General features: G+C 68.0%; 42 protein-coding genes, 1 tRNA gene and 1 pseudogene. 19 read left to right on the top strand and 25 right to left on the bottom strand.

Going from position 1 to position 45467, the window contains the following annotated elements:
- The 4 genes from VEB62_RS15775 to VEB62_RS15760 form a co-directional block, all read right to left on the bottom strand.
- On the bottom strand, positions 1-690 hold a 690-nt coding region (locus VEB62_RS15775), incomplete at its 3' end, for a MotE family protein (protein WP_324801874.1).
- 67 nt (positions 691-757) lie between these two features.
- On the bottom strand, positions 758-1285 hold the full coding sequence (locus tag VEB62_RS15770; protein WP_324801871.1) for a DUF6468 domain-containing protein: 528 nt from the start codon (positions 1283-1285) through the stop codon (positions 758-760).
- Positions 1285-2352 (bottom strand): flagellar motor switch protein FliM, encoded by a 1068-nt coding sequence (gene fliM, locus VEB62_RS15765; RefSeq protein WP_324801868.1) that lies wholly within the window; start codon positions 2350-2352, stop codon positions 1285-1287. Before fliM ends, VEB62_RS15770 begins: the two co-directional genes overlap by 1 nt.
- A gap of 1 nt (position 2353) precedes the next feature.
- Positions 2354-3001 (bottom strand): flagellar basal body-associated FliL family protein, encoded by a 648-nt coding sequence (locus tag VEB62_RS15760; RefSeq protein WP_414642067.1) that lies wholly within the window; start codon positions 2999-3001, stop codon positions 2354-2356.
- Positions 3002-3176: 175 nt separating this feature from the next.
- Between VEB62_RS15760 and flgF the strand changes: the two genes are divergently transcribed.
- From flgF to VEB62_RS15720, 8 genes are all read left to right on the top strand, one after another.
- Positions 3177-3914: a flagellar basal-body rod protein FlgF gene (gene flgF, locus VEB62_RS15755; RefSeq protein ID WP_324801862.1), complete on the top strand. Its 738-nt coding sequence runs from the start codon at positions 3177-3179 to the stop codon at positions 3912-3914.
- 12 nt (positions 3915-3926) lie between these two features.
- Positions 3927-4715, top strand: a complete 789-nt coding sequence (flgG, locus tag VEB62_RS15750; RefSeq protein ID WP_324801859.1) for a flagellar basal-body rod protein FlgG — start codon at positions 3927-3929, stop codon at positions 4713-4715.
- Positions 4712-5311 (top strand): flagella basal body P-ring formation protein FlgA, encoded by a 600-nt coding sequence (locus VEB62_RS15745; RefSeq protein ID WP_324801856.1) that lies wholly within the window; start codon positions 4712-4714, stop codon positions 5309-5311. Before flgG ends, VEB62_RS15745 begins: the two co-directional genes overlap by 4 nt.
- A gap of 16 nt (positions 5312-5327) precedes the next feature.
- Entirely contained in the window at positions 5328-6062 is a 735-nt protein-coding gene (gene flgH, locus VEB62_RS15740) for a flagellar basal body L-ring protein FlgH (RefSeq protein ID WP_324801853.1), read from the top strand.
- Between the two features lie 431 nt (positions 6063-6493).
- Positions 6494-6961: a hypothetical protein gene (locus VEB62_RS15735; protein ID WP_324801850.1), complete on the top strand. Its 468-nt coding sequence runs from the start codon at positions 6494-6496 to the stop codon at positions 6959-6961.
- A gap of 37 nt (positions 6962-6998) precedes the next feature.
- Positions 6999-7427, top strand: a complete 429-nt coding sequence (locus VEB62_RS15730) for a hypothetical protein (protein ID WP_324801847.1) — start codon at positions 6999-7001, stop codon at positions 7425-7427.
- Positions 7428-7444: 17 nt separating this feature from the next.
- A complete protein-coding gene (locus tag VEB62_RS15725) occupies positions 7445-7960 on the top strand; it encodes a hypothetical protein (RefSeq protein WP_324801844.1) in 516 nt (171 codons plus the stop codon).
- Between the two features lie 48 nt (positions 7961-8008).
- Positions 8009-9817 carry a DUF885 domain-containing protein gene (locus tag VEB62_RS15720; protein WP_324801841.1) on the top strand — a complete coding sequence of 603 codons (1809 nt, stop codon included), beginning with the start codon at positions 8009-8011 and terminating at the stop codon, positions 9815-9817.
- Positions 9818-9826: 9 nt separating this feature from the next.
- Here the strand turns inward: VEB62_RS15720 and VEB62_RS15715 are convergent, their stop codons facing one another.
- The 3 genes from VEB62_RS15715 to msrA are packed head-to-tail and all read right to left on the bottom strand — an operon-like array spanning position 9827 to position 11362.
- Complete coding sequence (locus tag VEB62_RS15715; RefSeq protein ID WP_324801838.1) at positions 9827-10327, bottom strand: hypothetical protein; 501 nt, start codon at positions 10325-10327, stop codon at positions 9827-9829.
- 31 nt (positions 10328-10358) lie between these two features.
- The gene (locus tag VEB62_RS15710) at positions 10359-10709 is read right to left on the bottom strand and encodes an MmcQ/YjbR family DNA-binding protein (RefSeq protein WP_324801836.1); all 351 of its coding nucleotides are present in this window, start codon (positions 10707-10709) and stop codon (positions 10359-10361) included.
- Between the two features lie 2 nt (positions 10710-10711).
- Positions 10712-11362, bottom strand: a complete 651-nt coding sequence (gene msrA, locus VEB62_RS15705) for a peptide-methionine (S)-S-oxide reductase MsrA (RefSeq protein WP_324801832.1) — start codon at positions 11360-11362, stop codon at positions 10712-10714.
- A gap of 144 nt (positions 11363-11506) precedes the next feature.
- On the opposite strand from msrA, the gene VEB62_RS15700 reads away from it, so the two are divergent.
- Positions 11507-11596 (top strand) — tRNA-Ser (locus VEB62_RS15700).
- A 364-nt stretch (positions 11597-11960) separates the two neighbouring features.
- Here VEB62_RS15700 and VEB62_RS15695 read toward each other — a convergent pair.
- The 5 genes from VEB62_RS15695 to VEB62_RS15675 are packed head-to-tail and all read right to left on the bottom strand — an operon-like array spanning position 11961 to position 14341.
- Positions 11961-13079: a recombinase family protein gene (locus VEB62_RS15695; protein WP_324801829.1), complete on the bottom strand. Its 1119-nt coding sequence runs from the start codon at positions 13077-13079 to the stop codon at positions 11961-11963.
- Entirely contained in the window at positions 13031-13375 is a 345-nt protein-coding gene (locus VEB62_RS15690; RefSeq protein ID WP_324801826.1) for a recombinase family protein, read from the bottom strand. The genes VEB62_RS15695 and VEB62_RS15690 overlap by 49 nt, the downstream gene beginning before the upstream one ends.
- Positions 13357-13560 (bottom strand): recombinase family protein, encoded by a 204-nt coding sequence (locus tag VEB62_RS15685; protein WP_324801823.1) that lies wholly within the window; start codon positions 13558-13560, stop codon positions 13357-13359. The genes VEB62_RS15690 and VEB62_RS15685 overlap by 19 nt, the downstream gene beginning before the upstream one ends.
- Positions 13560-13973: a DUF2924 domain-containing protein gene (locus tag VEB62_RS15680; RefSeq protein ID WP_324801820.1), complete on the bottom strand. Its 414-nt coding sequence runs from the start codon at positions 13971-13973 to the stop codon at positions 13560-13562. Before VEB62_RS15680 ends, VEB62_RS15685 begins: the two co-directional genes overlap by 1 nt.
- The gene (locus VEB62_RS15675) at positions 13970-14341 is read right to left on the bottom strand and encodes a DUF3489 domain-containing protein (RefSeq protein ID WP_324801817.1); all 372 of its coding nucleotides are present in this window, start codon (positions 14339-14341) and stop codon (positions 13970-13972) included. Before VEB62_RS15675 ends, VEB62_RS15680 begins: the two co-directional genes overlap by 4 nt.
- Positions 14342-14623: 282 nt before the next feature.
- On the opposite strand from VEB62_RS15675, the gene VEB62_RS15670 reads away from it, so the two are divergent.
- The 5 genes from VEB62_RS15670 to VEB62_RS15650 all read left to right on the top strand — a co-directional run bounded on the left by VEB62_RS15670 (position 14624) and on the right by VEB62_RS15650 (position 19339).
- Positions 14624-15928 (top strand): site-specific DNA-methyltransferase, encoded by a 1305-nt coding sequence (locus VEB62_RS15670; protein ID WP_324801815.1) that lies wholly within the window; start codon positions 14624-14626, stop codon positions 15926-15928.
- Positions 15921-16328 carry a DUF5681 domain-containing protein gene (locus VEB62_RS15665; protein ID WP_324801812.1) on the top strand — a complete coding sequence of 136 codons (408 nt, stop codon included), beginning with the start codon at positions 15921-15923 and terminating at the stop codon, positions 16326-16328. Before VEB62_RS15670 ends, VEB62_RS15665 begins: the two co-directional genes overlap by 8 nt.
- Entirely contained in the window at positions 16321-16893 is a 573-nt protein-coding gene (locus tag VEB62_RS15660; protein WP_324801809.1) for a hypothetical protein, read from the top strand. The genes VEB62_RS15665 and VEB62_RS15660 overlap by 8 nt, the downstream gene beginning before the upstream one ends.
- Positions 16894-16924: 31 nt before the next feature.
- Positions 16925-17755 carry a phage terminase large subunit gene (gene terL, locus VEB62_RS15655; RefSeq protein ID WP_324801807.1) on the top strand — a complete coding sequence of 277 codons (831 nt, stop codon included), beginning with the start codon at positions 16925-16927 and terminating at the stop codon, positions 17753-17755.
- 1245 nt (positions 17756-19000) lie between these two features.
- On the top strand, positions 19001-19339 hold the full coding sequence (locus VEB62_RS15650) for a hypothetical protein (protein WP_324801806.1): 339 nt from the start codon (positions 19001-19003) through the stop codon (positions 19337-19339).
- A gap of 315 nt (positions 19340-19654) precedes the next feature.
- Here VEB62_RS15650 and VEB62_RS15645 read toward each other — a convergent pair whose 3' ends face one another.
- Entirely contained in the window at positions 19655-21802 is a 2148-nt protein-coding gene (locus tag VEB62_RS15645; RefSeq protein WP_324801804.1) for a TonB-dependent siderophore receptor, read from the bottom strand.
- A gap of 130 nt (positions 21803-21932) precedes the next feature.
- Between VEB62_RS15645 and VEB62_RS15640 the strand changes: the two genes are divergently transcribed.
- The 4 genes from VEB62_RS15640 to VEB62_RS15625 all read left to right on the top strand — a co-directional run bounded on the left by VEB62_RS15640 (position 21933) and on the right by VEB62_RS15625 (position 27539).
- Positions 21933-22682, top strand: a complete 750-nt coding sequence (locus VEB62_RS15640; protein ID WP_414642066.1) for an ABC transporter ATP-binding protein — start codon at positions 21933-21935, stop codon at positions 22680-22682.
- A gap of 2 nt (positions 22683-22684) precedes the next feature.
- A complete protein-coding gene (locus VEB62_RS15635; protein WP_324801798.1) occupies positions 22685-24115 on the top strand; it encodes an ABC transporter permease in 1431 nt (476 codons plus the stop codon).
- Positions 24112-25485, top strand: coding sequence for a DUF3526 domain-containing protein (locus VEB62_RS15630; RefSeq protein WP_324801795.1), 1374 nt, complete (start codon positions 24112-24114; stop codon positions 25483-25485). The genes VEB62_RS15635 and VEB62_RS15630 overlap by 4 nt, the downstream gene beginning before the upstream one ends.
- A gap of 104 nt (positions 25486-25589) precedes the next feature.
- Positions 25590-27539: a TonB-dependent receptor domain-containing protein gene (locus VEB62_RS15625; RefSeq protein WP_324801793.1), complete on the top strand. Its 1950-nt coding sequence runs from the start codon at positions 25590-25592 to the stop codon at positions 27537-27539.
- Between the two features lie 307 nt (positions 27540-27846).
- On the opposite strand, the gene VEB62_RS15620 is transcribed toward VEB62_RS15625, so the two are convergent.
- The 5 genes and pseudogenes from VEB62_RS15620 to VEB62_RS15600 form a co-directional block, all read right to left on the bottom strand.
- A complete protein-coding gene (locus VEB62_RS15620; protein ID WP_324801792.1) occupies positions 27847-29064 on the bottom strand; it encodes an RtcB family protein in 1218 nt (405 codons plus the stop codon).
- A 387-nt stretch (positions 29065-29451) separates the two neighbouring features.
- Positions 29452-29610: pseudogene (locus VEB62_RS15615) on the bottom strand (GH39 family glycosyl hydrolase); the annotation flags it as partial.
- A gap of 51 nt (positions 29611-29661) precedes the next feature.
- The gene (gene galA, locus VEB62_RS15610; protein WP_324801789.1) at positions 29662-32484 is read right to left on the bottom strand and encodes a beta-galactosidase GalA; all 2823 of its coding nucleotides are present in this window, start codon (positions 32482-32484) and stop codon (positions 29662-29664) included.
- 83 nt (positions 32485-32567) lie between these two features.
- Entirely contained in the window at positions 32568-33791 is a 1224-nt protein-coding gene (locus VEB62_RS15605; RefSeq protein WP_324801786.1) for a glycoside hydrolase family 27 protein, read from the bottom strand.
- 326 nt (positions 33792-34117) lie between these two features.
- Complete coding sequence (locus tag VEB62_RS15600; RefSeq protein WP_324801783.1) at positions 34118-34417, bottom strand: hypothetical protein; 300 nt, start codon at positions 34415-34417, stop codon at positions 34118-34120.
- Positions 34418-34752: 335 nt separating this feature from the next.
- Between VEB62_RS15600 and VEB62_RS15595 the strand changes: the two genes are divergently transcribed.
- Complete coding sequence (locus VEB62_RS15595; RefSeq protein ID WP_324801780.1) at positions 34753-36405, top strand: B12-binding domain-containing radical SAM protein; 1653 nt, start codon at positions 34753-34755, stop codon at positions 36403-36405.
- On the opposite strand, the gene VEB62_RS15590 is transcribed toward VEB62_RS15595, so the two are convergent.
- The 7 genes from VEB62_RS15590 to VEB62_RS15560 form a co-directional block, all read right to left on the bottom strand.
- Positions 36377-37435: a hypothetical protein gene (locus VEB62_RS15590; protein ID WP_324801778.1), complete on the bottom strand. Its 1059-nt coding sequence runs from the start codon at positions 37433-37435 to the stop codon at positions 36377-36379. The two genes, VEB62_RS15595 and VEB62_RS15590, sit on opposite strands and share 29 nt — an antisense overlap.
- Positions 37422-38894: an MBOAT family O-acyltransferase gene (locus VEB62_RS15585; protein ID WP_324801775.1), complete on the bottom strand. Its 1473-nt coding sequence runs from the start codon at positions 38892-38894 to the stop codon at positions 37422-37424. The genes VEB62_RS15590 and VEB62_RS15585 overlap by 14 nt, the downstream gene beginning before the upstream one ends.
- 52 nt (positions 38895-38946) lie before the next feature.
- Positions 38947-40632 carry a carbamoyltransferase family protein gene (locus VEB62_RS15580; RefSeq protein WP_324801771.1) on the bottom strand — a complete coding sequence of 562 codons (1686 nt, stop codon included), beginning with the start codon at positions 40630-40632 and terminating at the stop codon, positions 38947-38949.
- Positions 40629-40883, bottom strand: a complete 255-nt coding sequence (locus tag VEB62_RS15575) for an acyl carrier protein (protein WP_324801768.1) — start codon at positions 40881-40883, stop codon at positions 40629-40631. The genes VEB62_RS15580 and VEB62_RS15575 overlap by 4 nt, the downstream gene beginning before the upstream one ends.
- A gap of 23 nt (positions 40884-40906) precedes the next feature.
- On the bottom strand, positions 40907-43021 hold the full coding sequence (locus VEB62_RS15570; protein WP_324801765.1) for a cytochrome P450: 2115 nt from the start codon (positions 43019-43021) through the stop codon (positions 40907-40909).
- An 86-nt stretch (positions 43022-43107) separates the two neighbouring features.
- Entirely contained in the window at positions 43108-44778 is a 1671-nt protein-coding gene (locus tag VEB62_RS15565) for a fatty acyl-AMP ligase (protein ID WP_324801763.1), read from the bottom strand.
- A 235-nt stretch (positions 44779-45013) separates the two neighbouring features.
- On the bottom strand, positions 45014-45467 hold a 454-nt coding region (locus tag VEB62_RS15560; RefSeq protein WP_324794395.1), incomplete at its 5' end, for a methyl-accepting chemotaxis protein.

The following is a 45467-nucleotide window of genomic DNA, read 5'->3' as shown; positions in this document are numbered from 1 at the left end:
CTGGACCGGCGCGGGGGCGGGCGAGGCGCCGGCGGGGGCGACGGCGGGACCTTCCGCGGCGGCCGCGGCCCTGGCGGCCAGCTGGCGCTGGGCCGCGAACCGCCCGGCCAGCTTCTCGGTCAGCTCGCGCGCGGCGGCGGGCTCCATCTGGGCCATGACGGCGGCCAGCGAGCGGGGGCGCATCGCCGCGGCGACCGGCAGGCGCACGTCATCGTCGAGGGTGGCGAACACCCGCGCCGCCTCGCGCGGACGCATGGCGGAATAGACGGCGACGAGGCGGTCGACCTCGGCCTTCTCGCGCTCGCCGACCTGCCCCAGCAGGGCCTGCACCTCGGCCTTGACGGCGGCCAGCGCCGCCACCCTGGCGTCAAGCTTCTGCTCGGCCGTGGCCATCAGGGGCAGCATCGAGGCGAGGTCGGCGTCGCGGGCGTCCAGTTCGGTGCGGCGCGCCGACAGCGACTGGATGATGCGCAGCTCGGCCGGGGAGATGCCGGCCTGCTGGGCCAGCTGTTCCGGCGTCAGGGCGCAGATGGCGGCGGCGGGCGTCGCCGGGGCCGCCGCGGGCGCGGCCTCCTCGGCCCACGCCCTGGCGCCGTCGAACAGGCCCGGGGCCACGCCGACGGCGCGGACGACCACCACCCCGCCGATGGCGATGGCGATCAGGGGCAGCAGGCGGGGGATCTTGCTCATGATCGGCTACTCCGGCCCTCAAGTCGGCGAACGCCGCGCGTTCGCCATGGGGCCACAAGGATGAGGGTCAGGCGGCGAACAGGTCTTCGTCGAGGCTGCGCCGGGCGCGGTTGAGGCTTTGCTTCGCGGATTGGTTAGCGGTCATGGCGCCGAGGATCGCCGCCACATTGCTCCCGCCGGGAGCCTTCGGGGCGGCCATGCCCTGGATGCGCTCGGCCAGCGCCGCCATGCGCAGGGCGCGGTCGTCTTCCGGAGCGGGGGCGACCGGCGCCGGGGCGGCGGGACGGGCCGGCGGCGCCTCCCGCGCCGGGGCGGCGACGGCGGGCCCGCGGGCGATCAGCGCCTCGAGCTGGGCCTTGACCTCGCGCGCCTTGACGATGCGGTCGTGCAGCAGGTCGGTCTCCTGCCCCGAGGCCCTCAGCGAGGCCAGGGCGGCCTCGGCCCGGCCCGCCGCGGCGTTCAGCTCGGTCACGGCCGAGGCGAACGCCTGCTGGCCCTCGCGCAGGGCCGTCAGCTTGCGCTCCAGCCGCACGCCGTAGCCGAGCGCCGCGACCAGCAGCAGCATCAGCACGCCGTCGAGAATCATACCGGTCATCAGCGTCTTCCCTTCGCGAGGCTTGCAGCGGTGTCGACGTCGATCGGCGCCTCGACGCGGACCGCGATGTGCTGGCCCTTGCGACCCATGCGGCCGGTGGTCAGCGGGATCGATCCCGCCCGGATCGAGATGTCCGAATCCGGCGTGGCGTTGAGCATCAGGGTGTCGCCGACCTTGAGGTTCAGCACCTGCGACAGGGGCAGCTGCTGTTCGTCGAGCACGGCGCGCACCTCGGTGCCCGTGGTCCAGAGCTCGGTGGCCAGGTGGCCTTCCCAGATGTTGTCGCGACCGAACTTCTCGCCCATGAACTGCTGCAGCAGCATCTTCCGGATGGGCTCGAGCGTGGCGTAGGGCAGCAGCAGCTCGATGCGCCCGCCGCGGTCCTCCATGTCGATGCGCAGCTTGACGAGGATGGCGGCGTTGGCCGGGCGGGCGATGGCGGCGAAGCGCGGATTGGTCTCGAGCCGGTCGAGGTTGAAATGCACCGGCGTCAGCGGCTCGAAGGCGGCGCGGGCGTCGGCCAGCACCACCTCGACCATCCGCTGGACCAGCACCCGCTCGATGGTGGTGTAGGGCCGGCCCTCGATGCGCAGGGCCGCGGTGCCGCGGCGGCCGCCCAGCAGGACGTCGACGATCGAATAGATCAGGTTGGAGTCGACGGTCAGCAGGCCGTAGTTGTCCAGCTCCTCGGCCCGGAACACGGCCAGGATCGCCGGCAGGGGGATGGAGTTCAGGTAATCGCCGAACCGGATCGACGAGATGTTGTCGAGGCTGACCTCGACGTTGTCCGAGGTGAAGTTGCGCAGACTGGTCGTCATCAGCCGCACGAGGCGGTCGAAGACGATCTCGAGCATCGGCAGGCGCTCGTAGGAAACGAGGGCCGAGTTGATGATGGCCCGGATGCCGGAGCGTTCCGAGCCGTCCTCCTCGCCAAGGTCGAAGCCGAGCAGGCTGTCGATCTCGTCCTGGTTCAGCACGCGCTCCGACAGGACCGCCGCCTCGGCGGCGGCGAGGGGATCGGCCTCGGCCAGGGGATCCGGACTTTCGGCGAAGGCCGCGTCGGTCATGCTAGTTCACCAGCATTTCTTCGATCAGCACGGCGTCGATCTTGCCCGGCGCGGCGATCAGATTGACCCGCCGCAGGATTTCGGCGCGCAGCTGGAAGCTTCCGGCCGAGCCGGCCAGATCCTCGGGCCGCAGCTCGCGCAGGAAGCTCTGGAACATGTCCTGCATCCGCGGCATCTCGGCCTGCAGGTGCTCGGCCAGGGCGGGGTCCTTCATCTCGAGGGTCAGCTTGAGCTTCAGGAAGGTGGGCCGCCCGTCGGCCGCCTGGATGTTCACCACCATGTCCGGCAGGGTGTAGAAGGTGACGCCGTCGGGGCCTTCGCTGATCACGCCCAGCGCCGGATTGGCCTCTCCGCCGGCCGCGGCCCCGTGGCCGCCGCCCTTCTTCCCGGCCTTGGCGTGTCCGCCCGCCTTCTCCGCCGCGTGCTCGCCCTCGGCGGCCTCGGCCTTGGGCTGCATCAGGAAGAAGGCCGCGCCGCCGCCGCCGCCCAGCACCACCAAGGCGGCCGGAACGACGATGAACAGCAGCGGCAGCTTCTTCTTCGCGGGCGGCGCGTCGGTCTCGCCCTCGGTCGTGACACCGTCCGTAACCGCCGGCAGGGCGGCGTCGTCGCTGGTCGCCGCGCCCTTCTTCTTGCCGAATTTGAACATGCCACCCGCCCCGAGAATCTCTCGATCCATTCGAGCCGTTTTTGGTTAACGAGGCGCTAAGAACCGGCAAATCCTGCCGGGCTCCAAATCCGTCTTCGCGCCTGAAACGCCCGGCCTGACTGGATTAACCCTGTTGGCACGGCCGTTGCGAGGGACCGGGCGAAAGGAGCCGCCCGTGGAAAACGCCGCCTATGTCGGACTGTCACGCCAGATGACGCTGCGCCGCGAGCTCGACATCGTGGCCAACAACATCGCCAATGCGGACACCACCGGCTTCAAGGTCGAGCAGCTGCTGCTCGGCGAGGAGGTCGGCGAGCGGGCCCGCAACGCCTTCGTCAGCCCCGGCGTCAGCTTCGTCATGGATAACGGCGTCGGCCGCGACTACGGCCAGGGCGCTCTGGAGCAGACCGGCCGCACGCTCGATTTCGCCATCGAGGGCGAAGGCGCCTTCTTCGCCCTGCAGGACGGCGCCGGCCCGGCCTACACCCGCGACGGGGCGTTCACCCTCGATCCGGAGGGCCGGCTGACCACCCAGGGCGGCGCGGCGGTCCAGGGCGACGGCGGCGACATCGTGCTCGATCCCCTGCTCGGCCAGGTCGCCGTGGCCGCCGACGGCACGGTCAGCCAGAACGGCCAGCCGGTCGGACGCCTCAGCGTGGTCCGGTTCGAGACGCTCGCCGTGCTCGAGAAGGGCGGCGACGGCCTCTACCGCAACGCCTCCAACGCCGCGCCCATCGACGCCAACGACGTCCAGGTGCGCCAGGGCATGCTGGAAGGCTCCAACGTCAATCCGATCCTCGAGATCACCAATCTGATCGAGATCCAGCGCGCCTACGAGAGCGTGACACGGATGATCGAGAACACCAACGACCTGTCCCGCCGCGCCGTCGAGCGCCTCGGGCGGGCCGCGTAAGGAGACCAGGACATGAGAGCGCTCAGAACCGCCGCCTCGGGCATGGCCGCCCAGCAGCTGAACGTGGAGGTCATCTCCAACAACATCGCCAACATGAACACGGTCGGCTTCAAGCGTCAGCGGGCCGAGTTCCAGGACCTGCTGTACCAGAACGTCGAGCGGATGGGCGCGCAGTCGTCCAGCCAGGGCACCGTGGTCCCGACCGGCATCCAGATCGGCGCGGGCGTCAAGGCCGGCTCGGTCTACCGCGTCACCGAACAGGGTTCGCCGACCCAGACGGGCAGCCGTTACGACGTCGCCATCGACGGGCGCGGCTATTTCCAGATCCTGATGCCGTCAGGGGAGACCGCCTTCGCCCGGGCCGGCAACTTCTCCCTGAACGGCGAGGGCCAGCTGGTCACCGACGACGGCTATGCGGTGCAGCCGAACATCTCGATCCCGCAGGATGCGATCGACGTGTCGATCTCCAAGTCCGGACAGGTCCAGGTCATCACCCAGGGCGAGACCGAGCCCCAGGTCGTCGGCCAGATCGAACTGGCCACCTTCTTCAACGAGGCGGGTCTGGAGGCCATCGGCGACAACCTGCTGCTGGAAACCGCGGCCTCGGGCCCGGCCAATGTCGGCACGCCGGGCGAGGTCGGCTTCGGCGAGCTGCTGCAGGGCTACACCGAGGCCTCCAACGTCGACGCCGTGGCCGAGATCAGCGCCCTGATCATCGCCCAGCGGGCCTACGAGATGAACTCCAAGGTCATCACCACCGCCGACCAGATGCTGTCGGTCAGCGCGCAGGTGAAATCATGAGGGCCCTGATCCTCGCCTCGGCCCTGCTGCTGCTGGCCGGCCCCGCTCTCGCCGGCCCGGTGACGCTGAAGGCCAATCCGGTGGACGCCGACGGCCAGATCACCCTGGGCGACGTGTTCGACGGAGCCGGATCGGCCTCCGGCGTCGTAATCGGCGCCCGTTCGGGCCCGTCCGTGGTGTTCGAGGCCGGCCAGCTGCAGTCCATCGCGCGCCAGTCGGGGCTGGAGTGGGCAAATCCGACCGGGTTGCGGCGGGTGGTGGTGCGGCACGCCGCCGTTGCTCCGGCTCCAACCGCCATCGCCGCCACGAACGAGACGCCCGCCGCCCCCGCCCCGGCCCGCACCGCGCCCGCCCGCACGGCCCTTGCCGACCGGATCATCAGCCGCAACGACATCGTCGAGGTCGCCTGGGAGGCCGGCGGCGTCCGCCTGACCATCAGCGGCCGCGCCGAGGGCAACGCCGCCGAGGGCCAGCGCATCGCCGTCCGCAACCTGCAGTCCGGCCGCACCATCGACGCCGTCGCCACCGCGCCCGGCCAGGCCATCGCCGGGCCCGCCGCTCAAGCCTTCCGCACCCAACAGTTCGCCGCCCGATAGAGGGAATAGAGTACCGATGCGCACCGTCCTGATCGTCTCCGCCGCCGCCCTCTCGCTCGGCGCCTGCTCCACGGCCATCGAGGCGGTGCGTGGGCCGGAACTGGCCCCCATCGGCTATCCGGCCGCCCTGGTGCCGACCAGCCAGACCTATCTGCCGTCGCCGGAACAGCAGCAGGCCGACCGCGCGGCCAGCGCCAACAGCCTGTGGCGCACCGGCGCCCGCACCTTCTTCGGCGACCAGCGCGCGCGCCGCATCGGCGACATCGTGACCGTCAGCATCGACATCGACGACCGCGCCCAGACCCAGAACTCGACCCAGCGCAGCCGCACCAACGACATCTCGGGGGGCATCACCAACTTCTTCGGCCTCGAGAACAGCCTCGGCCAGGCCTTCCCCGGCGGCTTCGACCCCGCCAACCTGGTCGGCATGGAAGGCGAGTCCAACGCCAACGGCTCCGGCTCGGTGAACCGCTCGGAAAAGGTCAGCCTGACCATCGCCGCCGTCGTCACCGACGTGATGTCCAACGGCAACCTCGTCATCCAGGGCCGGCAGGAAGTGCGCACCAACCGCGAGATCCGCGAACTGACCGTCGCCGGCATCGTGCGGCCCGAGGACATCAGTTCGGCCAACACCATCGCCCACACCCAGATCGCCGAGGCGCGCATCAGCTATGGCGGCCGCGGCGACATCAGCCGGGTCCAGGCGACCCCGGCGGCCCAGTCCCTGGTCGAGCGCTTCAGCCCGTTCTGACCGCCCACGCAGGGTCAGGCTATTCGACTTCGGCGAGCCCCCGAGCCTTGTCATCCCGGACGCCGCGAAAGCGGCGATCCGGGACGGAACGCCCGCCAACCGGGCCCTCCCGGAAATCGCGGCGCGATTGTCCGGGAGCAGGCTTACGGCCACGCTATGTCCTGAACCGTCTCCCGGATAGCTGCTGACACAGCTTCCGGGAGGACAAGGTTTGCGCATACGGCGTCCCGGATCGCCGCTGTGCGGCGTCCGGGATGACAAGACGCGTACGTTCGAACGAGGCCGCCTAACCAAGGTCGTCCCTCATCGAACCGGCCTCTCCGGACTGTGTCCTTTTCGCCGGACCCGGCAGGGATTCGTTTTCGTCGAAGCGGGGCCGTGAACCGTTAATGGAAATCAGCGTTTGCCAGCCAGACGCGAGTACCGTTTCCATGTTGAAGTTCGCCATTCCCGCCGTCGCCGCCCTCGGTCTGATCGCGGCCGCCGCCCATTCGCAGGCGACGAGCGCCGACAGGGCGGACCCGACGCCGATGAGCTGGCACCTGAGCCATGAGGGCCCGGTGGCCAAGCTGGCCTATGGCCTCGCCAATTCCGACCAACTGGCGCTGATGATGACGTGCGAGCCGGGTGGCGCGCAGGCGGCCGTCTATGGCGATGTCCAGCCCGCCACTCCGCGCCTGATCAAGGCCGCCATGTCCGACACGGCCATCGATCCGCTCAGCGGCGGCCTGGCGGACGAGACGCGAATCTCGCTGCGTGATCCCGCCCTGCAGGTTTTCGCCCGGCGTGGAACGCTCGAGGTCGAGGGCGACGCCGGTCACTTCGAATTGACCGCCCGGGGCGACGATCGTCGTCTGATCCGGGAGTTTTTCGCCTATTGCGGAACCGAAGCGGTTTGATCACATCCTGTGGCGGACCATCAGCGGGGGCTGAACCATGATCGCCAATCTCGTCGGCCTCGCCCTTGTGGCGATGCAAACCACGCCGCCGGAGTCGGCCTGGACCTGGACCCTGTATGACGACGACGCCCGCGTGGCGCTGGCGAACGAGGTTCCCGACACGCCCAACCTGCGTTTCACGCTCGAGTGCGATCCCGGTTCGGGCGTCGCCCGCGTCACCCTGTACGGAACCACGGTCGAGCCGGGCATGGCCCGGGTGACGGCCGGGGACGCCTCCGCCGTCACGGAGTCCACGTCCGAACGGAGCGGGCTGAAGCTGGCGCTGCGCACCGAACACCCGGTCTTCGCCGCCTTCGCCGCCGACGGCCGCCTGTCGATCGCGGTCGGCGAACAGCGTCGGGCCGTCGAGGTTCCGCGCCCCCACCTTGCCAAACTGCGCCGCTTCACCGAACTGTGCTCGGGCTGATCGCCCGGAGCCCTTCGATGCGCATGCGCGCCCTTCTCGTCCTGTCAGGCCTGGCCGTGAGCGCCGCCGCCTGCGCCACGGTCGAACCTCCGGCGGCGACGGAGCCGACGCCGCCGCCGGTCACCAGCGGCGCGCCGCTTCCGGTCGAGGGCCATGACTGGTTCTACTACGCCGACGAGGAGACGGGACGGCTGGTCTACGGGGCGGCCGAGAGCGACGACCTGAGACTGGGTTTCGACTGCCGCCGGGCCTCGGGTCGGCTTGAGGTTCTCACCCTCGCCGGGAAGGGCGCGAAGCCGGAAATCGTCGTTGAATCCGGAGGCGACACCGGGCGGTTCCCCGCCAGATCCGAGCCGTCCCAACTCGATGACGGCGTCCTGCTCACCGCCGACGCCACAACGACCGAGCCCGTATTCCAGCGCTTCCGCCGGATCGGCTGGATCGCCCGATGGCGCGACGGCGAACGCGAGGCCTATGCGCCGCATCCCGCGTCCCGGCCGAATATCGAAAGCTTCTTCGCCTTCTGCGGTTGACGGGCGGCTTCGCCTCCGGTGCAGTCCCGCGCCAGCCGGAGGGACGCCATGAAGACCATGATCGCCATCGGGGCCGCCGCCCTGCTTGTCTCGGTCGCCGCGCCCGCGCTGGCCGGCCCGCAGACGCCGGCGCCCCCGGCGGCGGCGCGCAACGCCGACGATCCGGCGCTCGCGGCCGTTCTCGCCGACTATGAAGCCTACCTTCGGGCCAGCGACCCGATCACGGCCGGCATGGAGGGAGACCGCGCCGCCCTGTCGCGCCTGGCGGACGCGTCGCGCGCCTTCGAACTGGCCCAGGAGCCGGTGCTGAAGGGCTTCGCCGACCGGCTGGCCGCCATCGACCCGGCCACGCTCAGCGACGACGACCGGCTGAACCACGCCTTCCTGGGCTGGGTCATCCAGCGCTCCCGGGACCGCATCCCGCTCGACACCGGCCGTATCGACGCCTTCAATTCGGAGGGCGGCCCGGGCCAGTCGATGGCCTATGTGGCCAGCGTGACCCGCATCGCCACGCGCGAGGACGCCGAGGCGTGGATCGCCCGGCTGGAGGCGATGCCCCAGTTCTACCAGGACCAGCTGGCCAGCGCCCGGCGCGGCCTGGAGAGCGGACAGGTGCAGCCCCGCTCGGTGGTCGAAAGCGCCCTCAGCCTGGTCGAGCCGGAGGCGGCGCTGACGCCGGAAGCCGATCCGCTGCTCAAGCCCTTCGCCGACCTGCCCGCCGCCCTCCCGGCCGGGGAGCAGGCGGCGCTGCGCGCCCGCGCGGTCCGGGCCGTGGCTAACGGGATCATGCCCGCGCGCCGCGACTGGGCCCGGTTCCTGCGCGAGGACTACCTGCCCCGGGCGCCGGAGAGCCTCGGCCTGGTGCACCGGCCCGGCGGCCGCGAGCTCTACGCCTTCCTGACGCGCGGCTTCACCACCACCGACCTGACCCCCGACCAGATCCACCAGATCGGCCTGGAGGAGGTCGCCCGCATCCGCGCCCGGATGACCACGGAGATGCAGGCGGCCGGCTGGACCGGCGACTTCGCCTCATTCCTCGCCTTCCTGCGCAGCGATCCGCAGTTCTACGCGACGACGCGCGAGGACCTGCTGGAGAAGGCGTCGGAAATGGCCAAGCGGGCCGACGACGGCCTGCCGGCCCTGTTCGGAACCCTGCCGCGCACGCCCTACGGCGTCCGTCCGGTGCCGGCCGAGATCGAGGCCAACTACACCACGGGCCGCTATTTCCAGGGCTCGATGGAGAACGGCGTCGCCGGCGGCTACATGGTCAACACCTCGCGGCTGGACCAGCGCCCGCTGTACGAACTGCCGGCCCTGACCCTGCACGAGGCCGTGCCCGGCCACCACCTGCAGATCGCCCTGCAACAGGAGGCCGAGGAAGGCCCCTATTTCCGCCGCGGCGTCGACGTCACCGCCTTCGTCGAGGGATGGGGGCTGTATTCGGAGTTCCTCGGCGAGGAGATGGGCTTCTACCGCACGCCCTACGAGCGGTTCGGGCGGCTCAGCTACGAGATGTGGCGCGCCTGCCGGCTGGTCGCCGACACCGGCATCCACTGGCTGGGCTGGGAGATCGAACAGGCCCGCGCCTGTTTCCGCGACAACTCCGCCCTCGCCCCGCACAACATCGAGACCGAGCTGCAGCGCTACATCGGCTGGCCGGGCCAGGCGACGGCGTACAAGATCGGCGAGATCCGGCTGCGGGACATCCGCGCGCGGGCGGAGCGCGAGCTGGGCGACCGGTTCAATGTGCGTCGCTTCCACGACGCCCTGCTGGTCGACGGGCCGCTGCCCATGGGGCTGCTGGACCAGCGGATGGACCGCTGGATCGCGGAGGAGAAGGCGCGGCCCGCGGACTAGGCGCCCGGCCTACTGGCGCCGGACGCGGATCGAGCGGCTGTTGCCTACGGTCATCATGAAGCTGCCCATCGCCGCGCGGCGGATGTGCACGGGCTGCCCGGGCCGGTTGCGGAACTGCACCGAGCCGCTGTCGATCTGTATCCAGGTGCTGCCGTCGGCGAGGCGGAAGGTCCATATGTCGCGCGGGTTGCGGCTGGCCTCGACCAGGGTGGTCTCGACGTCGGCCAGCTCGGGCCCGGCGCGGCTGCCGAACAGCCGCGGGAGCGCGGCCAGGTCCAGGCCGAAGGTCTCGCGCCGGGCGCGATCCATCCCGGCCCGGTCGATCATCACGATGGAGCCGTCCCGGTGGGCGGTCTCGAGAGCTCCGGCGGCGGCGTCGAAACAGGCCAGACGGGCGGTCGCCTCGGGCATCGCACGGCAGGCGAGCAGGCGCTGCAGCTGTTCAGGGTCCTGCGGCGGTTCCTGGACCGCGGTCATCGCCAGCGCCGCCAGGGCGGATGTCACCAACATGGGCGTCTCCTGATTCGCCGGGAGCATGCCGTCAGTCGGGCGCAAGTCCAAGCGCCATCCGCTGTTTCCTCGACAGCTTCGCCGCCACGATCGAATGGGCGATGGCCAGGTGTTCGGCCAGTTCGTCGTCGGGCCAGTCGTCGATGCGCGGCAGGTTGACCCATTTGTTGCGCGCCATATAGGGCGCGGGGCGGGCGTGGCCGGTTTCGGTCAGCACCTCATAGGCGATGTCGGAGACCTTGAACGAAATGCCGCCCGTCTCGCCGACCATGACGAACATCTTGCCGCCGACGCGGTAGGCGTCGTGATGTTCGCCGAAGGGATGGTCCAGCGTCGCCGCCGGCAGCGCCAGGCAGACCTTGCCGACCCCCGCCCGATCCATGGCTACGCCTCTACGCCGACGCCGATCGGGCAGGTCACGCCCGTGCCGCCGATGCCGCAATAGCCGCCGGGGTTCTTGGCCAGATAGCCCTGGTGGTAGTCCTCGGCGAAGTAGAACGGCCCCGCCGGCGCGATCTCGGTGGTGATGTCGCCCCGCCCGGCCTTCGTCAGCGCCGCCTGGTAGGCGTCGCGGGAGGCCTCCGCCTCCGCCTTCTGGGAGTCGTCGAGGTAATAGATGGCCGAGCGATAGGTGGTGCCGACGTCATTGCCCTGGCGCATGCCCTGGGTCGGGTCGTGGTTCTCCCAGAACGCCTTGAGCAGGTCCGCGTAGCGGATCTGGTGCGGATTGAAGACCACCTGCACCACCTCGGCGTGGCCGGTCAGGCCGGTGCAGGTCTCCTCATAGGTCGGGTTGGGGGTGATGCCTCCGGAATAGCCGACGGCGGTGACCCAGACGCCCGGCAACTGCCAGAACACCCGCTCCACCCCCCAGAAACAGCCCATGCCGAAGATGGCGGTCTGGAAGCCCTCGGGATGGGGCCCTTTCAGGGGGCGTCCGGTGACGTAGTGGACCTCGTCGGTGCGCAGCGGGTCCGGGCGGCCCGGCAGGGCGGTGTCGCGGGTCGGCATCTCGTGGGTTTTTCTGGACTGCATGGCGGGGCCTCCGGTCGAACGGTCGCCGCCTATATGGGATGTTCGCAGGCGCTTGCCGAGGGGGGCGGCTTGTTCTATCAGCCTGCCTCCGCCGGAGAGACCGATCCGGCGGCGCACGAAGGCCCTTGGGCGACGTCGTGGAACGGACAGGTGGCGGAGTGGTCGATCGCGCACGCTTGGAAAGCGTGTGTAGGTGAAAGCCTACCGAGGGTTCGAATCCCTCTCTGTCCGCCACCGTCTACGTCGCTGTTTCTCCATAGCAATTTGGCATCGCCGCTTACCCCGCAAACTCGACTCGTGCGGGGTGCAAACTGGTGCGATCGCCAGACTTGACGGGCGTTGGACGGCCGCAAACCGGACGAACTCGGGGCGGCCGTCTCTGTCGTCCAAAGATCCGGTGGAGTTTCCCTGCTAACAGGGAAATTAACAGGGAATTGTCCGCGTTTTCGAGGCCGCTCGTTCGACCGCTCGGCCGCCCAAATGCTTGGCCAAGGGGCCTTTCGACCCCGCCGGCTCATGACTTGCCCTGTCGCTAGCAGGGAAAATCTTCGGCCTTATCAGGGAGACGAGTCCGCCGAACAGCGAACGCCTGTCGCGTTCAGCCCGCGAGCATCCGCCGCTGATCATCCCAGCAAAGCGGGATGCGTGCGAAGCGCAGCTCCTCCAGGCAGAGCCCCGGCTTCTGCCGTCCCTCAAGCATCGCCATCTGCAGATCGGGGGCCAGCCAGGCAAGCCGGATGAGACCCCGCTCGTGAACCGTCGGCGGCGCCTGCTGCAGCACGTGATTGGTATCGGCATGTGCGTCGAGAAGTTCGTGAGCCCACTTCACCGCCTTGATCAGCGGCTGGCTCATCCGGTTGCGCTTCGGCGCCTCGCCGCTCAGCCAAGCGCGGCCGCCTCGGAACTTGAGGCGTCGGGGAATGTGCACCCAAACCGCATCCTGCTTCTCGTGAATGCGCTCTCCATCCTGCAACTGCCGACCAATGCGGTCTACCGCCAGCGGCAGCGTCCGCTCGTCTTCCGAGAGAGCGCTGACCTTCAGGGCTAGCTGCACCGACCCCTCGTGCACCTCCATGCGGGCGAGCACCTCCAGCGGATCGTGATCCGGTGTAAGCCGATGCAGGGTCTCGATCACCCAGCGTTCGGCCGGCAGGGCCGGCAGCCGGTAGATGCCGTCCGACCGGCGCGGGGCCTTGCCGCGGTTGATGCTGCTGGAGATGTAGTAGCGATGCGCCCTGCCCTTGCGGCCATAGGAGTGACTGGGGGTCATGGCGACGCCATCGCAGTCGAACAGCCGCCCCTTCAGCGAGAGCAGAACCGACGCAGGCTCGGCCTCGCCCTTAAGCCGGGTCTGCTTGCGGATGGCCCGGGTGGCAAGCTGCGCCTGGGTCTCATCGAAGGTCGCCTGATCGATGATCGGGGTGTGGGTGCTGGGGTAGGACTTGTCCTTGTGCGGCACCATCCCGAGGTAGGTCGGGTTCTTGAGCAGGTGATAGAGGGCCCCGCTGTCGAAGGGCATCCCGCCAAAGACATTGCCCGTGGTCGCCGTCCAACGCTTGGAAACCTTGCCTTCCGCCTTCAGTTCCTTCGCCAACGCTGGCACCGACTTCAGCCTGAGGAACCGCTGAAAGATGTGCCGGACCAGTTCGGCCTCGGTCTCGTTGAGCTTCAGCTTCCTGCCATCCGGGTCATAGCCCAGCGGCGGACATCCCCCCATCCACAGGCCCTTCTTCTTGGAGGCGGCAATCTTGTCGCGATGCGCTCGCTCGTGACCTCCCGCTCGAATTGGGCGAAGGACAGCAAGACGTTTAAGGTCAGCCGGCCCATGGAGGTGGTGGTGTTGAACGCTTGGGTGACCGAGACGAACGAGACACCGTGCCGGTCGAAGATCTCCACGATTCGGGCGAAGTCGTTCAGCGCCCGGGTCAGACGGTCGACCTTGTAGACCACCACCACATCGATCTTGCCGCCGGCGATGTCGGCGAGCAGCGCCTTCAGCCCGTCGCGCTCCATCGTCCCGCCGAGACGCCGCCGTCATCGTAGGCAGTCACCAGCGCCGACCACCCCTCCCCGGCCTGGCTCTTCACATAGGCCTCGCAGGCCTCCCGCTGAGCATGGAGTGAGTTGAAGTCCTGCTCCAGACCCTCTTCGGAACTTTTGCGGGTGTAGATCGCGCATCTCAGCTTCGGCCTCGACATCACGCCGCCTCCTTTAGTCCGAAGAACAGAGGCCCGCTGCGCGACCTGCCGCTGATCGCGCGGGCGACGGCGGTCAGGCTCCTGTAGACCCGCCCCCGCCACTCGTAGCCGGCCTCGGTCCGGCGCACCTTTTCCGGAACGCCCTTCCACTCGCGGGTCAGGACGGTGCCCGGCACGAGGTCGAGACAGTTGCGGTCGGCCGAAGTGTCGGTCTTCAGCTTGCGGCGGGTCGCGGCATCCAGCCCTCCGAAAGCTTCAGCCTGGATCCGCCACGCCAGCATTAGTCCGAGCAGCTCGGGCGAGCGCAGCTTCGGCGCCGGGCCATAGCGTTCGCGCCAGACCCGCCGCAGCCCGTCGAGGTCCAGGCGCTCCAGCGCCCGAACCTCCGCATTGACGGCTTCGCGATCGATCACGCCGGCTGCTCCGCAGCGATACGGTACACCCGACCGCTCTCCCTGGGTTCGCCGACGATGGTGAGCTTGTGCTTGCGCTTCAGAGCGCCGGCCAGCGCCCCGCGCACCGAGTGCGGCTGCCAGCCGGTGGCCTCGCCCATCTGGACGAGGGTGGCGCCTTCCGGCCGCCGCAACAGAGCGACAACAACGCCCAGCTTGCCGGCGGGGCCCTTCGGGGCCGGCGAGCTCGCAGCCGGCGTGGGTGCGCCCTCGGCAGGCGGAGCCGCTGCGGTCTGGCGGCGAGCGGCCCGCTTCTGACGCGGGGCTTCCGATGCGGGCTTGGGAGCGGCCTTGGCGCGGCCGGCGGGCCTGATCTTGGGGTCAGTCATGGTCTGTCCTCGGTTGAGGCGACGCGATCACCGCGCCGCTACCGGGACGAGCCCGCGGGTGCGGGCGTGGACGTGACCAACGCTTGCGGCGGCCGTGAAGTCCAGCGCAAGCCAGCCGGAAATTTCCCGTGAGAAGACTAGCCGAATCAAAAGAAATGCGTGATTCTATCTGTTCGTCGGCTACGCCACCGGGCCCTCCACGCCCGTGTCGACCTCTACGAGACCATAACGGTTGTCGAAGGAGGTTGAATGTCGCCCGCAGTTTCCGTCCAAAGCCCGGCAGTGAGTCTCGACCTGAAAGTCGAGTACCGTCCGATCGAGGCGCTCACGCCCTACGCCGGCAACGCTCGCACCCATAGTCGGAAGCAGCTCGCCCAGATCGCCGCCTCGATCCGGCGCTTCGGTTTCGTGTCTCCCGTCCTCTTGGGCGAGGACGATGTGGTCATCGCCGGCCACGGCCGCATCGAGGCGGCGCGCTCCTTGGCCATGACTGAGGTCCCCACCATCCGGCTCGATCATCTCAACCCGGCGGAGCGCCGGGCCTATCTGCTGGCCGACAACCGACTGGCCGAGCTGGCGGGCTGGGACGCGGATCTGCTGGCGCTGGAGCTGCAGGGCCTCGAAGCCCTGGATCTGGACTTCGAACTGGAGATCACCGGGTTCGAAGGCGCCGAACTCGAGCGGCTCCTGGGGTCAGGCGCGGACGCCGCGGACGATCCGCAGGACCAGATCCCCGAAGCGACAGGCCCGGCGGTCACACGGCCAAGCGATGTCTGGATCATGGGCCCCCACCGCCTGCACTGCGGCGACGCTCGGGACACGCGGGCCTACGAGACGCTGATGGCCGGCGAGTTGGCGCGGATGGTGTTCGCCGACCCGCCCTACAACGTCGCCATCGACGGTCACGCCGGCGGCAAGGGCCGCATCGCCCGCCGGCCTTTCATCATGGCCAGCGGCGAGATGTCGTCGGCCCAGTTCACCACCTTCCTGACCGAGACCCTGTCGGGCATGGCCGGAGCCAGCATGGACGGGGCCATCGCCTACATCTGTATGGATTGGCGCCACCTTCCAGAGCTGCTCGCCGCCGGCGCAGTCGCCTACGACGAAATGAAGAACCTGATCGTCTGGACCAAGGATAACGGCGGGATGGGGGCTTTCTACCGGTCCCAGCACGAGTTGATCGGCGTGTTCAAGAAAGGTCGGGCCCCGCACGTGAACACCTTCGGTCTCGGAGAGCACGGTCGCTACCGAACCAACGTCTGGAGCTATCCGGGCGTGAACAGCTTCACACCCGGGCGCGAGGAGGCTCTCGCCTCGCACCCCACGGTGAAGCCAGTCGCCCTTGTGGCCGACGCCATCCGCGACGTCAGCCATCGCGGCGAGATCGTGCTCGACGCCTTCGGTGGCTCCGGCACCACGCTGATCGCGGCGCACCGGACCGGCCGCCGCGCCCACCGGCTCGAGCTGGACACCCTCTACTGCGACGTCATCTGCCGGCGCTGGGCGGCGGCCTGGGGCGAGGTGGCCGTTCTGGAAAGCGACGGACGGTCGTTCGGGGCGATTGTCGAGGCCCGGACCGATGGCTGACGTAGACGACGGAGCGCCCGACGAAGAGTCGGTCGGCTACGGCCGGCCGCCTCGCCACAGCCGCTTCAAGGCCGGCCAGTCCGGCAACCCTTCGGGCCGCCCCAGGGGCGCCCGCAGCCTGAAGAGCGATCTCGCCGATGAGCTGTCGCAGATGGTGCAGGTGACCGAGAACGGCTCAAGGCGCGAAATCAGCAAGCAGCGCTTGGCGTTGAAGGCGCTCGCCGCCAAGGCGATCAAGGGTGACGTGCCGGCCTTGGGCAAACTGTTCGATCTGCTCCGCGAGACACATGGCTTCGGCGAGGACACCGCCGGAGACAGGAACGGAAAGCTGGAAGAGGACGATGAGGCTGTGATCGCCTCCCGGCTGGCGCGCTTCGACCCGAGACCTTCCAATGGCTGACCGACAAGCAGCCTATGATGCCCTGCTGAGAGCGAGCTTTCCCGCCTTCCTGCATCGCTGCTTCCTGGCGGTCTCACCGGGCGACGTGTTCGAGGACAACTGGCATCTGGAGGCGATCGGCTGGCGGCTGAAGCGCATCCAGAGCGGCGAGATCAATCGACTGATCGTGACCGTCCCGCCGCGCTCCCTGAAGTCGATCGCCATCTCGGTGGCTTGGGTCGCCTGGCGGCTTGGCCATGATCCCAAGCTGCGCTTCGTCTGCGTCAGCTATTCCGCGGATCTGGCGCTGAAGCACGCCCGGGACTGCCGCGCCATCATGAGTATGCCCTTCTACCGGCGAGCCTTCCCCCACACCGTGCTCTCGCGCCAGCGCAGCGCCGAACATGACTTCACGACCACCGCCCGCGGCGGGCGGTTCTCGACCTCGGTCGGCGGCACCATGACCGGCCGCGGGGGGCGACGTCATCATCATCGACGACCCGATCAAGCCCGAGGACGCCGCATCCGATGCGGTCCGCAATATGGTCAATGGCTGGTTCGGCTCCACCCTCTCCTCGCGTCTTAACTCCAAGACGGAGGGAGCCATCGTTCTGGTCATGCAGCGCCTGCACGAGGCCGATCTCGCCGGACATCTGCTGGAAGCCGGCGGCTGGGATCATCTCAACCTGCCGGCTCTCGCCGAGATCGACGAGGATGTCCCGCTGGGCGGTGGGCGAACCTACGACCGGGCGGCGGGCGAGCCGCTTCATGCCGCACGCGAGCCGCGGACCGTGCTGGAGGATCTGAGACGCACCATGGGCTCGGCCGCCTTCTCGGCCCAGTACCAGCAGGCCCCGGTGCCGCCTTCGGGTCTGATGATCGACCGGTCCTGGCTCAAAACCTACGACGGCCCGCCCGAGCCCCAGCCAGGCGACCGCATCGTCCAGAGCTGGGACTGCGCCTCCAAGGACGGCGTGCTCAGCGACTGGTCGGTCTGCATCACCGCCCTCCTCCGCAAGCGGCAGGTCTACGTTCTGGATGTTTATCGGAACCGGCTCATATTCCCGGACCTGCATCGTCAGGCGATCGCCCTCGCCCGGCGATACGGCGCCACCGCCATCCTGATCGAGGACGCCGCCAGCGGCACCCAGTTGATCCAGCAGTTGCACCGCGACCAGCCATACGGCGTGCCCATGCCGCTCGCGCCCAAGGCGCTGGGCGACAAGGTCACCCGGATGTCAGGAGCGAGCCAGCGGATCGAGGCGGGAGAACTGTTGCTGCCGGCCGAGGCGCCTTGGCTGGCGGAGTTCCAGCGCGAGGTGCTGGCCTTCCCGAGCGGCCGTCATGACGATCAGGTCGATGCGCTGTCGCAGCTGCTGAACTGGAAAGGGGCCTTCCTGCGCCCGACCGGCCTAGCGGCTCCGGAGATAATCACACTGGACGACTGACCGCTGACAGATCGTCGCCCGCCTCCCCGACGGGTTGCATCAGGTCGATGTGGGGCGTGCCACACCGACAGCACCGTCGCCCGAGGCACCGTCAAAACCAAAACGTCCGTCGCGCAAGGCGTCAAAGGCGTCCGAAGCCTAGTCGGCCAGCGAACAGTCGATTATCACGCCGGGCATGGGCTCTTCTCGGATCTTCAACACGATATGCGGGCCTGCGTGAAGCGATGCTTTGCACGCCCGGATGTGCTCCGATCTTGATCCGGCCCGACGGATCCAAGCAGGATCGGTTCTTGACCCAGGTTGAGCGCCAAACTTCCCCGGGAAGCGCCGTGGCTCGACGCCCTCCGCCATGAACTCCTCAGCTTCCCCGACGGCAGAAACGACGACTAGGTCGACAGCATCAGCCAGTTCCTAAACTGGGCGGTGGGTCGCGGGGGGCGCACGACCCTACAGGGCCGGGAAGCCCGACGGGATGGGCCTCGGCCGAAATAGCCCTCCAGGTTTTGCTCCCACGCTCCACGCTGCCGGCCCAGTGCGGTTGAAACTACCCCCGCGCAATCGCTGGCACCGACATCGCCTGGGCGGCGCCGTTCGCTTTTGTCGGGTCTCGCCAAGCTGCGGAACCGGCCAAGAAATCGAACTTCCGTTCAACTTTCGACTGGCCTTTGCGCCATTTGGATGGAAAAACTGCTCGACGTTGCGTGCAAGATTTCTAAAAAACTGCGCCGCAAAGAGGCGATGATTTCAGACCTCTTCGGTCGCCCAGGATCTATTGACCTCACAGCTTAGCGGTGCGGCGGCGGCAGGACCAACGGACCCCAAATGTCTGCTTCGCCGCTTGCTGCCAAGGTCCGCTCTTGGCGCGAAGCGGTCCCTCACCTGCCCTGTCAGCGTTCCCCTCCCGTTCGCGAAATGCGCATAAGCGGGATTCCACGAACCAACCTTCTGCGGCCCGATGGCCTGAGACAAATTGGCGTGGGACTGACCGCACCGCCACGCACTTCCTCGAGCTGGCTCTCAACGCTAGCGAGCGCTCCAAGCCCCCGAAAATTCCATCAATACGTCCCACATCCGTGAGATGGTGCCCCACAACTCTGCTGAATCGGGCCTTTCACCGGCGGTTTCACGGCGTCGTCTCTGCCGGTCCACAGCCGTACACCCTTTGGTTTGACCCTGTTCGGCCTGTTCCGATGAAATTTTCGTCCGGGTCGCCACGTCCGAGCTGAGTTCTCAATCTATGATGACGTGAAGATAATCGATCCGGTTGAAGCCCTTAGCTTCTTCAAAATGATCGAGCTGGACATCGACATCGCGGTCAGTCGGCGGCTATCGAGCCAAGACTATGTCATGGTTGAAGCGGCCAAAATCCTCAGCCGGATCTGGTCGACCGCCAAAGTGTCGCTCACGACCCTGATCTGGCCGCCCGGACTGGAGGGCGCCACTCGTTTTGTCCTGGCGGCGGATTTCACGAGACCAGGTGAGCCCTCGGTGGGGTTATGCAAACTGTCTGCCGAAGGCGGACGCTCGCGCCTTCGTAGCGGCCATCATCAGGCTATCAGTGTCTCTCTCGACTGGGGCCACTGAAAGAGTGCGGCGCGCTACCCGCCCCTCGGCACTTCGCATAAATGTCGATACGGATTCGACAGGCGTCGACAGTCGGCACTGAGAGGCCCAGAGGGGCCATCCGCTCGTCGGCCTTGCCGGATTTGACCAGCTTTGTGCGGACAGCCTTCCCTTCGAGCCGTAAACGACGGCGGCCAAAGTCTTTGCCTCAGCAGCATGAGAAATGGACCTCCTGACCCCTCGATCGTTGGTGAGCGGGACGCGGCCGCCTGTATTCGCTCCGGCAACGGACCAGCGTATGCGCCAGCGGGCGCAAACCTGATCCTGTGCCGCTGCCTAGTATCTATATCGAAGCGTGACCGAGGCGTTCCTCGGCGCCCCCGGCGCGACCCACAGCGCCGAATAGGAGTTGGTGTAGTAGGCCTCGTCGGCCAGGTTGTTGACCTCGAAGGCGAGGTCGACCCGGTCGGTTACGGCATAGCTGCCGAAGAGCCGTACGGTGGTGTAGCCCGGCAGTTCGAAAGTCGTCGCCACCTCGCCCAGGCGCTCGCCCACGAAGAGCACGCCGATCCCGGCCCTGGCGGTGCGGCCGTGCAGCAGGAAGTCCTTCGACGCCATGAGGCTGGCGGTGTGCTCGGGAACATTGATCAGCCGGTCTCCCGCGCGGATCGCCAGCCCGAAGCTCCGGTCCAGCACGTCGTTCTTCATCGCCGCGTCGACCCAGGCGTAGGACAGCCAGACATTGACACCCTCCGCGACCTCGCCCTGGAGATCGAGTTCGAGGCCCTGGCTTTCGGCCTCCCCGGCGGCGATGGAGAAGCCTGCATTCAGCGGATCCGCCGTCAGGATGTTGTCCTGGCTCAGGGAGAAGACGCTGACCGTGCCGTTCAGCCGTTCCTCGGCAAGGGTGAACTTGACCCCGGCTTCGAGCGAGCGGGACACATTGGGCTCGAAGGCGCGTCCGGCGAAATCGCTGCCTGACAGGGGACGGAAATTCTCGCCATAGGCCGCGTAGATGGTGACGTTGCGGGCCGCGTCGAAGACCACCCCGACCTGCGGGCTCAGACGTTCCTCGTCCTGCGTCGTAAGGGTCGAGGTCGTTCGGTTGTCGAACGCCTGGTCGTAGCGGTCGTAGCGGGCTCCGACCCGAATTTCCAACCTGTCGTTGAGCGCCACCTGATCCTGGAAATAGACCCCGGTCGCTCCCTGCGTCTCCACGCGGCTGGCCAGGGATGAAGGCGTCGGCAGGGGAAAGCGACCGTACAAGGGGTTGAAGATGTCGATCAGGTTCGACTGCTGCGCGGTCGGGTTCGACGACAGCACGGGCGGCCGGTATCGCAGGATGATCTGATCGTTCTCGAACTCGTCCCGATCGATTCCCAGCAGAACCCGATGGCGGAGACCGCCCGCAAGGAAGCTGCCGCTCAGCTCCGCGCGCAACACCTGATAGGCGGCGTCGTAGTCGCGAAACCGCCGCTCGCGCGCCAGCGACCGTCCGTCCACGAAAAGAGGCTGACGACTGACGGCCAATTCCGCGTCGGTCGAGAACCCCTCGAGCGAGGTCTCGCGATAGTTGATCCCGGCCAGGACGCTCCAGGCGTCATTGAGATCGTGATGCAGCTCCAGCTGGTGACCGGCCACGTCCAGCACATTGGGCTTCTCGCCGGGCTCCCCGAGGAAGCGACTTGTCGGAATGACGCCGAGCCGACCGTTCAGAGCCAGCACCCCGCGGTCCAGGGGCAGCTCCTGGCGACGATACTCGATCTCGTAGCTGACTTCGGTGGCCGGACTGATCCGCCAGGTGATCGACGGGCTGAAACCGTATTTCAGCGTCTCCACGGTATCGCGAAAGCTTCCCGCGTCCTCGTAGAAGCCGACGAGGCGGACCGCGACCGCGTCGTTCAGCGGCCCCGTCCAGTCGGCGTCCGCCCGCCAGGTTTCGAAGCTGCCGACCTTCAGCCGAACCTCGCCGGCCGTCTCAAAGGTCGGGCGCTTGGTCACGAGATTGATCGTGCCGCCGGGTTCCCCTCGTCCGAACAGGGCCGCGCGCGGTCCTTTGAGGATTTCGACCCGGTCAACGCCGGATATGTCGCGCGGACCGCCAAAGCCCCGTCCGGCGTTGAACCCGTTCACGAGATAGCTGCTGGGCAGGTTTTCATCGCCGACGAAGCCCCGCACGGCGAAGCTGTCCCACAGGCCGCCGAAATTGTTCTGTCGGGCGATGGACGCTGACAGATCGAGCGCATCGGCCAATCGGGTCACGCCGGCGTCCTGAAGGATTTCCGCGTCCAGCACCGTTATGGACTGGGGCGTATCCCGCAGCGAAAAATCGCCGCGGTACGCCTGTCGCTGCCCCGTCACGACGACCTCGTCGAGGTCCGTCCCCGGCTCCGTGTCGGGGCCCGCCTGGGCGTTGGCCTGGCCCGCGAGAAGCCAGAGGGCGCAGCCGGCGAGAAGGGCGGCAGTAAGCTGATGTGAGGCCACGTCGATAATCCCGAGCAAAAACCGCGCGCGACGGATTGGCCCGTTGCGACGTTATGTTATAACGTACATAGAAGCGTTGCCACTTGCATGGCAAGTCGGCTCAGGCGCGAAGCAGCACGGGAATGGATTTGTGACGGACTTGACCAAGGCCGCCCTTGAGGCGGTGTCCCTGACCCACAGCTACGGCTCCGCGCGCGTGCTGGACGATCTGTCGTTCGCGGTGGCTCCGGGCGAAATCTACGCCCTGCTGGGTGGCAATGGTGCGGGCAAGTCGACCACGCTGGGCCTGTTCCTGGGATTGCTGACGCCGACCTCCGGTTTCGCGCGGGTCGGAGGTCACGACGTGGCGGCGGACCCCAGGGCGGCGCGGGCCCAGCTCGCCTACGTGCCCGAGAGCGTCGCCTTCTACGAACACCTGACCGCGCGCGAAAACATCGACTATCTGCTGACGATCGCCGGGGCCGCCGACCTGTCGCGCGGGACCGTCGAGGGCGCGCTGGACGCCGTGGGCCTGGCCCGCGCCGCCTGGGACCGGCGCGTCGGCGGCTTCTCCAAGGGGATGCGCCAGAAGGTGGCGATCGCACTCGCCATCGCGCGCAAGGCGCCGGTGCTGTTGCTGGATGAACCGACCAGCGGCCTCGACCCTCGCGCCACCGCCGAGTTCAACCAGTTGCTCCAGACGACGCGCGAGCGGGGCGTCGCCACGCTGATGGTGACTCACGACCTGCTCAGCGCCGCCGAGATCGCCGACCGGATCGGCTTTCTGTCCAACGGCCGCATCGAGCAGGAACAGGCGGCGAGCGGCGCCGATCGCTTTGACGTCCGCGCCCTGCATCAGCGCTATGTCCATGTCGGCGTCGTCGCCGGCGAGGCCGCCTGACCATGCGGATATCGCTGACCGGCCGCGTCGCGCGCGAGGAACTGACGGCCCTGTCGCGCAGCCGGATCGCCCTGATCGCCGGCTTCATCCTGGCTGCCCTGATCGTCACCGCAACCCTGCTCAGCATCGAACAGCGGAACGCCGTCGAGACGGCGCGGGCCGGCTATCAGGCCGCCTCTGACCAGGCGTTCGACGCACAGCCGGACCGGCATCCGCACCGGATGGTCCACTATGGCCAGTATGTCTTTCGGCCCCTCACGGCCCTGGCTTTCTTCGACCCGGGAGTCGACAGCTACACCGGCAACACGGTGTTTCTGGAAGGCCACCGGCAGAACAGCGCCAATTTCGCCGAGGCCCGACAGTCCTCGCTGCTGCTCCGGTTCGGTCAGCTGACCCCGGCCTTCGTGCTCCAGACGCTGGCGCCGCTGCTGATTGTCTTCCTGGCCTTCGGCTCGGTGGCGCGCGAGCGCGAGCGCGGGACGCTGCGGATCCTTCTGGCGCAAGGTCTGCGACCCGGTGAACTGGTCGCCGGCAAGGCCCTGGCGCATCTGGCGGTGGCGGGCGTGATCGGCCTGCCGGCCGCCCTGGCCCTGATGGGCGCCGTCGCCATGGGCTGGGCCCCGCCCATGGCCAGCCTGCTGCTGGCCCTGGCCTATGGTCTCTACCTGGCGATATGGGCCGTGGGTTCGGTGCTGGCGTCTTCCGTGACGGCCAGAGGACGCGACGCCCTCACCGTACTGGTCTCGGTGTGGATGGTGACGGTCGTGCTTCTGCCCCGCACCCTGCCCGAGATCGCCGCCGCCCGGATCGACATCCCGACGCGGATCGAGACCGACATAGCCATCGCCCGCGAGCTGAAATCCATCGGCGACAGCCACAATCCCGACGATCCCCATTTCGCCGCCTTCAAGGCCCGGACGCTCGCGCAATACGGCGTGGCCACGACGGATGAACTGCCGGTGCAATGGGCCGGGCTGGTGGGCATGGAGGGCGAGCGCCTGACCTCGGGCCTGTTCGACCGCCATGCCTCGGAGGCCTTCGCCCGCGAGCGGCGCCAGAACGATCTGGTGCGGCTGTTCGGAGCGATCAGCCCCGTCATTTCGCTGCGCCAGGCGTCGATGACCCTGGCGGGGACCGATGTCGAAAGCCATCAGGACTTCCTCAGCCAGGTCGAACGGTTCCGCTATACCTTCGTCCAGGCGCTGAACCTGATGCAGGTGCGGCAGATTCCCAATGTGAACGCGGGCGAGGATCCCCGCATCGCCGCCGACAACTGGAAGACCCTGCCCAGCTTCATCTATGTCGCGCCCGACACCCTGACCCTGGGCGCCGAACGGCTGGCGCCGAGCATCGGAGTCCTGGCCCTCTGGCTGGCCGTTCTGGCGGGACTGTGCGTCGCCGCGTCTCGTCGCCTGGGGAGGATCGCCCGATGAAAACCTTCGTCGCCGATCTTCGCCTGCTGGCCCGGTCACGCTTCAGCGTCGCCGCCCTGGTCCTCTTGCTGATTTTGGCCAGCCTGGCCGTGCTGGCCGGCCTTTCCGCGGTGGCCCGCCAGAACGCCACCATTGATCGGGTCGCCATCGCTCACCGGCAGGACCTCGCCGCCGTCGCCGCCGAATACGGCAAGCCCGACGGCGAGGCGGGCCGCGCGGCCTATTACACCTTCCACCTGACGTCGGACCGGCCCTCGGACCTCGCCTTCGCGGCGTTGGGCCAGCGCGACATCCAACCCTATGTGCTGCGGGTCCGGCTGCTCGGCCTTCAGGCGCAGCTTTACGAGTCGGAGGTCATCAATCCGGAACTGGCCCTGCCCGGGCCGTTCGATTTCGCCTTCGTGCTGATCTATCTGGCCCCGCTGATCGTGATCGCCCTGATGCATGATCTGGTGACGGGCGAGCGGGAGGCGGGACGGCTGCGGCTGCTGGCGTCCCTGCCGTCGCGGCCCGGGGGGCTCTGGCTCAGGCGCGCGGGCCTGCGTTATGGCCTCGGCCTTCTGGCGCTGCTGCTGCCGCTGGCCGTCGGCGGCGTGGTGGCGGGCGCCGCGCCGGCCGGGATCGCGGCCCTCGGCCTGATCGCCGCCCTCTATCTGGCCTTCTGGTTCGGGCTCAGCCTGCTGGTCGCCGCCGGCGGCAAGACATCGGCCGGCGTCGCCACGGCCCTGGTCGGGTGCTGGATCGTGCTGACCCTGCTGATCCCCGCCGCGGCCAACGCCGCCATCGCCCGCGCCATTCCGGTCGCCCGCGGCGTCGATCTCACGCTCGCTCAGCGCGAGGCGGTCCATCACGCCTGGGATGTTCCCAAGGACGACATCTTCCGCCCCTTCTTCGTCAAACGGCCCGAGTGGCGCGACACCCCGCCGGTGACGGGGCGGTTCCACTGGAAATGGTACTATGCCATGCATGAGATGGGCGACGACGCCGTCGCCCCGCAGTTGGTCGAATACCGCGACGCCCTGGCCAACCGGCAAGCCGCGACGTCGGCTCTGAGCTGGGTGTCGCCGGCGGCGGCGGTTCAGACGCTGACCCACCGGATCGCCGATACCGACCTGGCGGCGCATCTGGCCTGGCAGGACAACATCGTCGCCTTCCACGACCGGCTGAAGGATTTCTACTATCCGTACCTGTTCGAGGAGCGACCCTTCGACCGCCCCGACTTCGCAGCCCTGCCGACGTGGCAGCCGCGGCCGGGGACCGAATCCCTGCCGGCTTCTCCGCTTATCGCGCTGACGCTTCTGATGCTTGTGGCGATCGGCGCGGGAGTCCTCGTGTCGAGCGGTCCACGCAACGTTGACCGCGAACTGTGATGAAACCTCGCTTGGGTGGCAGGTCGGATCAATGGAGCCGGTTCGCCGCGCGAGTCCGGCGACGCCGCGCAGCTTCGACATCAGCTTCACGGGGGCCTTCTGAGATGGCCGGCGCGGCGAACCTCCTCCTGCGCGTGCTGGTCACGGCGGCCGCGACCCTCCCCGTCGCGGTCGCCACCCCCGTCCTGGCGCAACGGGCCGATGACAACGCCCTCACCGCCGCCGAGGACGCCTTCGGGTCCAGCGTAGGCAATGAGTCAGTCGGCCTCTACAGCCCCGGTTCTGTGCGAGGCTTCTCGCCGACCCAGGCCGGCAACATCCGCATCGAAGGCGTCTATTTTGACCGCCAAGGGTTTCTCTCCTCGCGCTTCACTGAGGGCTCGGCCATCCGCGTCGGCCTCAGCGCCCAGAGCTATCCCTTCCCGGCGCCGACCGGCATCGTCGACTATCGCCTGCAGAAGGCGGGGGAGGACCGGGTGACCAGCCTGGTCGCCGGCCTGAACGCCTATGCCGCCCCCTTTATGGAACTGGACCTCAAGACTCCAATCCTCGGCGAGCGACTGGGTCTGGCCGCCGGCGTCTCCTACGGCCATGAAGAATACTACGACGGCGCCGACGCCAGATATCTGCGCGCGGCCCTCGTGGCCCGATGGCGGCCGCGCGACGGCGTCGAGGTCATGGCCTTCGCCGCGATCACCCAAGGTCGGGACGAGGAGACCGCCCCGACCATCGTCACAGCGGGCGACTTCCTGCCGCCGGAAGTCGCCCGTCGCCGCTACTTCGGCCAGGACTGGACGACCCGGGACACTTTGAGCGAGAACTACGGCCTGATCGGCAAGGTCCGACTTGGCGACAATTGGTCTTTGACCGGCGGCGTATTCAGCTCCGCGTTCACCTCGGGGAACAGCTTCGCTGATCTGTTCGTCGGCACGACCCCGGATGGCCGCACGCGCGAGCGCCTGATCGCCGACCCCGAGCGCCGCGCTGCCTCGACGAGCGGGGAACTGCGGTTGAGCCGCAGCTTCGTAGAGGGTCCGCGCCTGCATGTGCTGCACGCCACCGTTCGCGCGCGCGACGTCGAGGCCCTGTACGGCGGCTCCGCGCCTGCGATGGACCTGGGCGAGCGACAGCTCGGCGAACGGGTTCCGGTGGACCGGCCGGCGTCCTGGGCCTTTGGAGAGCGAACCCGCGACACCGTGCGTCAGGTGACCAGCGGCCTCGCCTACGAGGGCCGCTGGCGTTCGGTCGGCGAACTCAGCCTCGGCGTGCAGAAGGTCGACTATGAGAAGACGGTGTTCCAGCCCGGTCTGCCTGCGACCTCCAGCGCCGACGCTCCATGGCTCGGCTACGCCGCGGCCGCCATCCACCTCTCTCCGGCGGTCGCGTTGTACGCGGGCTATGTCGAGGGGCTGGAAGAGAGCGGCATAGCCCCCGACAACGCCGCGAACCGCAATGAGGCCCTGCCTGCAATCCGAACCCGTCAGGTCGACGCCGGTGTGCGCTGGCGCATCAACGAGCGCTGGCGGTTGGTCGCCGGCGGCTTCCAGGTGCAGAAGCCGTATTTCATCACCAACGACGCCAACGTCTTCACCATCCTCGGCGACGTTCAGCACCGCGGCGTTGAATTGAGCCTGACCGGGCACCCGACCGAAGCGCTCACAGTGGTGGCCGGCGCCATTCTGCTGGACCCGACGGTCACCGGCGAGGCCGTCGAGCAGGGACGCATCGGCGCTCGGCCGGTCGGCCAAGCCGATCTGACCGTTCGCCTCAACCTCGACTACCGTCTACCGTTCGCGCCCGGATGGTCGGTCGATAGCGCCGTGGTGCACGTCAGCGAGCGCACCGCCTCGCGCAACGGCCAGTTGGAGGCGCCCGGTTACACCGTGATCGATCTCGGCGCCCGTTATCGTTTCCAGATCGAAGGGCGGCGCGCGACCCTGCGCGGCCAGATCGCGAACGTCACCGACGAGTATTATTTCACTGTCTTCGGAAGTCGCAGCTTTGGGCTTAGCGACGGCCGTCGGGCCTTGTTAAGCTTGGCGGTCGATTTCTGAGGTACCCGGAAAAGACTTTCGCCGGAACAGTAGAGACGAGTTTTCGCTGGACTCACAGTACCGCCATCGACCCTCTATAGAGGGCTGAATAGTCTTGGTTTTTACGGCAGTGGAGCAAGGCGGTACCTGTCTTGGCGCCTACTCCAGATTCGCCGTCCAGTTCGCACACCTTTTTGGATGCAGCGATTCGAATGCCGGCCGACTCGCTGGCCAGTCCGCTTTGCGCCAGGAGCGGAAGTTCAGTTCTCACCCTAAAGCCGACGTCGCTAACGACGAAAGCCGGTCCGCTTGCGCGAACCGGCTCCCGTCATCCCTTCACGCACACCACCTGACGCAGGGTGTGAACCACCTCGATCAGGTCGGACTGGGCCGCGATGACCGCGTCGATGTCGTTGTAGGCCATCGGCGTTTCATCGATCACCTCGGCGTCCTTGCGGCACTCGACGCCTTCGGTAGCGCGGACGTGGTCCTCCACCGTGAAGCGCCGCTTGGCCTCGGTCCGGCTCATGGCCCGACCGGCGCCGTGCGAGCAGGTGCAGAACGAGTCCCGGTTGCCCTTTCCCCGCACGATGAAGGACTTCGCCCCCATCGAGCCGGGAATGATCCCCAGTTCGTCCAGCTTGGCCGACACCGCCCCCTTTCGCGTCAGGAACACATCCTTGCCGAAATGACGCTCCTTCGAGACGTAGTTGTGGTGGCAATTCACCGCCTCCTGCGTCGTCTCCAGATCCGGCCAGAACCCGCGCAGCACGTTCAGGACGCTGTCCATCATCACCTCGCGGTTGGCGCGAGCGTACTTCTGCGCCCAGGACACCGCCTTGACGTAGTCGTTGAAGCCCTCCGACCCCTCGGGGAAGTAGGCCAGGTCCTGATCCGGCAGGTTCAGGAACCAGCGCCGCGACTCGTCCTTGGCCCGCTCGATGAAATAGGTCCCGAAACGGTTCCCTACACCGCGCGAACCCGAGTGCAGCATGACCCACACGTCGCCCGCCTCGTCGAGGCAAAGCTCGATGAAGTGGTTGCCCGTGCCCAGCGTACCCAGGTGGCCGTAGCCACGCGGGTGCGCCGCCTTGGGGTGCCTTTCCACCACGGCGTCATAGCCCGCCTTCAGCGCCTCCCACCGGGAAGCGGCCGAAGCCGGCGGCTCGGACGCCCAGGCGCCCTTGTCGTTCCGCCCGCCGTTGTCGGTGCGGCCGTGCGGAACGGCCGCTTCGATGGCGGAGCGAATGCCCGACAGGTCGTCCGGCAGATGCTCAGCGCGGATCGAGGTCCTCACCGCCATCATGCCGCAGCCGATGTCCACGCCCACGGCGGCCGGGATGATGGCCCCCACGGTCGGGATCACCGAACCCACCGTCGCGCCCCTGCCCCAGTGCACGTCGGGCATGACCGCGACGTGGGAGTGGATGAACGGCAGCGACGCCACGTTCCTCAGCTGCTTCAGCGCCGCATCCTCGATGGGCACCCCCCGGGTCCACGCCTTGATGGGCGCCCCCGGGCTTTCGATCACGTCATGGCCAGACATGGCTGACGTCTCCTTCTGTCTGATCCTCCGGGACCGACCGTCAGGCGTCTTGCAGATACAAGAAACCCCTCCGGCCGGAAGCGGGAGGGGTTTCTGGAAAACCGAAGTCAATGTGACCGGGTGCTCTCCTAAACGTCCTCCGCGCGCGCGCCATTACCCTCGACCGGCTGGCGGTCGAGCTGCATGGGCAGGCTCGCTTTGGCGCAATAGGTGAACATGATTGTCTCGCTTCGGAGGCAGGCTCATAGCTCACGACGTTTCAGAACACCAGCGTTCCTCAAAAGTGCGATCAGGTCAGCTCAGCGCCAGAAGCGGACATCAGCCCACGGCCCAAAAGCCGGCGTTCATGCTGAGCCAGTCGAAAGCAGCCGTAGCCGGTCGGCGCAGCGGCCGCGAGGTATTACCCTTCCAGTAGAATGGTGTCTGCTCTGACGTCTTCATCGCGTCCGGCGTGAAACCCGGTTCAACAAACGGTTTCAAACCCATACCGAGCAGCGCATCGTAAAGCTGGTCGATACGGGTGAAGTCATAGATCAGCCGGCTGTCGCTCTCGCACGCGTTCGCTCAGCCGCCGTGCGTTCGGAGGCCGGCGTCTTTCTAGTCAGCCAGCTGGGTCTTGGTGGCGGTTAACGTCACGCGCGTCGTCCTTAGATCCGGGCTTTGTGCGGTCAGCACAATGTCGCCTTCCGAACCCGTCGACTGGATCAGGACCTGGGCGTAGCCGTTGAAGACACGCCGCCGCCACGGCGCCGGCGGGGTACGCAGCCGCACCGAGGCCACGTTCTGGGCTCCTACGCCCACCATGCGGGCCAAGCTTGCCGGGCCGTCATCGGCAACATGGATTTCGACGACGTTTTCGCCAACCCGCAGAAGGTCTATCGGCACCGTCACCATCATCCCCGCCCCGGATGGCCCAGAGCTGGCCGACACGTCGACCTCGTTGACGAAGACCTTCTGTCCCGTCGCCAGCGGCATCAGAAACAGCGTGACCTCCTGCGAGTCCGTCAGCGCGGAGGCCCGGAAGGATCCCCGCGCCCGGTACGCGGGTAACGGCGCGGGTTCAGAGCCGGGTGGGAACCACTGGAACGGGTCGCGCCACTCGGCGGCGCCGGCGTCACCGGGATGGGACAGAGCGGTGATGCGCCAGCCGCCGACGGGCGACACGTCGATGCGCTCCACGGACTGGTCCGGCTCATGAGATCCCGGGTCTCCGTTGCCGACGCCGATGATCCGCCCCGGACCTGAGATGGAGAACTCCACGAGATCGTTCGCGAGGGGCGCCACGTCGCCGCGACGGTCGCGGACGCTGACAAGAACGGGCACGGTGTCCACGTCATCGGAGAGCAGCGTGGTGCGGTCCGGCTCCAGCGCAATCGCCGCGGGCGCCCCGGCCGTCCTGACCTCGCCGGACGACACCCGTCTGCCGTCCCGGTAGCCGATGGCGGTCAGGCGTCCCGGCTCGTAAGGCACTGTCCATTCCAGGTGCGCGTTGGGCGTCATGGTCTGACGGCCCAGGCTGCGGCCGTTCAGGCTCAACTCGACCTCCTCAGCGTTGGAATAGACCCAGACGTCGATCGGCTCGCCGACGCGGTCAGGCCAGGTCCAGTGCGGCAGGATGTGGAGGGTCGGTGTGTCGTCCCACCACGCGCGCAGATAGTAGGCCGTGTCCTTGAAGAGCCCGGTCGTGTCGAGCATGCCGAATTGAGAGCTGATCGCCGGCCACCCGAAGGGCGTGGTCTCTCCGCGGTAATCAAAGCCGGTCCAGACGAACATACCGGACATCCACGGCCGCTCGGCGACGGCGGTCCAGCCCTGCTGAATGCTGCTGGTTCCGGTCGGACGCTGCGGAGTGTCGTAAGCGGCCAGATGCACGGCCGCGCGATCTGTCACATAGACGCCCCGGGTTGCGGTCGTGGATCCCTCTTCGCTCATAATCGTCGGCGTGTTCGGAAACAGCGCGTGATAGCGGTCGACGTCGTGCTGGGAGCGGTAGTTGAAACCCAGGACGTCGGTCGTCGTCGAGCTGCCGCCCGGCGTGCCGCCGGCCATGGCGACCATCACGCGCCGGGATGGATCCAGTCGACGAACCTGATCCTGCATCACCCGGGTCAGTCGGGCGCCCAGCTCGCCATTCTCGATAGCCCATTCTTCATTGCCGACGGACCAGATGATGACTGACGGGTGATTGCGGTCGCGGCGGATCAGGCGCTCCAGCTGATCCCGGATCTCGGGTGTCGTGCCCATCATCCGGTGCTCATTGATAACCAGCATCCCAAGCCGATCCGCCGCTTCGAGCAACTCCGGAGTTGGTGGGTTGTGCGAGGCCCGATAGGCGTTCGACCCCATGGCGAGCAGGCGCCGCAGACGATACTCCTGCATCGAGTCCGGCAGGGCGGCGCCGATGCCGGCGTGATCCTGGTGGTTGTTCGTGCCCTCCAGCTTGATGTTCCGGCCGTTCAGCCAAAAGCCTGTGTCGGCGTCCCACCGCACCGTGCGGATGCCGAAGCTTGTTTCGTATCGATCGACGATCCCAGCGCCGTCCCGGATCGTGGTCACCAGCCGGTACAGAGCCGGGTCTTCCAGCGACCAGAGCTGCGCGTGCTCGACGGCGATCTGGCTGTCGAGCGCAGTCGCACCATGCGCGGGAACGATCACGGCTTGGCTGTGCGTGGCCACGACCAGGCCGTGACGGTCGACGACCTGTTCCTCGACTTGAACCGAGCGATCGTCATCGCCCTCGTTCAGCAGCGAGGTCTGAACGCTGAGGTCGGCGTCCTCGCCCCGGACTTCGGAGCTCACGAAGACGCCCCATTGCTCGACGTGCAGCGGATCGGTCTTGGTCAGCCAGACGTGGCGATAGATGCCCGCGCCTTCGTAAAACCAGCCTTCCTCGCGCGTCGCATCGGCGCGGACGACCAGAACGTTAGGGCCGGCGTAGTTGATGTAGTCGGTGAGGTCGTAGCGAAAGGAGGAATAGCCGCTGTGTTCGTTGCCGAGGTAGTGGCCATTGAACCAGATCTCGCTGTCCCGATAGACGCCGTCAAATTCGACCGAAACGCGGCGACCGACATCAGCCTGGGTGAACGTCAGCGTCTTGCGATACCAACCGATGCTGTTTTCCGGGAAGTTGCGGCCGATGGCCCGCGACCCGTGGTTGCCGTCTGCGCGACTGTCGAACGAAAGCTCGACGGCCCAGTCATGTGGCAGGCTGAGCCGCCGCCAGGCGCGATCATCATAACGCGCCGATGCAGGGCCGTCGCCGTAGCCCGCCTTCGCGAAGAAGAAGGGCGCCGTCGCATAGTTGAAGTCCCGCGCGGTGTCAGTCGCGTGGCCCAGAGCGAAGGCCCAGTCGTCATCAATATTGATCCGCTCCCGTGGAGCCTGCGCCCACGCTGGCGCCGCCCACATCAGGCAGGTCATGAGGAGGCCCGTCAGCCAGACTGGGGTTCGCATGGCGTTACTCGCAGTGTGGATCGCCTTACGGCGTTGATAGGGGTGGGGCGCTAGGCGCCTATCTTCAGCATGACCACGCCGTGACTGGGGACGGACGCGCCGAAACGGTCACGGGCGGGGGCGAGGTCGCGGTGGGCCCACAGGTCCCGAACGTTCGCCCGCAGGCTGGGCGGATACCCCAGTTCGTCCCAGGTCACCTCGATGTTCGCGGCCTCGGGGCCACGATTGAACAGCAGCACCGCCCGCGCGCCGCCCGCCAGGGCTTTGACCCAAACCTCGAGGTCCCCCTCGTCCCTGACCCGCCGACCTTGCACACCGGCGGCGTCCTGATTGACCGCGATGACCTCGGTATTCATCAGGATGTCGCGGGTCGTCTCGTCCATCGTGGCGATGTCGTTGCCCGCGATCAGGGGCGCGGCCATCATGGCCCATAGCGAGAAATGGGACCGGTATTCGATATTGGTCATGCCACCATTTCCGACTTCCAGCATGTCCGGATCGTTCCAGTGGCCTGGACCGGCGTAGGGCCAGAGCGGCTCGTTCATGTCGGCCAGGTTCAGGACGCCCCAGTTGTTGCCCTTCTTGCCCTCCCAAATATCAGCGATGTCGCCAGTCGTGCGCCACAGGTTGCCGATCTTCGAGGCCCACAGCCATGGCCGGTTGTTGCCCCACTCGCACATCGAGAAGACGATCGGCCGGCCAGTGGAGCGCAGGGCGTCGGCCATCAGCGCATAGGCCTCTTCGGCGTTGCGGACGCCGCTATAGCACCAGTCATACTTTAGATAATCGACGCCCCATCGCGCATAGGTGATGGCGTCCTGATATTCGTGGCCCTGGCTACCCGGCCGGCCAGCGCAGGTCATTCGGCCTGCGTCGGAGTACAGGCCGAACTTCAACCCCTTACTGTGCACATAGTCCGCCAGGGCCTTCATGCCGGATGGGAAGCGGACGGGATCGACCGTAATGAATCCGTCGGCGTCGCGCGGTCCCTGCCAACAGTCGTCGATCACCACATAGACATAGCCGGCGTCGCGCATGCCGCTGTTGACCATAGCGTCCGCCACGTGGCGTACGACGCGCTCATTCACGTCACAGCCAAACTTGTTCCAGCTGTTCCAGCCCATGGGCGGCGTCATCGCCAGGCCATTGGCGGTTCGCGTGGGGTCCTGCGACGGTGCGATGGTGTTCGGATCAGGCGCCTGGGCCTGCACTTGCGTGCTTGAGAGCGAGCATATGGCCGCAGCCACGACCAGGCTTAGGATAGAGCCACGCATTTCCAGCCTCCCCATGCACGCAGCCCTTTGCTGGCGGCTATTGGGTGTTCATCTTACTAATCAGCAAGGCTCGTCAATCGCCGCTTTGCGGCCGACACGAGTGTCGATCCTCAAGGGCGGTGACACGGACCGCTCGCGTAAAGGAGTGTCGAGGCGAGCCGCCTTCGAACTCCCGGAGACAACTCAAGAGATGGCCGCCCAAGCGCAAGCCGTGAAAGGCTGCAGAAGCAGCCCCCCCCTCTCTGCCCCTTCGGTGCACTTGTCGCAATGCGCACTGAGCGACCGCTTCTGACTCAAAGCGGCGGTTTGGAAGATCGGCCTTTGGTTCACCCCATCCAGTCGTCGCTGCGCAGGTCCGCGTCGCCGAGCAGCCGGCCCTGGTCGTCGAGGAGGGCGATCCAGCCGCCGGCGGGGGCGAGGCGGGCCTCGAGGGCGAGGAACAGCGGGGCCTCGTCCCCGGTCCCCGGCAGGACCAGCGGCTCGTCGGCGGGATTGAAGGCCGCGAGGTCGGGCAGGGCCGGCAGCACGAAGGCGTCGTCGAGGTCCGCCGGCAGCGGCACGACCTGGGCGTCGCCGGCGGCCTTGCCGGCCGGCTCCGGCGCGGCCGGGGCGCCGTAGGTCAGCACGGTGGTGGTGTTGCCGGTGAAGCGCAGCCCCTCGATCGAGCTGACCAGGGTCGAGCCCTCGCACAGGCCCAGGGGCGGAATTCGCCTTCCAGCAAGGCGTGTTCACAGAGAATCTGGTCTCGGCGCTGACGGGGCGGGAAAGGCGGGAAGGCGAATCCGGATGAACCCTGTCGGGCCTGTTCCGTGGTCCTCGTGTCATCTTCCGCTCTCGCCGTCCCCGCCTCTTCGCTGTAGAGTCAGACCACCCAAGCGTAACCCTGCGGCCTTGACCCAACAGCGCGGGAATTGGGACCGCCTGTCGGGGCCTCCGACGATCGCGATCAGGCCAGGGCTCAATGATCCGCTTCCTGCTGATTTCACCCAGTCCGCCATGGGACGCCGACTTCGCCGGCCTGATGGAAGCAGACGGGACCGCCGTCACGCGGGTGCCGCCGACTGCGATCGCGACGGTCGCCGCCTTCGCGCCACCGGGCATCGAGGTGGTGCTGCAGGACGAGACGCTGACGCCGATCGATTTCGACGCCGAAGCCGACTTCATCGGCATCACGGCCAATGTCTCCCAGCTGGCGCGGGCGAAGTGGATCGCGGAGGGCTTTCGAATGAAGGGCCGCACGGTCATCGTCGGCGGGCCGCATATCACGCTGGATCCGCAAGCCTTCGAAGGCCTCTGCGACGTGGCGGTGACCGGGGAGTTCGAAGGCGTGGCCGAGGCCTTCTACGCCGACATGCTGAACGGCCAACTGAAGCCGGCCTACGCCGGAGGGCGCCCCGATCTCAGCGCCTCGCCCATCCCGGCCTGGGATCTGTACGACAACGACCGCGCGCTGATCGGCATCGCCCAGACCAGCCGGGGCTGCCCTTTCGAATGCAATTTCTGCGACGTCATCCAGTACGTCGGGCGCGCCCAGCGCCACAAGACGAACGAGCAGGTGATCGCCGAGGTTCAGAAGCTCTACGACGTGGGCTACAACCGGATCTTCATGGCTGACGACAACTTCACCGTCTACCGCAAGCGGGCCGCCAGCCTGCTCGAGGCCCTGGCCGCCTGGAACGGGCGCGACGGGCGCGGATATGTGACGTTCCACACCCAGGTTTCCATCGATATCGCCGCCGATGATCGCATGCTCGACCTGTGCGCCGAGGCCGGTCTGACCAACCTGTTCATCGGCATCGAAACCGTGAACGAAGAGAGCCTGAAGGACAGCCTCAAACGGCAGAACGTCTCGGTCGATGTGCGGGCGCGGATCGACAACGTCGTGGCTCACGGCCTCGAGCCCGTGGCGGGTCTGATGGTCGGCTTCGACGCCGACAGCCGACGCATCTTCGAGCAGCAATACGAGTTCGCGATGGGGCTGCCGATCGGCACCTTCAAGGTGTCGTCCCTCTCCGCGCCCGTGGGCACGCCGCTGTATCAGGACATGCTGCGCGCCGGCCGGATCGTCGCCGACGAAGATCGCGTCCACTATCAGGCGGGCGATCAGATCACGAATATCCATCCCGCCCAGATGACGCGGGAAGAGCTCTATGTCGGCACGCGCTGGCTGATCAGCCGGCTGTACGAGCCCGAGGGCTTCTGGTCCCGCCTGCAGGCCATGGCCGCCCTGCTCGGCCCGAGCCCGCTGCCCGCCCGAAGCCATCCTCATGATCCGCCGGGCCGGGCCCGCTCGAAGCGGCTTTTCATGGAGATGATGATGGGGATGCGGCGACGCGACCCCGCCGTAGCCCGCGTGATCGAACAGACCGCCGGTCTGATGCGCGAGCGGCCGGACATTCGCGGAACCCTGGCCGACATCCTGCACACCTGGCTGCTGAACTTTCACGGACAGATCGCCAAGGGGGGCTACCACCCGGCCTGGGCGAAACTCGCCTCGCCGCCGTTCGAGGACCCGGCGTTCGCGGAGGATGCCTCGACCGCGCCCCTGCTCCCGGCCCCGGGTCCAGCCCCGGCGCGCGGGGCGTTCATGGCCCAACGCCAGGCTCAGGCTTGACGGCCGTTAGCCCCGCCGGAGGCGGCCCGAGCAGGGCGTCGAGGGCGACGGCCCCGAGTCCCGCCGTGAAGTGAACATAGTCGGACCAGTTATTGCGATCCCGCCAGAGGGCCTGTTGAGGCGGGCTCCCTGGAGGGGCGGTCGCGAAGTTCATATAGCTGATCGCGCAGCCGCCCGGCGGAGGCGTCCGTCCGGCAAAGTCCGCGGCCATGCGAGCGGCATTGGCCCGGAAGACCCGGTCATGGTCCGAAAAGGGCGAGGATGCGGGGGACGACGGAAGGGTGAAAAAGACGAGCCGATGGCGGAGCCCCGTTCGCCGGCAAACCTGATCCGCGAGGTCAGCCATGGCGAGCACATTGCGGCGGCCCTGAGCCAGTGAGGCCTCGCTCGTGTCGAGCAGGCCGAGGGTATAGCGAGCGCTGCGCTCGGCCTCGGCCCAGTCGGTCGGTGGTGACGCGAGTGGGACACACGCCGCGTAGGACGCGGGGCGCTCTCCCCCTTCCCTCAGGCTGTGCACGACGGTCCTCAGCGAGAACAGCGTGGTTCGGGGCGAGAGCGCCGCCGAGACGGCCGCCTGTGCCGGACTCGTGATGGCCGGACGTTCGGTCGTGGGCAGGCCTACCTCGATCAACACGGTCGCAGGGCGATCACGCTCGTCCAGGATGGTCCGTTCCACCCGGGTCAATTCGCGCAAGCCCCAGGCAGAGCCCGCCACCCGCAACACGTCGGGCCGGGCGCAGGTGTCGAAACCCCGCCAGGTCCGCGAGGGCCCGATCAGAAACAGGTCGCCCCGACTCTCGCGGATGGCGCGGGTGAAGAAGGCCGGGTTGTTCCCGTTCATGCCCGCGGCGATCACCTCGGCAGGCGGGTTGCGGTTGAACCTGAACCGCCCGGACATCCCGAACTCGCCGGTCGGGTCGACCAGAACGTTGAACGCACCCCACACCGCCAGCAGGGCGAGCCCGCCCAGCAGGCCGGTCCACCAGCCCCGGGCCAGGCGCGGCGGCGGCTTATGCTCAGAACTGGGCATAGATGAAACCATATTGCTCGACGGGCCGGGTGACGCCGATCAGGGCCAGGGCGAGGAGAACCACGGTCAGCCCGCCCCACAGCATTGTCGGGCTCCAGCGCAGCCGCGGCCGTGTGCGGCTCGCGCCGGCGATGCCGAAAATCTGCATGGTGTTGGGGGCAAGCAGAACGATGACCGTGGCGACGACCATCATCCCGACGGTCCTGAGGCCCGGCAGGCGGGCGTTGGGATAGAGTTCGGCCGCGCCGCCGCCGGCGCCGGACAGCGACCCGGCCAGGTCGCCGCACAGCCGCCATGCGGCGTCGACGTCGATCAGCGCCGGCATCAACCGGTCCAGCTGACCGGCGTCCGTCACCCGGAGCAGGAGAGCAACGACGGCCACCGCGAGCAGGATGAGGGCATGCCCGGCGACCCGCCGCGCCCCCTGCTCCAGGGGCCCGACCGCCCGCGGGGCGGCCCGCGCGTTCTGTCGGGCGAACTGCAGCAGGATCAATAACAGGGCGACGCAAAAGCCGTTGAACAGGGGCAGCGGCGCAGTCGTGTGCCACGCCGCGACGACCAGATAGGCGATCAGCGTGGCGACGGCCCAGGCGACGCCATAGCGCCTGCCGGTCGGTGAGATGGGGAGCTTGCGGGCGATGCGGAACACCGGCTCGAAGACATAGTCACGCACGAAGGTCATCAGGCTCATGTGCCAGCGCATGACGTACTGGCCCGGCGTCGCCGCCTTCAGCGGAGAGTCGAAATTGATCGGCAGCATCAGGCCGAAACACAGGCCGACGCCGATCGCGATGTCCGAATAGGCCGAAAAGTCGAAGTACAGCTGAAGCATGAAGCCCCACGCCGCCGTCCATGCCTCCAGCGGCGTGACGGCGCCGAGATCCGCGGCCGTCAGCACGGCGTCCACCTTGCGGGCCATGGGGTCGGCCAGCCAGGTCTTCTTGACGACGCCGGCGAGGATGAGGGCGACGCCACGCGCGACGTCCACGGCGGCGGGCGGCGTCAGACCCAGTCGCGCGAACTGCGGGGCCATCCGCGGGTAGGCGCCGATCGGACCCGCCGGCAGCTGGCCGAAGAAGGACCCCCAGGCCGCGAAACGCAGGAGGCCCAGGCGTTCCGACCCCGACTTCTGGCCGGCGACGAGGAAGGTGATCTGCTGCAGCGTATAGAAGGCCAGGCCGAGCGGCAGGGCGACGGAAACCATCTGCTGCGCCAGCTTGAAGGCGACCAGGGGGGCGAGGTTGGCGACGATGGCCGCCGTAACCACCAGCCGGCGCGCCGCCGATCCCGGCGTCATCCGACGGATCACCGCCATTGCGGCGAAGTTGCCGAGGATCGACAGGATCAGGAACGACAGCGACAGCGGCCCGGCCGCCAGACAGAACAGGAGTGACGCCGCCACCAGCACCCAGGGCGCGGCGGGCGGCTTCCACCGGCAAGAGATCGAAAACAGCGCCACCGTCGCCGGCAGCCAAAGCAGCAGGAATTGGAGGCTTGCGAACGGAATGGGATCAGGCCCCCTTCTCGATCAGCACGTCCTCGAGGAGGACGCCATCGAGACCGGTGGTGGCCAGGACCGCCATCGCGTCCTGCACGCTGTGCACCATCGGCTTGCCCATGACGTTGAAGCTGGTGTTGAGCACGATCGGCGCCCCGGTCTGCGCCTCGAAGGCCGCCAGAAGGCCATTCATCCATGGGTCAGACGATGCGTCGACCGTTTGCAGCCGCCCGGTCCCGTCCGCATGCACCACCGCCGGCACGCGATCGCGGACCGCCGTCTTCCACGGCAGGGTGAAGGACATGTAGGGCGACGGCTGGGCGCGATCGAACCACTCGCCGACGCGATCCGCCGGAACGACGGGCGCGAACGGCCGATAGGGCTCGCGGCCTTTGACGCGTTGGTTCAACCGGTCCTTCATGTCGCCTGGGCGCGGGTCGGCCAGGATCGAGCGGTGGCCGAGCGCGCGGGGGCCGAACTCCGCGCCGCCTCGCATGACCCCGATGATCTGGCCGGCCGCCAGGCGGCTGGCGAGGATGGAGAGCCCCCCCTCGCCGGCGACCGCCGAAATCCGGGAATGGCCGCAGTTCGCCACGGTCTGTTCGATGACCCGGCGGTCCGGGCAGGTTCCGAGGAAGGGCGACGCGGCGCCGGACATCCCGGGCTGGTCCGGATGATCCTGCATCCACGACAGCAGGGCGGCTCCCAACGCGTTTCCGTCGTCGGCCGGCGCACTCGGCACATGGACATGGTCGAAGCCGAAGCGGCCGCGGATCGTGCCGTTATACGACGAATTGAGCGCGCATCCGCCGCTGAGCACGAGGTTCCGCTCGTCCAGCGTTGCGCAGCTTTCGAGAATGCGGTCGGCCATTCGGGCGTAGGCCGCCTGACCGCTGGCCGCGAGGCCGGCCGCGCGTTCGACAGGGTCGCGGGGCATCCGGCCGTAGGGCGTGGCGCGCGCGACGGCGGCGTCGATGACGGCCTGCTCCGGCAGCCGCGGGCGGCCGTCGACGATATCCAGCATCGACTCGAGCGTCCCGACCAGCGCGTCGTCCGGCGTGCCGAACGCCGCGAGGCCCATGACCTTCCATTCCTCGCCGGCGCGCCAGTCAAAGCCGCAGAGCCCCGTCAACCAGGCGTAGTAGGATCCCAGACTGCCCGGTCCCCAGGAGCGCCACAGGCGGCTGAGGCGTCCTTCGCGCAGGCGGAACAGGCTGGCGGCGCCGACGTCGCCCTCCCCGTCGATGACCAGACACAGGCCATGGTCGAAGGGCGCGCTGCTGCAGGCGCCCACCGCATGGGTCAGGTGGTGATCGAAGTGACGAACCTCGGGCGGCGTCTGCGCAAGACCAAGACGAAGCAGGGAATCCCCCGCGGCCGCCTGGGCATGGGCTTGCAGCCCCCGCAGCCAGAGACCGTCCGTGACCGGAAGCATGGCGTTGGAAACCGAGACCGGCAGGTCGGCCTTGACCCGCGCCCAACTGGTCGAGACGACGAGTTGATCGCTCGCCGGATCGAAGCCGACGACATTCAATGCACTTTCCAGATGCCCGACGAGATCGGGCGCGGCGCCCCAGGCCCGCTTGTCCTGGAGGAATCGTTCGGTGGCTTCGGCGAACCGGATACGCCCGTCCTCGTCGACGATGGCGAGGGCGGGATCATGCCCCGACGTCGACAGGCCGAGGTAGAAGCGGCTCATTGCTTGTCGAACAAGGCCACAACGGCCGCGGCGACCTCGTCGAGCGTCTGGAACTCGAACATCAGCGAGGGCTCCACCTCAATGTGGAACTCGTCCTCGATGTGGCCGGAGATCAGCACCGCGTCGATGGACTCCAGTCCGAAATCGACCAGCACAGTCGAACCGAGGAGCTGTTCCGGCGGGACTTTGGTCCGCTTGCTCACGTGGTCCCGCAGGAAGGCGGTCACTTCAGCGACGGTCGGGGTAGTCATGGACGAACTTTCAGGGCGGAGGGTCAGCGAAGGCGGCAGGGTAGGTTTGTAAGGATCACCGTCTGGGAGTTCTCGGCGTACCGGGCCTCCCCTTCAATGATCCGGAGACCGGGATAGCGGGAAAACAGGGCCGGGATGGCCTTGCGGATCAGGACACGCGACAGCGCCGCCCCGATGCAGCGATGCAGACCGTGGCCGAAGGCGAGGTGTCCGGCGCCGAGATCACGGTTGATCGCGGCGAGTCGCAGCCGCATCGTGTCGCCGGGCGCGAAGGCCATGCCATGGATCTCTCCGGCGGTCCGGGCGATCCGATAGATGAAGCGGGGCGAGGCGGCCTCGGGCACGATCCGTGTGTCGAGATGCGCGGTGATCCACGCCGGATCAGCCGCGTCCCCTCGCTGCCCGGCAGGCTTCGAGGCCAAGGCAAGCAGAGCGTTGGCAAGGGTATGGGCGACGTTGAAGCTGGCGCCGTAAAGCACGAGGACGAAGGCCTTTCGATCCTCGGCGTCCATCTGGTCCCATCCGCTGGCGACCAGATGCGACAGCAGGGAAGTGGGTCCCCCTTCCCCGCCCTCGCTGGCCGGCTCGTCGAACTGGTCCAGAAGAATGTCGACCATCTCCTGCACCTTCAGGATGGCGCGGAGGGAGCGGAGCGGCTCGAGCACTTCCTGGAGCAAGGGCGCGAGACGGTTGAACACGTCCGGGGACCGGGGATGCAGGCCCATGATCGGCTGACAGACGGCATGGAACAGGGGTTCGCAGAAGTCCCTGACGAGGTCGACGTCGGTCCGCTCGTCGAGGGCGTCCGCCAATCGCCCGATCTCGGCCTCGATCAGCGGGGTCCAGGACGCCAGCCGATTGGATCCCAACGCCTCAAAGCCGAGCAGCCGCATCCGCGCATGCCGCGGGCCAGACTGGAAGAAGGGCGCGTTGCGGGCGACGCGTATCGCGGTGGACAGGTCCAGCCCGCTGGCCTCCTGCAGGCGGATCAGGTGGGGCTCCATGCCCGGCGGGCTGAAGCGGGCGTCATCCACCGCGATGGCGCGGGCGGCGGCGGCGTCGGTGACGTCCCACAGCCGGGCGGACCGTCGCTTCGGCGCGGGCGTCAGCAGGCAGGGCAGCGCGACGGGAGCCTGCACCATCTGGGTCCGCTCGATGCGAATCCCCGCCTCGTCCAGACGCAGGTCGGGGAAGCGCGCCGCGAGCGCCGGCAAGGCCCGGCGCAGCATCAGGCGGGCCAGGGCGGCGCCGGGGCATTTGTGCATGCCGTCGCCGAAGGACATCGAGACCCTGCCACCCTCGGCGCCGGCGTGCGGACAAAGCGAGCGGTTGACCGCGGGGATGTCCAGCACGGCGACGTCGCCCGGAACGACCGGCCTGCCGTTCAACACCGTGTCCGCCTGGGCCACGCGATAGAGCCTGAGGGTCGAGGGATAGTCGCGGATGACCGCCTCGAGATGCGCGTCAGCCCAGCCCGGACGTGACACCTCGCCCCACGACGGCGCGCCGTCGCGCAGCAGACCCCAGAGGGCGAACGAGAGAGACTCCGCGGCGGTGTGAGCCGCCACCGTGATTGAGGCGATGAGCGTGGCGTCGTCCACGTCTCCGGGCAGTTTGCTGCGGGCCAGCGCTTTCGTCAGCGGCGGCGGCCCGTGCGCCTCGCCAGCAGCCTCGCCCGGCGCGGACGCCGCGGCGATCAGGTGGCGGTAGGCGTCCTGGACGAGCCGCAGTTCACGCAGGCGCAGCAGCGGCTCGGTGAAGATCCGCGCATTGTTGATGTGGCGCAGGAATTCGACCTCGTCCGGTATGGCCAGGCCAAACACGTCGCGCGCACAGGCGACAAACAACGGGTCGGAAAAATCCCGGACCAGGTCGGGTTCCGCGCTCGCGGCAAGCCGCGCAAGGCCGGCCTGGATATGCGCGTCGATCACCGGCTCCCACCTGGCTGCGCCCGCGGGGCTCAGGAAGGCCGCGAGCGCCCGACGGGTCATCAGATGATCCGCGCCGGTCTGATAGACCAGCGATGCGCGCACGGCCTCGGCCAGGACCGACAGGTCCTCGCCCGTCGCGGCCTGCAGCGCCTCCAGATACGGCGCAACCTCCGTCACGCCCCACGCCTTGTCCCGAAAAACCGCCACGGCCTCGTCCGCCGTCACCACCACAAAGCGCGCGCGATCTGGCCGCAGACCCGCGGGCGCCGCTGCCGGAGAGCTGGAGACGAGCGTCACTGCAGCAGCTCGTTCAGGCGTCCGGCGCGCCAGCCGGCGGCGACGTCCCGGCGCCGGATCTTGCCGCTGCTGGTGCGGGGGAGCGCGCCACTGGGCAGGATGCGGACATCGGTCAGCTCGATGCCCCACGCGCCCGCCACGGCGCGGCGGATCTGCTCCCCCGTCGCCGCCTCATCGGCGATCCGCGCGCGCCGCTTAAGCTCGATCAACAGCACGGCCTTGCCGGTGTTCAGGTCGTCCGGCATCAGCGCGGCCGCGGCCATGGGATTGAGGGCCGGGTCCTGCTCGCCCGCCAGCCATTCCAGATCGGTCGCCGGAATCTTGCGGCCGTTGGCGAAGAGCAGGTCCTTCAGCCGACCCGTGACATAGAGCCAGTCGGCCTGCCGGACAGCGATGTCTCCGGTCCTCAGCCATGTCCCGGCCGCTTCGTCGTCGGCGAGCATGGCGCCGAAGGTCGAGGCGGTCTCCGCCGGCTCGTTGCGATACCCTTGCGCTACCGACGGGCCGCGCAGCCAGACCTCGCCCGCATCCCCGGCAGCGACGATGCGTCGGGTGTCCGGGTCGACCAGCCGCAGATTTTCCCACATCTCGGGGGCGATACGGCACGGTTCGATCTCCTCGCAACCCGGCGGAGCCGACGGCCTCTCAGAGCTGAGCTTCGGGTTTCCTCCGGCGACCATCAGGGTGTACTCGGCCAGGCCATAGCTCCCGAAAACCGCGTCGGGATTCAAGCCATAGGGCTGGAAGCGGGCGCGGAAGGCATTCATGAGGGCCGCCGGAATCGGCTCGGCCCCGCAGAAGGCGCTGGTCCAACTGGAGAGATCGAGTCCCTCGCACTGCGCGTCGGTCACGTGCTCCAGGCAGTGGGAGAAGGCGAAGGCCGGCCCCCCGCTGCAGGTGGCGCCGTGTTCGCCGATCAGCCGCAGCCATCGCTCCGGCCGCTGGATCATGGTCAAGGGGTCCATCAAAACCGTCCGGCCGCCGGCGAGGATCGGATAGAGGATCCCGCCCATCAATCCCATATCGTGAAAATGCGGCAGCCAGCTCAGGAAGACGCCGCTTTCGTCCATCCCCCAGGTACTGTTGGCGAGGTCGCCGTTGGCGACCACGTTCGCCGCCGACAGCGCCACCGCTTTCGGGGCTCTGGTCGACCCGGATGTATATTGCAGGATGGCCGGGCGAGATGCGCGTGGAGAGGCGGGCGGGATGTCGGTCGCGGGTTGTGTTTCGGGGGACGTCAGCGTCCCGGCCTCGACGATCGGCCGGCGGCCCTGCACTCCGGCCAGGGCGGCCTCGATCCTGTGACGCCAGTCTGCCGGGCAAAGGATCGCGGACGGCCTGCAATCGCGGATGATCCGCGCAAGACGCGAGGCGTCGACACCCGGTCGGGGCGGCGCCAGGGCGGTGACCGTAAAGCCCGCATAGATTGCGCCGAACAGGGTGACGACGAAGTCCAGGCCACACGGCATCACCAGGGCCAGCGGGCCGTCCTCCGGTGCATGACGGCGCGCCAGCCCGGCGCTTCGCGCCGAGGCCGCCTCATGCAGTTCCAAACCTGACAGGGAACGGTCCGGCTGTCCCCCGCGTCCGCCGCAGACAGTCAGGACGGTGCGGTCCGGCCGCTGAATTAACCGATTCCGAAGCCGGCCCGACAGCACGCTGATCATCCCCCTCACACATGCGTTCTGTCGTGATTACAGGCGACGCTCAAGGCCCATTGTCACATGGAGACATATTGGTCCGGCGCTGTCACCTTGACCCCGGAGGACCGGGACCTGCCGCCCTGATCAGCTCGGGCGACGGCGGCCGCTCATGCCTCATCGGACCGGGCCCGGTGGCGGCGAACCCGATCGTCCAGCACCGATGATCAGCGTATGGCGGGCAAGGCGATGAGCGCCGGCATCAGAACTCCTCCCAGCCGTCTTCGGCGGCCACGGGGTCGAGCCTGCGGGCGGCGCCGCCGCGTCCGACCGTCTTCATGGCGGTGACGGTGCGGCTGGACGGACGCGGGGCCGGGCGCAGCGGCCGGACCTCCGCGACGCCGGTCTGGAAGCGCGCCACCGATCCGGCCAGCGTCTCGGCCTCCTGCGACAGCGAATGGCTGGCGGCGGTCGATTGCTCGACCATGGCCGCGTTCTGCTGGGTGACCTGATCCATCTGGTTGACGGCGGTGTTGACCTGCTGAAGGCCGGTGGCCTGCTCCTGGGCCGAGGCCGCGATCTCCGACACCAGGCCGTCGATCTCGGCGACCCGGCTGACGATGCGCTGCAGCGCCTCGCCGGTCTGGCCCACCAGGCTGACGCCGGTGTTCACCTGGCTGGTCGAGGCCGAGATCAGCACCTTGATCTCCTTGGCC

This window comes from Brevundimonas sp., from assembly GCF_035626975.1.
Classification (GTDB): Bacteria; Pseudomonadota; Alphaproteobacteria; order Caulobacterales; family Caulobacteraceae; genus Brevundimonas.
The sequence above is the reverse complement of the archived record's forward strand: the minus strand, read 5'-3'. Positions and strand labels throughout refer to the sequence as shown.

What these genes read in the sequence shown, in the direction of transcription:
- VEB62_RS15770 (WP_324801871.1), bottom strand. Translation starts at nt 1,285, where the DNA reads ATGACCGGTATGATTCTCGACGGCGTGCTGATGCTGCTGCTGGTCGCG.
- fliM (WP_324801868.1), bottom strand. Translation starts at nt 2,352, where the DNA reads ATGACCGACGCGGCCTTCGCCGAAAGTCCGGATCCCCTGGCCGAGGCC.
- VEB62_RS15760 (WP_414642067.1), bottom strand. Translation starts at nt 3,001, where the DNA reads ATGTTCAAATTCGGCAAGAAGAAGGGCGCGGCGACCAGCGACGACGCC.
- flgG (WP_324801859.1), top strand. Translation starts at nt 3,927, where the DNA reads ATGAGAGCGCTCAGAACCGCCGCCTCGGGCATGGCCGCCCAGCAGCTG.
- VEB62_RS15745 (WP_324801856.1), top strand. Translation starts at nt 4,712, where the DNA reads ATGAGGGCCCTGATCCTCGCCTCGGCCCTGCTGCTGCTGGCCGGCCCC.
- flgH (WP_324801853.1), top strand. Translation starts at nt 5,328, where the DNA reads ATGCGCACCGTCCTGATCGTCTCCGCCGCCGCCCTCTCGCTCGGCGCC.
- VEB62_RS15735 (WP_324801850.1), top strand. Translation starts at nt 6,494, where the DNA reads ATGTTGAAGTTCGCCATTCCCGCCGTCGCCGCCCTCGGTCTGATCGCG.
- VEB62_RS15730 (WP_324801847.1), top strand. Translation starts at nt 6,999, where the DNA reads ATGATCGCCAATCTCGTCGGCCTCGCCCTTGTGGCGATGCAAACCACG.
- VEB62_RS15725 (WP_324801844.1), top strand. Translation starts at nt 7,445, where the DNA reads ATGCGCATGCGCGCCCTTCTCGTCCTGTCAGGCCTGGCCGTGAGCGCC.
- VEB62_RS15720 (WP_324801841.1), top strand. Translation starts at nt 8,009, where the DNA reads ATGAAGACCATGATCGCCATCGGGGCCGCCGCCCTGCTTGTCTCGGTC.
- VEB62_RS15715 (WP_324801838.1), bottom strand. Translation starts at nt 10,327, where the DNA reads ATGTTGGTGACATCCGCCCTGGCGGCGCTGGCGATGACCGCGGTCCAG.
- VEB62_RS15710 (WP_324801836.1), bottom strand. Translation starts at nt 10,709, where the DNA reads ATGGATCGGGCGGGGGTCGGCAAGGTCTGCCTGGCGCTGCCGGCGGCG.
- msrA (WP_324801832.1), bottom strand. Translation starts at nt 11,362, where the DNA reads ATGCAGTCCAGAAAAACCCACGAGATGCCGACCCGCGACACCGCCCTG.
- VEB62_RS15695 (WP_324801829.1), bottom strand. Translation starts at nt 13,079, where the DNA reads ATGGGGGGATGTCCGCCGCTGGGCTATGACCCGGATGGCAGGAAGCTG.
- VEB62_RS15690 (WP_324801826.1), bottom strand. Translation starts at nt 13,375, where the DNA reads ATGGAGCGCGACGGGCTGAAGGCGCTGCTCGCCGACATCGCCGGCGGC.
- VEB62_RS15685 (WP_324801823.1), bottom strand. Translation starts at nt 13,560, where the DNA reads ATGTCGAGGCCGAAGCTGAGATGCGCGATCTACACCCGCAAAAGTTCC.
- VEB62_RS15675 (WP_324801817.1), bottom strand. Translation starts at nt 14,341, where the DNA reads ATGACTGACCCCAAGATCAGGCCCGCCGGCCGCGCCAAGGCCGCTCCC.
- VEB62_RS15665 (WP_324801812.1), top strand. Translation starts at nt 15,921, where the DNA reads ATGGCTGACGTAGACGACGGAGCGCCCGACGAAGAGTCGGTCGGCTAC.
- VEB62_RS15660 (WP_324801809.1), top strand. Translation starts at nt 16,321, where the DNA reads ATGGCTGACCGACAAGCAGCCTATGATGCCCTGCTGAGAGCGAGCTTT.
- terL (WP_324801807.1), top strand. Translation starts at nt 16,925, where the DNA reads ATGCAGCGCCTGCACGAGGCCGATCTCGCCGGACATCTGCTGGAAGCC.
- VEB62_RS15635 (WP_324801798.1), top strand. Translation starts at nt 22,685, where the DNA reads ATGCGGATATCGCTGACCGGCCGCGTCGCGCGCGAGGAACTGACGGCC.
- VEB62_RS15630 (WP_324801795.1), top strand. Translation starts at nt 24,112, where the DNA reads ATGAAAACCTTCGTCGCCGATCTTCGCCTGCTGGCCCGGTCACGCTTC.
- VEB62_RS15625 (WP_324801793.1), top strand. Translation starts at nt 25,590, where the DNA reads ATGGCCGGCGCGGCGAACCTCCTCCTGCGCGTGCTGGTCACGGCGGCC.
- VEB62_RS15620 (WP_324801792.1), bottom strand. Translation starts at nt 29,064, where the DNA reads ATGTCTGGCCATGACGTGATCGAAAGCCCGGGGGCGCCCATCAAGGCG.
- galA (WP_324801789.1), bottom strand. Translation starts at nt 32,484, where the DNA reads ATGACCTGCCTGATGTGGGCGGCGCCAGCGTGGGCGCAGGCTCCACGG.
- VEB62_RS15605 (WP_324801786.1), bottom strand. Translation starts at nt 33,791, where the DNA reads ATGCGTGGCTCTATCCTAAGCCTGGTCGTGGCTGCGGCCATATGCTCG.
- VEB62_RS15595 (WP_324801780.1), top strand. Translation starts at nt 34,753, where the DNA reads ATGATCCGCTTCCTGCTGATTTCACCCAGTCCGCCATGGGACGCCGAC.
- VEB62_RS15590 (WP_324801778.1), bottom strand. Translation starts at nt 37,435, where the DNA reads ATGCCCAGTTCTGAGCATAAGCCGCCGCCGCGCCTGGCCCGGGGCTGG.
- VEB62_RS15580 (WP_324801771.1), bottom strand. Translation starts at nt 40,632, where the DNA reads ATGAGCCGCTTCTACCTCGGCCTGTCGACGTCGGGGCATGATCCCGCC.
- VEB62_RS15575 (WP_324801768.1), bottom strand. Translation starts at nt 40,883, where the DNA reads ATGACTACCCCGACCGTCGCTGAAGTGACCGCCTTCCTGCGGGACCAC.
- VEB62_RS15565 (WP_324801763.1), bottom strand. Translation starts at nt 44,778, where the DNA reads ATGATCAGCGTGCTGTCGGGCCGGCTTCGGAATCGGTTAATTCAGCGG.